The organism is Williamsia sp. Y844 (genome assembly GCF_056786475.1).
The window spans coordinates 863520-920662 of the sequence record NZ_JBXCJB010000002.1 but is presented as its reverse complement, the minus strand read 5'-3'; the positions used below and the strand labels follow the sequence as shown (position 1 = coordinate 920662).

Here is a 57143-nt window from a genome sequence, read left to right as displayed (position 1 = left end):
TGCGCAAAGATCTCGAAGCGCGTCCCGAGCTGCTCGTGTTGGGACCCAGCGCGGTGATGCACGCGGTGGCCGACCACGTGATCGACACCTATATCGACGTCACGGCACGCATCGAGGTGGATGTCGACGCCATGGAAGAGACCGTCTTCTCTCCCGGCCGCCGGGTCGAGATCGAACCGGTGTATCTCCTCAAGCGTGAGGTGATGGAACTACGGCGGGCGGTCGATCCACTCGAATTGGCACTACGCCGCCTGACCGGATCCGAGGACAAGCTGGTGCCCAAGGAAGTGCGCCGATACTTCCGCGATGTCCAAGACCACCACAGCAGCGTCAACGAGCAGATCGCGAGCTACGACGAGGTGCTGACGTCGCTCATCGATGCGGCCGGAGCCAAGGTGGGTATCCAACAGAATACCGACATGCGCAAGATCTCGGCCTGGGTTGCAATTGCATCGGTGCCGACGATGGTCGCAGGTATCTACGGCATGAACTTCGAGAACATCCCCGAGCTGCAGTGGAAGTACAGCTACTTCATCGTGCTGGCCTTCCTCGTCGGCGTCTGCACTGCGCTGTGGCGCACGTTCCGCAAAAATCATTGGCTCTGAACACGTCTCACGTTTGAGCCGGGACATCCTGCTTCCTCAGTCGCCGAGCCCGGCGACCTGACGCAGCTGGGCGAGAAACGACGCACCGTTGTCGTCTGCGGGAAAAAGGTAGTGGCAGATCGCGATACGCGCGATCGCGCCTGCGGTCGTGGCGCCACCCTCGCCAGGGAATTCGGGTGCAATCCATTGCTGCACAACAGGTAGCACGCGTTCGATCTCGCCCAACTCATGCTCGGGTTCGATGAGGATGAGGTTCCGGAGCGGATAGGAGTTGTGCGACTCGACCATGTACCGCAACAGCGCCTCGAGTCGTTCGCGGCCGCTCAATCCGTCAACCGCGGCCGCCACCGCCGCGCGCACCCGCTCCTGCTCGTGCTGACCGAGCGCATCGAGTAGCGCTTCCTTCGATGGGAAGTACCGGTACAGCGTGGGCCGCGACACCTTCGCAGCCGTCGCCACCTCGGACATGCTCAACCGGCTCGGACCCATCCGGGCAAGCACCGTCGCCGTCGCCCGGAGGATCCGCGTCCGGCTGGAATCGCTGTCACCACGCCCATCAATCGTCACATACACACTTTACAAGAACTGGAATATCTGTAACATTCTGGCCCATGCCTCCCACATCCACACAGGTTCCTCCGATGAAGTTCGGTTACTACACACCGAACTTCGACTTCTGCGGCGACGCCCGGGTTCTCGCAGGCCTGGCGGCGGACGCCGAAGCGGCCGGATGGGACGGATTCTTCCTCTGGGACCATCTGCAATTCACCGAACCCGTGGTCGACCCGTGGATCGCACTCGCCGCGATGGCATTGCAAACCGAGCGCATCCGATTGGGCACACTGGTCACCCCGGTCCCCCGACGACATCTGGGCAAACTGGCTCGCGAGATCATCACCCTTGACCATCTCTCCGGCGGACGCCTGACCCTGGGGGTCGGTGCCGGTTACCCGTACCTCCCCGACTACGCCGCATTCGGCGACAGCAGCGACCCCAAGGAACGGGCGGAAGCGCTCGACGAAGGTCTCGACGTCCTGGCTCAGCTCCTGAGCGGACAACCGGTGAACCATCACGGCGACCACTACGACATCGAATGCGCCGCATTCACACCCACGGTACAGCAACCGCGGGTACCGATCTGGGTCGCCGCGTCGTGGCCTGCCCGCAGCCCGCTCCGGCGCGCTGCGCGGTGGGACGGGCTGGTCACCGCCGGTACTTACGGACTCGACGTCGCCCCGGAGGATGTCCGCAGCGCGGTCGACTACGTCACCACCCATCGCACTGGCGAGGATCCCTACGACGTCATCAGATTCGGCACCACCGAGAGTCCGTCGGACAACGCCGTTGTCGAGGCATGCCGCACCGCCGGTGCAACCTGGTGGATCGAATCGAGCTTCACCGCGGGCGGTGATCTCGAGGCCACCCGCAAGCGGATTGCACAGGGCCCGCCCCGCCTCTGACCGGTCGGGCTCAGCCGATGGTGGCGCCGGCGCGGACCGGATCGCGGACGTCGATACCCGCCTCGGTCCAGGCGCTGCGCAGGGCGTCGAGACCTTTCAAGCGCACCCAGGCGGCCTCGTTGGCAGTGATCGGGATGGCCCGGAAGAACATCACGTCTTCGAGGTCGCCGGGCAGCGGGCACGGTGCGACGGCGTCGGCCTCCAACACCACGGCCGTGCAGTTCGAACCCTCCCAGAGCGGCTCACCGAGGTCGATCAAACCGTCGGGGGTGAGCACCAGGCCCTCGACCGCCGGTGCCGCCGCCAGCATCGCGACGCTGCGATGAAGTCCCGGCAGCGGCGACGCAGCGTACATCCGGACCACGATCTCGCCACGGGGACCAACGCTGGGATCGACCAGCATCTGATCCGGCTCACCCATCGGATGGCGGCTGCAACCCAGTGAGACATAGGCGACCTCGACAGCCCCGTCCGAAGCGCCCCCGGCAGCATCGAAACCGCCGGTGAATCGCAGTACGTCAATCGATTCCAAACCCAAAAAGGTCACCGATGCCCGCTGGGGCTCCGCACCGGAGAATGCCTGCTGAAGGTGCGCCGACACCCGTTCGATCACCGACGATTCTGAATCACTCATTGCACTGCCTAGTTAAACACCACCATCTTCGGTATCTCGACGGCCCCACGAGGCTAGGGTCGATGAAATGGCTGAGGTCGGCGAAGTGGCTAGGGTCGATGAAATGGCTGAGGTCGGCGAAGTGGCTAGGGTCGGTGAAGTGGTACGTGTGCTCGCGGTCTCGGACGAAGTCGTCGACAGCCTCCAACATGGGGCGGCCGACGAACTCGCGCCTGACCTCATCATCGGTGCCGGCGACCTGCCCTTCGACTATCTCGAAAAGCTGATGATCCGGTTCGAGGCGCCCTGCGTCTTCGTGCCAGGTAACCACGACCGCGACCTGAGCGGGTACAAACGCACACGTAGCGGCTGGACCAGAGCCGGACTACCGACCACAGACCCCGGTCCGCAGGGGGCGGTGAACGCCGACGGCCGGATCGTGACGGTCGCCGGACTGCGCATCGCCGGGCTCGGTGGCAGCATCCGCTACAGCGACGGACCCAACCAGTACCGCGAGGCCACCCAGCGCCGACACGCCAACCGGCTTGCGCTCCAACGGTTCCGCTACCGTTTCACACCCGGGTTCGGTGACATCGACATCCTGCTGACCCACAGCCCGCCCCGCGGTATCGGAGACGCCGAAGACGGACCCCATCGCGGTTTCCGTTGCTACCTGCCGCTGATCTACCGCCTGCGCCCACAACTGTTGGTACACGGACACATCCATCCTCACGGACAGACGCCGATGGACCACACGATCTTGCACAAGAAGCGAAGGCTCGGTGGGTCGCTGCGTTCGAGCACGATCTCGATGAACACCGTCGGATACAGCGTCTTCGACATCGAACCGGGCGGCGGCGAGATCACGGTCCAACGGAGGCGACATGGCTCGTGACACCGGGTTTCCCGGCCCCGACGCCGAAAACGACTTCAGCAGGCAACGTCGAAAAGCCGAATTGGCCCGGCTGTCGGCCTGGCTGACCCGGCAGCCTGCCGACGTCAACACGATTCTGCCGTTCGACGAAGTTGTTGCCGCCTTGGGCAAGACCGGTGAAACCTACCTCGGCCTGGTCGTTGTGGAAGTCTCCACGATTGTCGGAAGCGTCGACCGCACCCGCGATTTCGACCGCTACTTCCGGCCGACATCGGCCCGGGTGCGAGAACGATGGCAACGGCTCGCCGCCGCCCAGCGCCGAGGCGAATCCGTACCACCGGTCCAGCTGTACCGCATCGGCAAGATGCATTTTGTCATCGACGGTCATCATCGCGTGTCGATCGCCATCGCCCGGAAATTCAGCACGATCGACGCCTATGTCACCGAGATCCACACGCGGATATCCCCCGAGGGCATCAATGCCCGCTCGGACCTGATCATGAAGGATCACCGTCGGCTCTTCTTGTCCCGCGTCCCGCTGGAAGGCAAACAGCGCGAGGCGATCTCGTTCGACGACCCCTTCGACTACGCCGAACTGGCAGAGAACATCGAAGCGTGGGGTTTTCGGCTCAGCCAGGAAACGGGAACATTCCTTCACCGTACCGAGGTCGCGCGCCGCTGGTTCGGCGAAGAATTCCTACCGGTGGTCAGGATGGCTCGCCGCGCGGAGGTCCTGCCCGACATCGACAGCGACGCCGAACTGTATCTGTGGCTGGCGTGCGAGCGTTACCGTCTGGTGCGCAGGCACGTCTGGGATGAGGAGATCATCGACGAACTCCTCACCCGCGCGCGTCGTCGCCGCAAGCTCCCCTGATGCCCTGACCGCCGGCCCCTACAAGCTGAGGTTTGCGCCGCTGTGCTGGTCGAACACCAGGACCTTCGAGGTGTCGTAGAACAGTTCTGCCTGCTGCCCCTTGGCGATCGGCGACTCGGGTGAAAGCCGTGCGATCAACTGACCGCTGCCCATCTCCTGACCGGCATCGGCTGCGATCTCGGCCAGCGCGGCAGACGATGCCTGTCCGCCCTCGATGTTGAAGTACGCGTAGTTGTCCGAACCCATCGACTCGAGCACCGTGATCTTCGCGTCGAATGTCGCGCCTCGCGACTTCGCAATCGCATCAACCAGATTCGCGTCCTCGAAATGTTCGGGCCGGATACCGATCAGCACCTCACCGTTGCTCTTGACCTGCTTGGCGTTGTCGATGACCTTGCCCACGTCGATGGGTACGACCTCACCGATGGCGGTTTCGATGCCGGTCTGGGTCAATCGTCCCGGCAGGAAGTTCATCGACGGCGACCCGATGAATCCGGCAACGAACAGATTCGCCGGCGAATTGTAGAGCTCGGCGGGCGTCCCGATCTGCTGAACATTGCCCGCCCGCAGCACCACGACCCGGTCGCCGAGGGTCATGGCCTCGGTCTGGTCGTGGGTCACGTATACCGTCGTGGTGCCCAGGCGCTGCTGGAGTACCGCGATCTCGGTCCGCATCTGCACGCGCAGCTTCGCATCGAGGTTCGACAGTGGCTCGTCCATCAGGAAGGCCTTGGGAGAACGGACGATAGCCCGGCCCATCGCCACGCGCTGTCGTTGACCACCGGACAGATTCGACGGCTTGCGGTCCATGTACTGACCGAGGTCGAGGATGCGCGCAGCTTCGTCGACCTTCTCCGAGACCTCCGCCTTGGACAGTTTCGCCAGGGTCAACGGGAACGCGATGTTCTGGCGCACCGTCATGTGCGGATAGAGCGCATAGGACTGGAACACCATGGCGATGTCGCGGTCCTTGGGCGCCTTCTCATTGACCCGCTCGCCGGCGATCCGCAACTCCCCCGAGGTGATGTCCTCCAGGCCGGCAATCATGTTGAGCGTTGTCGACTTCCCACAGCCGGAAGGGCCGACCAGGATGATGAACTCACCGTCGGCGATGTTGATGTTCACATCGTTGACGGCCACCGAACCATCCGGGTATTTCTTGGTCACCTGGTCCAGCACGATATCGGACATTGGTTATCCCTTCACAGCGCCGGAGGTCAGACCGGCAACGATTCGACGTTGGAACAGAAGGACAAAGATGATGATCGGGATCGTGATGACCACGGCCGCCGCCGCGATCGATCCCGTGGGTTCTTCGAATTGGCTGCTGCCGGTGAAGTTCGCGATCGCCACCGGAGCCGTGATCGATCGCTCTGTCGATGTCAACGAGATGGCCAGTAGCAGGTCGTTCCAGGCGAAGATGAACACCAGGATCGCCGCGGTGACGATACCCGGCGCGGCCAGCGGCGCGATCACCTTACGGAAAGCCTGTGCCGGAGTGGCGCCGTCCATCTTGGCGGCCTTCTCCAGCTCCCAGGGAATCTCCCGGAAGAAGGCCGACAACGTGTAGATCGCCAGCGGCAACGCAAAGGTGATGTACGGCAGGATCAGACCGGCCCAGGTGTCGAACAGACCGAGCCTGCGTTCGATGTTGAACAACGGTGTCACCAATGAGATCTGCGGGAACATCGCGATCAGCAAAGCCGCGCCCACCAACGCCTTCTTGCCCGGAAAGTCCAGGCGCGCAATGGCATAGGCGGCCATCGTGCCCAGGGCCACGGCGATCACCGTGGTGATCAACCCGATTCCGATCGAGTTGCGCAGCGCCGAGGTGAATGCACTGGTCTCGAAGATGCTGGTGTAGTTGTCCCACGTCCATTCGGACGGGATGAAATTACCGTCCTTCACCGACCCCGGTGGCTTGAACGAAAGGCTCATGATCCACAGGACCGGAATCAACGCGTAGACCAACACGAGCAGGTTGACGACCGACCACCCGATACGGCGTCCCATCAAATTATTCATCGGTGCCTACCGCCCCTCGTTGTCAGAGCCGGGCGCCGAGGCCCCGAACAACTTGATGAAGATGAACGCGATGATCGCAACGCAAAGGAAGATCAACACGCTGATCGCGGAGCCGACGCCCAGGTTGAACGCCTTGAACAGGTTGTCGTAGCCCAACATCGAGACCGAATAGGTGTTGTTGCTACCTCTGGTCAGGATGTAGATGTTGTCGAATACGCGGAAGGCATCGAGGGTGCGGAACAGCAGCGCCACCAGGATCGCGGGCTTCATCAGCGGAAGAATGATCCGCCACAGCCGAGTCCAGGCACCGGCACCGTCCATCTGTGCCGCCTTGAGCAGATCGTCCGGGACCAGAGCCAATCCGGCCAGGAGCAGCAGCGCCATGAATGGTGTTGTCTTCCAGACCTCGGCGAGGATGATGATCGCCAATGACGGCCACTGCTCGGTGAGCGGTGCGCTGCCGTCCGGCAGGAGGTTCGCCAGATAACCCGTACCCGGTGTCCAGGCGTAGTACCAGGAGAACGCCGCGACCACGGTCACGATGCCGTACGGGATCAAGACCACCGTGCGGATCGCGCCTTTGGCAAAGAGCGTGCGGTGCATGACAAGTGCGATCGCCATGCCGAGCACCAACTCGATGACGACCGACACGACCGTGATGAACAGCGTGACACTGAGCGCCGTCCACCAATAACTGTCGGTCAGTACGGTGCCGTAGTTGGAAAACCAGATGAACTCGTCATCGCCGGGCGCCGACAGGCTCGCCTTTTGCAGACTGAGCCAAAAGGCATACACGATCGGGTATCCGGTGACGAGGATCATCATGATCACCGCCGGGGTGATCAGCCAGAGGCCCAGCCGCCGCTCGGCCCGCTTGCCCTCACTGAGCGGGGGCTTCTTCTTTTTCTTGCTCGGTGCAGATTCTCTGTCCATCGTTGCGGTCATGGGATCAGTCCCTCCCCTTTGATGGCCTTGTCGACCTGTTCGGCGAGTATGTCGACCATCGGTTCCGGATCCCAGGAGCCGACCGGGCTGAGCTTTGCGGTGATCAGCGTCGAAATCGCCTGGTAGTCAGGCGAGGCCGGACGCAGTGCGGCCGAACCGGTCTCCAACTGAGCCTTGATCGCATCGCCCATCGGGTACGCGGCCTTGAACTCGGGGTCGCTGTAGATGGACTCGATCGTGGGAGGGGTGCCACCGCTGATCGAGTACAGCTTCTGTGACTGCTCGTCGGTCAGACACTGAGCGGCCTTGAACGCCAGTTCTTTTTGCTGCGAGGTGTCCGCAACCGCGATGTTGACGCCACCGAGCGTCACTTTTGACGGCTGATCGGCTTCCACACCCGGGTACCTGGCGAAGTCGAACTTGTTCCGCACCAGGTCGTTGGCCGGAGCCAGATCCTCATCGGCAGGCGGATTGTCGGGATCGGCGAACAGCGGACCGAACTGCTGCTGCACCTCCTTCATGAACGCGACGTCACCGGCGGCGGAGTTCGACCGGATCGACGGGAACACGAACGGCCAGTTGACCTCGAAGGTGGCCAGGCCGCTTTCCATCCCGAGCCGCGCCGACGACTCGTCACTGTTCGTGATCGAGGGATCGGCGCCAGGCGCGGTGGCAACAGCTTTCAGTGTCTGCAGCGCCCGCAGCGTGGCGGCCCGGTGTTCGGGGGTGTCGTTGAGTGTCTGCTTGTTGGGGTTCTCCGGGTCGAGTACCTGCCCACCGGCACTGACGAGGACCGAGTTGAACCACACCATCAGGCCCTCGTATTGCTTGCCCTGCACCATGATGTAGCTCGGTCCGCCTGCTTTGCGGATCTCTTCGTTCTCGACCAGCATCTGGTCCCACGTCGTGGGCGGGGTGGTCCGGTTCAGATATTGCTGGAGAACGTCTTTCCGATACCAGAGCAGCTGGGTGTTGGTCCAGGTGGGAATCGCGTAGAGACGCTCTTTTTCGTCTTCGTCGGTCTTCCACAGCGCGGTCTCGACCGGCCCACCGAGCGTCGTGTCGGCGATGGTGGCGGCCATGTCATCCGGGACCGGTTCGATCCAGCCCGCGTCGGCGAACTCAGCGGTCCACACCACATCCATGCCCATGAGGTCGAGGCCCTTGTCGTTGCCTGCGAGCCTGCGCGCCAACTGCAACCGTTGATCGTCGGCGGCTTTCGGGAGGGCGAATGTCTTGATCTTGTATTCGCCATTCGAATTCTTGGTGCAGGTATTGCCGGCCTCTTCGATGAATGAGGCACCATCGGCGGGCGCGTAAATGTTGATTGTTCCGGCGGTGTAACCGGAACCGCAGGCGCTGATCACCGGGAGCGCCACAGCGATTGCAGCGCACGACAATCCGAATTTCTTGAGTCCGCCGTATTTCTTCGGCCCCGAATCCTGGGACGCCGCTCCGTCAAAACCTGTGGACAATTCCCCGTCCACGGGGCGATCGCCTGTGCGCTTCACGCAGCCTCCTCGATGCGTCGGAGGTGCGCGCGGTCTTCCAAGCACACCTGAATGCCCAGCACTTACGTTATAGGCGTCAAAACGTGACGCGCAGCACTATGGACATAGTTGTACTAAGAAGTCATCGAATAGCGCAAGGCAACGCCGTTCCAGGCGTGTCGCAGCGTCGTCGGCGTAACGCGGTGGGGCCGCAGGCGTGTCGCGACCGGCCGGATCCGGCTAGGGCTGCAGGCGGGTCAACATGTCGCGGGCCCGTTCGGCGCTCTTCGGATCGCACAGCACGTCGTAGCGGCCGGCAACCAACTGCATCGTCGATGCGAAATCCCGTTGTCCCCTGGTGGCCGCGTAGGGGATCGACGTCGACACGACTCCGAAGATGACGCCGCCGACGAGGCCAATTATCAACGGCATCAACGGGTCCTCGACAACGATCCCGACCAGCAGACCGAAGAACAGACCCAGCCAGGCGCCGGACACGATCCCACCGCCGATCACCTTGCCCCAGGTCAGTCGCCCCAGAACCCGTTCGACCTGCATCAGGTCGACACCGACGATGGTGACATCCTGCACCTCGAAGTGCTCGTCGGCCAGGAAGTCGACGGCGCGTTGCGCTTCGGCGTAGGTCGTGTACGAACCGATCGGCCACCCCTTGGGCGGTGTGGGCAGGCCTGGTCGTGGATTTGGTCGCATCGGATTACTCATCGTCACCATGTCCTTGGGTTAGGTGCTCGGTCTTCGTGCTCGGGTCTACGTGCGCTGGCCTACGTGCGCCGGCTTACGTGCTCGGGGGCCGAATGCTGCTTCAGCCCTTCGTGGACGCTTCGGCCGGTGTCCGGGTCATGCCCGCGGCCCGCCCCTTGGCGGCGATCACCTCGGCCATCTTCCGGCTCGCCTCATCTATCATCTCACCTTCGAAGCGGACCGCACCGCGCTCGCCACCTTCGGCCGACGTGGCATGCGCGTACGCATCGAGGAGGTTCTCAGCGGTGTCGTAGTCGGATTGACGCGGGCTGAAGACCTCGTTGGCGATGTCGATCTGGCTCGGATGAACCACCCACTTGCCGTCGTAGCCGAGCGCCGCCGACGCCTCCGCGACCGCCCGGAACCCCTGCGCATCATCGATTTTCAGGTAGGGACCGTCGATGGCCGTCAGACCGTGTGCACGCGCGGCGACCAGGATGGTCATCAACACGTGATGATGCGCGTCGCCATGGACGTAGCCCTGCGGTTGCTCTCCCACCGCCAGGCCACGCATACCCAAACTGGCCATCATGTCGGCGGGACCGAGCACCAGTGAACGCAATCGGTCACTCGCCGAGGCGATTTCGTTGATGGCAGCCAAACCCTGGGCATTCTCGATCTGCGCCTGCACGCCGATCTGCCCGACCGGCAACCCCGAATTGATCTCCAGCTGGCGCAGCAGCATGTCCAATGCGGTCACCTGCGCGGCAGATGTCACCTTGGGGAGCAGTATCGAATCCAGATGTGCACCGGCACCCCGCACCACGGTCACCACGTCGTCGAGGGTCCACGGCGTGGTCCAGTCGTTGACCCGGACGACCCGGGCCTGGCCGGCCCAATCAACGGCCGCGAGCGCAGTGACGACCGCGGCCCGACCGGCCTCCTTCGCTCCGGGGGCCACGGCGTCCTCGAGGTCGAGGAAGATCTCGTCGGCAGGCAGACCGCGCGCTTTCTCCAGCATCCGCGAACTGCTGGCGGGTACGGCGAGAATGGACCGGCGGGCGGCGGCGTGCATGTGACTCCTCGTGACGATGGTGTGGCGTTCGGTCATCTACTGGCGACAAGAGCTTCGCAGGATCACATCCGGTGTTCGAACCCGCTGCTCGATGCGAACAACTCCGATTCTCCCCGTATCTGATTCTGCCCATGTCTGATTCTGCCCGGCGCTGATATCTGCGGTGGACGTGGCCGTACCGAAGGCGCTGCCGAGCAGGGCGAAGGTGCCCAACTACCCTTACAGCCATGGCAGCGGTGAGCAAGGCATTCGTGGCCAGGCTGGCCGGTCTGGCGGTGATCGGACCGGATGGGGAATCCATCGGTCGGGTCCGCGACGTGGTGGTCTCGATCAGGTTTGGCACCGGGCAACCCCGGGTTCTGGGTCTGGCGGTCGAATTGACCACCCGTCGCCGCATTTTTGTACCGATGCCGCGGGTCACCGCCATCGAACCCAACTCCGTGACACTCAACACCGGAACCGTGAGCCTGCGCCGGCTGATCATCCGCCCGGGCGAGGCACTTGTGCTCGGTCAGATCGTCGAATCGCGTGTCCGCGTGGATGATCCGGATCTCGAGCACCTGCACGGCGAAGACCTGACAGTGGTCGACCTGGCGATCGAGCGACGACGCACCCGCGACTGGGTGATCTCTCGGGTGGCGGTCCGTGGCGCCCGGACCCGACTCGGCCGACGCGGTGAGACGCATGTGGTCGAGTGGAACCACGTGCTCGGCCTGACGCAGAGCGCACTGGCGTTGCCCGGGCAAGGCGTCGCCCAGATCCTGTCGCAGTTCGAGGGCATGCGGGCCGCCGATGTTGCCCACGCGCTACGCGAACTGCCCGCAAAACGTCGCCTGGAGATCGCTTCGGCACTGGACGACGAGCGATTGGCCGACGTCGTCCAGGAACTCCCCTCGGACGACCAGACCGAGCTGCTCAGTCATATGAAGGTAGAACGGGCCGCCGATGTCCTCGAGGCCATGGACCCCGATGACGCGGCCGATCTGCTCGGTGAACTCCCCGACATCGAGGCCGAGGCGTTGCTGCAGTTGATGGACCCCCAGGAGTCCGAACCGGTGCGCCGGCTCATGCGGCACTCGCCCGACACCGCAGGCGGCATGATGACCACCGAACCACTCGTGGTCACCGCCTCGACGACAATCGCCGAGGCGCTGGCCCGGGCCCGCGACCCCGACCTCACACCCGCATCGGCATCCCTCACATTCGTGGTGCGACCACCGACCTCCACACCGACCGGCAAATATCTCGGCTGTGTCCACATCCAGGCCCTGTTGCGGGAACCACCGGCAAATCTCGTCGGCGGCATCCTCGACGACCGGCTCCCCTGCCTCGGATCCGACGATTCCCTGGAGAAGGTCACCCGCTATTTCGCCACTTACAACCTCGTCTGCGGACCGGTCCTCGACAACGACGGACACCTCATCGGTGCGGTGACGGTGGACGACCTCCTCGACCATCTGCTGCCCGAGGATTGGCGCGAGACCGAGGCCGACGACGAGGTCGACGACGAAGCCACCACCGAAAGGATGCGGTGATGAGTTCAAACGGTTCCGATTCGCACGTCAAGGACCGTGCAGAACGACAGAGTGCGCGTTCGGCACGACGCCTGGACACCCCCGGGGAGCGACGCCGATGGAAGCTCAATCTCGATTCGGACGTGGTCGGCGTCTACAGCGAACGCGTCGCACGTTTCCTGGGCACCGGGCGCTATCTCGCCATCCAGACGATGCTCGTCATCGTCTGGATCTTCCTGAACCTCGCAGTCGTCACGCTGCAATGGGATCCGTACCCGTTCATCCTGCTCAACCTGGCGTTCTCCACCCAGGCCGCCTATGCCGCACCGCTGATCCTGTTGGCCCAGAACCGCCAGGAGAACCGGGACAAGGTCTCGCTCGAGGAAGACCGGGTGCGCGCCGAGCAGACCAAGGCCGACACCGAGTTCCTGGCACGGGAGCTGGCCGCGGTCCGGCTTGCGGTCGGCGACACCGTCACCCGCGACTATCTGCGCCGCGAGCTCGACGATCTGCTGACCGAACTGTCCGAGCGAATTCTCGGCGATCAGGCCAAGGCCGAGGAGTCCTCGAAACCAGGTGCTTCGCATTCCGATTGACGTCCCGCGCGCAGCGGATCTGCCGCCGGATTGCCAATCGTTACTTATCTGTGACTAATTGATTTCTCCATGCACGCCAGTAACAAAAATGTATCGTGGGTCACATTCGCCCGGACCATTCCGGGTGTCGGGGAGATGAACCAGGAGCTTTTGCGTGCAGTGGGGTCGAGTCCAGATGCTGACCGGTTGTGCGGTCATCGGTGTCGGAGTGCTGGCTGCGGTCACCTCGAGTGCACAGATCGGTCCGGCGCCTGCGCTGACCGCCAACACCGAGGTGGATCACGTCGTCGCCGCAGCCGAGATCCTGCCCGCGGCAGCTCGCCCCGACCTCGCCTTCACGCCGCCGCCGCCGCCGCGCGAGGTCCTCCCTGTGCCCGCCGCGATCGAACCCCAGCGCGTGCCCGCGACATTGCTCCCGACCGGACCGCTCGGAATCCCGGGAATCGTCCTGCACGCCTACAAACTCGCCGAACAACGCGTCGGCGCCGAGACCCCGCAGTGCAAACTGCCGTGGTTCCTGCTCGCGGCCATCGGCCGGATCGAATCCGGACATGCCGGGGGTGGCAACGTCGACAGTTCCGGCACCACGCTCACCACGATCGCCGGACCGGTGCTCAACGGCACGGTGGCAGGCAATGCCGTGATCACCGACACCGACGGCGGTCGCGTGGACGGCGACATCAAACACGACCGGGCGATGGGTCCGATGCAGTTCATCCCATCGACGTGGGCCGCCTGGGGCTCCGATGCCAACGGCGACGGCATCGTGAATCCGAACAACATCTTCGACGCCACCTACTCCGCAGGCCGGTACCTGTGTTCCGGGGTCACCGACATCATGTCGGAGAAGGTCCGGGTCAGCGCGGTTCTGCGGTACAACAATTCGATGGAATACGTGGCAAACGTGCTCTCCTGGGCCACCGGATACGCCACCAACGCCGCGCCAACCGAAACCGGCCCACTTCCGGATCCGCGACCGTCGAGTTCGAGTTCGAGTTCGAGCTCGAGTTCGTCCTCCTCGTCCTCTTCCAGCAGCACCAGTCCCTCGCCCGGCCCGAGCGAGAGTTCCTCGTCGAGCTCGTCGCCGTCACCAACACCCGGTCCCTGCGTGATCATCTGCCTCCCACCGGAAGTGCAGTCACTACTGCCAACGCTGCCACCTCCGTGACCCGATCCGGCCCGCCGGCTGACCCGATCCGGCCCGCCGGGGCGCCTCGACCCCAGCCGAATCCGGTCAGATTCGGTGCGCGCGTAAACTGATCGCCTGATGACACAAGCAACATTGCCGACCGAGTCAGCCATTCGCGCAGCTCTGGCCAAAGTGAACGATCCCGAGATCGGTAAACCCATCACCGACCTCGGCATGGTGAAGTCGATTTCGATCGCCGACGACGCAACCGTGGCCATCGAGATCTACCTGACCACGTCCGCCTGTCCGCTCCGCACCGAGATCACGCAGCGGGTGAGCACCGCCGCCGCCGACGTCCCCGGTGTGGGAACGGTGTCCGTCGAACTCGACGTGATGAACGACGAACAACGCACCGAACTGCGTAAGAACCTCCGCGGCGACCGTGCCGAACCGGTCATCCCGTTTGCCCAACCCGGCTCGCTGACGCGCGTCTATGCGGTCGCTTCCGGCAAGGGTGGTGTCGGCAAGTCCAGCATCACCGTCAACCTTGCTGCGGCGCTGGCCGAACGCGGATTGAAGGTCGGTGTGCTCGACGCCGACATCTACGGCCACTCGGTGCCCCGCATGCTGGGTAACGACGCCAAGCCGACGCAGGTCGAGAAGATGATCATGCCGCCGATTTCGCACGGCGTGAAGTTCATCTCGATTGCACAGTTCACCAGCGGGAACACCCCGGTTGTCTGGCGCGGGCCGATGCTGCACCGGGCATTGCAGCAGTTCCTCGCCGACGTGTTCTGGGGTGACCTGGACATCCTCCTGCTCGACCTCCCGCCGGGCACCGGCGACGTGGCGATCTCGGTGGCACAGTTGATCCCGGGCGCCGAGATCCTGGTGGTCACCACACCGCAGCAAGCGGCTGCCGAAGTCGCCGAACGCGCCGGAGCCATCGCGCTTCAGACCCGCCAGAAGATCTTGGGTGTCGTGGAGAACATGTCGTGGATGGAGCTACCCGACGGAACCCGGATGGAGCCGTTCGGTTCCGGTGGTGGCGCCAAGGTCGCCGAGCGACTCACCATCGCGGTCGGCGCCGAAGTGCCTCTGCTGGGTCAGATTCCGCTCGACCCCGCCCTGCGCGAAGGCGGCGACGAAGGTATGCCGCTGGTGCTCTCGGCTCCCGATTCCGCGGCCGGTGCCGCGCTACGTCAGGTGGCCGACAAACTGGCGGTCCGCAAACGCGGCCTGGCCGGCATGAACCTCGGTATCGACACAGCCCGCAGCGCAGCCAAACCGCTGCTCTGATCAGGGCTCCGGGTACCGGGTCATCGGTCATCGGCGGAGCATCAACTCGATTCCGTCGATGATCCGCGCCAGGCCGAAGTCGAACGACCGGGCCGCATCACCGATCGATTCGTAGGCTTCGCCTGCGGACTGCCCCACCCGTCTCGAAATCGGATAGTCGGTCCCCGCCATCAGTTGCTCGAGGACGGGCGCGTTGATCTCCCACCACTGAAGATCAGTGATACCCGATTCGGTGCGCGCACCGGCCGCGTCGATGGACGCGCGGGCCGAACTCTCGGCGAATCCGGTCAGCACCGCGATCGTGTTGTCCATCTCCAGGTCGTCGAGACCGACGCCCTCGATCGCCCGGAGCTGCCACTCGAAGCGCGCTGACCCGTTGGGGCCGATCCACGGCCTGGCCTTCTGCGCGTGCAAAAGCCATGGGTGCCGGTGGTATTCGTCCCATGATTGCCGGGCTACCGCGATCATCCGATCCCGTAGGTCACCGGTGTGCTCCGGGTAGTCGACCTCCCCCGCAACCTCGTCGACCATCAATCCCACGAGTTCGTTCTTGCCGGGTACGTAGGTGTAGATCGACATCGCACCGAGTCCGAGCCGCTGGGCCACCTTCCGCATCGACAATGCAGCGAGCCCCTCCTCGTCGGCCAGCGCGATCGCCGCCACGATCACCTCGTCGACACTGACCCGCTGTCTCGGCCCGCGGGAACCCTGCGGCCGCCCGGCCTGGTGGCGCCAGAGCAACCCCAAAGTCCGGTCCACCTGCGGTGGGCTCTGCGCATCATCCATCTGTCCACATTATCGCGTGCGGTGTACGGTGAAGCCCCTCTCCGAGGCGTCCACCGGCACATGCAAGGTCACGGACGGTCAAAGCGCTCATCGCAAGCTGCGGAGCTGACGTCGAGGTTTTTAGGTGGCGTCCCAGCGATCCACACCGGTGGCGTCGACGGCCGGAGCGGGCGCCGCGGTGACGGCTTTGGACAGCGACGGCGGCGCAGGCTTGTCGACCGCACCGGGCGAGAGGACCTTGGAGTTCTCATCGGTGGACGGCAGAGGCTGGGATACCGGCTTGATCTTGGTCTGTGCGTCGAAATTGCCCGTGAAGAACGAGTCGTCGCCGTCGAGCAGATGTTTGGTGATGACCTTCCGTGGACTCATCCCCCGCAGCTCGTTGAGCTCGGCCAGCGGCTTGCGCAGATCTTCGAAATCGGCGCCGAGGTCTTCTTTGAGCTGGCTGGTGGCACCGGTGGCGTAGTCGCGGGCCTCTCGCACCGACTTCAGAGTCCACTTCAGCGCATCAGGCAATCGCTCGGGACCGAGGATCACCAGACCCGCGATCATCAAGATCAGGATTTCGCCCCACCCAACGCTGCTGAACACCGTTCCAGATTACTGGTAACTGAGCTGCTGTCGAATCGACCGGGCGATCTGGCAGGAACCTCCCCGGGGATCTGACAGCAACCTCCCAGACAACCACTCACCGGACGGCGCAGTAAGGGACTCAGTCAGGGGCCGGGGTGACGGTTCCTTCGAAGGTCCGGCCGTCGCGCCAGTATTCGAACTTCACCGGCTTACCGATGTCGGCTGTGCGGACGGCCACCGTCAGTTCGTCGGCGTCGTCGGTCATCCGGCCGTTGAACTTGGTGATCACATCGCCTTCGCGGATACCAGCCTGCGCCGCGGGCGAGCCCTCGACGACATTGCGGATCTGGGCACCGAGCACCTGGTCGTTGCGAACCGAACTCGCGTTCACACCGATCTGCGCGTGGACCACCCGTCCGTCGTTGATCAGCGCCTGCGCGACCGGCAGGAACTCGTTGACCGGGATTGCGAACCCGAGGCCGATCGAACCGCCGTTCGGCGCCAGGCCCGCGGTGTTGATGCCTATGACACGACCCTGATCGTCGACCAGCGGACCACCCGAGTTACCGGGGTTGATTGCCGCGTCGGTCTGGATGGCGTCGATCACCGCGTCGGTGTCGGATGTCTCGTCCGGGCGCAGTGGCACAGCACGATCGATCGCACTGACGATTCCGCTGGTGACCGTGCGATCCAGGCCCAGGGGCGCTCCGAACGCCACCACCTCTTCGCCGATCTGGAGTTTGTCCGAGTCGCCGAGCTTCGCGACGGTGAGGTTGTCGACGTTGTCGACCTTGAGGACCGCAAGGTCGGTGCGGATGTCGCGGCCGACGATGCGGGCAGGCACGCGGGTGCCGTCGGAGAAGACCACTTCGAGTTTTGCACTGTTGTCGTTGGCCGCCATCGAGATCACGTGGTTGTTCGTGACGATGTAACCCTCGTCGTCGATGACAACACCGGATCCGGTACCGCCACCGTTGGGCAGGCGGACGTCGACCATGACCACCGACTTCTCGACGGCCTCGGCCACACGGGCGACCTGGCTGCGCGGTTCGGCCTCGTTGTCGTCGTCGCTGCCGGACAGGCTCACGGTGTTCGAGTGCAGTGGCGAGGTGACCTCTGCGGTCAGCCTGCCGATCAGCCCACCGACCACACCGACCAGCACTGCGATGACCGCCAGCACGGCCAGGGCCTGCCAGCTGACCTTTCGGTCGAAGAGCACTTCGCGGACACCGAGCTTGGGCCCGGGTGTCGTCGGCACCGGTGGCACCTCGGTCTCGATGGCAGGCGCGCTCAGGCTGGCGGCGGCATCGGGATCGCGCCACGGATCCTCGGGTGCGGGTACCGGCTCGACATCACCGGACTCTTCATCCGGATCTCGCTGCAGGCTGTCTGAACCTTCGGGACGGGAAAACGCCTCACGCAACACCGGATCGGGATTCGACACGACCGGTTGTGGCGCTCGCGAGGGAGCGGACTCTGAAGGCGCAAATGCGCCGTCGACACCGGCAGGACGCCCGAAGACGGCGGCTGTCTGTTGCGGCACGGGTGGACGTTCATTCGGCCGCGGCCCCAGACGAGGGGCCTCGCCGAGTTCGCGTGGTTCGGAAGGAGGTGTGGCGCCGAGGCCGTACTTGTCAGTATCGGTCACCGGCCCGCCCGGTTATCCGGTCTCATGAAAAACTCGAACCCCTCGCTCGCGGCTATTCGGTCGCAGATTCACCGGCACCGCCGATCAACCCTCACCGAGGCTACCCGGCTGCCGGTACAAAACAATTGCGGCGCTGCCGCGGACACCGATTGCGGCGCTGCCGCGGACACTATTCTCAGCGGTTGCGTCGACGCTGGTCCCGATGCGCCGGCGAGCCGGGTGCATCGAGTAGAGGTTCGTCAGGGGCGACATGTGCTGGGTTGCCAGAGGTCGCGCGCAGGTCGATTTCGCGAGTGGGAATTTGGTTGAGCGCGCCCAACAGGCCCGCGGGCATCACGACCTCGCCACAGCGTCGCAGTGCCGCGCGCGCTGAACTCTGCGCGTCGACCTCTGTGCGGCATTGCACGCACATCTCCAGATGCTGTGAGGCACGCATGTAAGCATTCATCCGGAGCTCGCCGTCCACATATGCGGCCACCGCTTCGGTGGCGAGATGCTCGGTGGACAGGAATCGGCGTCCGCCGACGCTGCCGGGTGCTCGATAGTTCTTGTTTGCCGAGACCATCGACGACGCCGGGAACCATCCCAGCGCCCGTCGCCGGTTCCGCATTGCTGCGGGCCGTTCTCCGTTGCCTGTCGGTTCGGCGCCGTTCGAAGCTGCGGGGCCGGAGTCATCGGGTGTACGTTCACTCACCGCATTCGCTCCTTCCTCTTACGTGCCCACCGGGATCCTGGAGTACAGGACAAACCTTTTGGGCGTCTCGACAATTCGTCTCGACTCTACGGACTCGGGCGCATGTTCGTCGCCTCCCCGTCCAACATCAACAACGAAGTCACGTCCCCTCAGGTTCCCGTTCGGTACGCGGGTCAGAAGTCTTGCGTCATCACCGATCGCCCCGAGTGATGACCACTGGCCGCCAGATGTCCGCGGATGGCCTGCCGACCCCGATGGATGCGGCTGCGGACCGTGCCGAGCTTGACTCCCAGCGTCGCGGCGATCTCCTCGTACGACAAACCTTCGATGTCACACAGGACCACTGCGGCGCGGAACTCCGGTGCCAGGGAGTCGAGGGCGCTCTGCAGATCCGGATCGAGATTGGCGTCGTTGTAGATCTGCTCGGGATCGGGATCGCTGCCCGGTACCCGGTCGTAGTCCTCGGGAAGTGCTTCCATCCGGATCTTGTTCCGGCGCCGGACCATGTCCAGGAACAGGTTGGTGGTGATGCGGTGCAACCAGCCCTCAAAGGTGCCGGCCTTGTAGCTCGAGAGCGACCGGAAGACCCTGATGAAGGTCTCCTGCGTCAGATCCTCGGCGTCATGCTGATTGCCCGAGAGTCGGTAGGCCAATCGATAGACCCGGTCGGCATGTTCACGGACCAGCTCATCCCAGGCCGGCATCAGGGTCGCGTCGCCGGTCGCGTCGAAGCGCGCCGTACCACCCGGCTGTTCTGTCACGGAATCGTTGGTGTCGAGAGTCCCGTTACCGTCTTTGCGGTTGGTCTCTGTCACGATCTGCAACTCTCCTCCCAGGACCGGCCGCCTGCTCCGGTCAATTGCTACACGCATTACATCGTCAAGAATTGTTACCGAAGGCAACGCCGACACCAGGCCGGTTGTTCCCCTATGACCCTGTCCGACCGGGGTGTGTACGCACTATGAGCGGGCTGAGCGTTCCCTGAGAGTCCGCGCGCGGAGCAACAGACTTCCGATATTGCTGCTCAGCGCGCCTAGGCGGCCAATTCCGCGCGCGGCGCTAACCTCAGATCTGTGTCCGATGAGAGCCAGCCCGCCAACACCGATTCCCCGCCGCCTGTCATCGACCCAGCAGTGCTGAGCAGCTATGCGGAGGCCGCGATCGTCGAAGACGAGGCCCTGCGTCTGGCGCGCGAGCGTTCCGACGAACTCGGAGCCCCCTCCATCACCCCGGCCGTGGGTGCCGCGCTGTCACTGTTGGCCCGACTGGTCAATGCTAAGGCCGTCGTCGAGGTCGGTACCGGCGCCGGGATCAGCGGATTGTGGCTCCTCAACGGCATGCGTGTCGACGGTGTGCTGACCACCATCGATTCCGAAGGCGAGTATCACCGCGCCGCCAAACTGGCGTTCAACACGGCCGGGATCAGCCCTGGCCGCACCCGCCTCATCAACGGACGGGCCGCAGAGGTTCTCCCCCGTCTCGCCGACGGTGGCTATGACCTGGTGTTCATCGACGGCGCGGTCACCGACCAGCCACGTTTCGTCGCCGAAGGCCTCCGACTGCTGCGCGATGGCGGCGTGTTGGTCATCCACAACGCCTCTGCCGACGGAACCGTCGCCGACCCGGCCACGTCCGATCAGGCCGCGCTCGCCGCGCGCGAAGCGGCAATGCTCGTCGCCGACGACGACTCACTGTTGCCGGTGGTGATCCCGCTGGGCCGCGGACTGCTCGCAGCGGCCAAGGCACCCGCCGCCGACTAGCCGGTCTCCTACCCAAACGCTCCACTTCTGCGAAGACGCTCCACATATTTCCGGAGCGTCTTCGTAGAAGTGGAGCGTTTGGTCAGGTGCTGGGTGTCATCGCGGTGAGTTCGGGGTACTTCGGTGCGATCGTGTCGCCCGTCGAAACACCCAGTAGTCGGCGGCCCACCCACGGCATCGCGTGTTCCACCGTCCACTGCCGACTGTCCCGACGACGCTGCGTCGGCGAAATCGATTGCGGCGGACCGAGTTCCACCGGAACCAGATCGTGTTCGATACCGAGCGCATCGAGCACCTCGATGGCCATGTAGACGTGCCCGGCAGTCGACATGTGCATCCGGTCGAACTCCCACATTCCACGTTCGCGGAACACCCGCATCCGCCAGAAGTCGACCAGTGTGAGATTGCGCCGCTCGACCACTTCTCGCAGGAGTTCGTTGTAGACCGCGAATCGGCCGCGCAAGGCCCCGAACACCGGTTTGCCGCCGGTGTCGTGAACGGTGAAGGTGACCACCTTGGCGCCGGCATCCTGCAACCGGCCGATCGCGGCGTCGTAGTCCTCCATGAGGGTGTCGATGTCGGCGTTCGGCCGCAACAGATCGCTGGCACCGGCGCTGATGGCAACCAGATCCGGATTCATCTCCAGGGCCGGGCCCAGTTGCTCCGACACGATCGCCGACATCAGCCGACCGCGGATCGCCAGGTTCGCGTACCGGAATTCGGGATCGGCGCGGGCCATCACCTCGGCCACCCGATCGGCCCAGCCCCGCACCCCGTTCGGGCAGCGGGACTCCACGTCGCCCACACCCTCGACAAACGAATCACCGAGGGCGACAAAGCGTTTGAATGATGGTGAGGCGACGACGTCAGACATCTGTCGAGAACCTGATTCCACCGTCGGGGATCTTCACCCCTGGCCAGACGCGCGCTCCACGAAGCAATTCACACCGGGCCCCGATGTCGGCACCGTCTCCGATCACGCCGTCGCGAATCAGGGCACGTGGTCCGACCCGGACTCCGAAACCGATGATCGACCGCTCGATCACCGCACCCGCCTCGATCACCGCACCATCGAAGATGACGGCGCCGTCGAGTCGTGCGCCTGCACCGATCTCCGCGCCACGGCCGACCACCGTGCCACCGATGAGCAGCGCCCCGGGAGCCACCCCGGCACCCTCGTGGACCAGGTATTCACCGCGAGGTCCGCTCAGTGCCGGAGACGGTGCGATACCGCGCACCAGGTCCGCACTGCCGCGGACGAAGTCCTCGGGTGTGCCCATGTCACGCCAGTAACCGGAGTCGACGTAGCTCTGCACGTGCGCGCCGTCGGCGAGCAGTCCGGGGAAGACCTCGCGTTCCACCGAGACCGGACGGTCGGCGGGGATCTGTTCGATCACCGAACGGTTGAAGACGTAACAGCCGGCATTGATCTGATCGGTCGGCGGATCTTGCGTCTTCTCGAGAAATGCGGTGACGCGTCCGGACTCATCGGTGGGCACACAACCGAATGCCCGCGGATCTCCGACCCGCACCAGATGCAGCGTCACCTCGGCACCGGAGGTCCGATGGGTGTCGATGATGGAGCGGACATCGGTGCCACAGAGGACGTCGCCGTTGAACACCAGGATGGTCTTGGCCGTCAGGTGCGGGAGCACATTGCGGATACCGCCACCGGTACCCATCGGTTCGGACTCGTGCACGTAGGTGATCGACAGGCCCATCTTCGACCCGTCACCGAAATGCTGTTCGAAAACCTCGGATTTGAACGAGGTTCCCAAGACGACCTGCTTGATCCCGGCAGCCTTGATCCGGGCGAGCAGGTGGGTCAGAAAAGGTACACCCGCCGTCGGCAACATCGGCTTGGGCGCCGACAGCGTCAACGGACGCAGTCGAGTTCCCTTGCCGCCGACCAAGATAACGGCCTGGACATCATCTGTCGGGGCGTCGGTCGCCGGGGATGTCACACCATTATCGAGGGTCACTTTGCACCTTTCGTCGAACTGTCGATCGTCGAGTTGTTTGATGAATCTTCTTGGCGAGCAGCACGTTTGGCCGCTGCCACCACCACTGCCGACCGCGCTGTGAGTCCCGCGCGCAGGGCAAGTCGCAAGGGCGCCTGCCACCAATGCGGGTGCCGATCGGCCTGAAACCGATATGCGCTGCGATGGTGTGCAGGCAACATCTTTCCCGGGTCACGCCCGGCCGCATGACCTTTCGTGTGCAAAACCTCCGCGTCGGGCACAAAGACGTTGAGCCAGCCGGCCCGGCCCAACCGGTCACCGAGGTCGACATCCTCCATGTACATGAAGTAGCGGGAGTCGAAACCGTCGATGGAGTCGAAGGCATCGCGGCGCACCAGCAGGCACGACCCGGACAACCACCCCACGGCGCGTTCGGACACATCGACGGCATCCTGCCGGTACGCCGCGGTCCAGGGGTTGGACTTCCATACCGTCCCCAGGATCGCGTGTCCGGTTCCGGAGACCAGATTCGGAACCCGGCGCGCCGACGGATAAATGGTCCCGTCGGGTTCGCGGATCAGGGGTCCCAGAGCACCGGCCCGCGGCCAGCGATCGGCTGCGGCCAGCAACCGGTCGATCGAACCCGGCGCCCACTCGACGTCCGGGTTGGCCACGATCACGTATTCGATGCTCGGATCCACCTCGGCAACCGCCCGATTGACCGCGCCGCCGTAGCCGATGTTGCCACCGGTGTGCAACAACGAGACATGGTCGTAATTCTGCGCCGCCAACTCGGGGGCACCATCGTCAGATCCGTTGTCCGCCATGATCACCGCCGGTGTCCCGGTCATCGCGTCATCGAGCGTCTCGATGAATCGGGCCAGGTAGTCACCGGACGAATACGTCACGGTCACCACAGCGACACGGTCGGAAACCTGCTCATCACTCACCGCCATAGGGTAGCCGGATACCGCGATGTCCCCTCCCATCACGCCCTCACCGCCGGTCAAGCCCTGACCGCGGCTGCCAGCGCCGAACGCCAGTCCCGTAGCGGGGTCAATCCGGCCTTCTGCCACGACTGACCGGACAAGACCGAATACGCCGGACGTGGCGCCGGGCGCGGGAATGCGTCTGATGTGGTTGGCAGCACCCGAGCCGGGTCGGCCCCGACCTCGGCGAATACGGCCTGCGCGAGGTCGAACCAGCTGCAACTCCCCGCATTCGTGGCGTGCAGGATGGTTCCGGTCGCCGGTGAACCACCTGCGCAGATGTCGGCGGCGAGTTGCAGCAGGCCGTCGGCCAGATCGGCCGCGTACGTCGGCGAGCCCACCTGATCGGTGACCACCGACACGGTGTCGCGTTCGCCCTCGAGCCGGCGCATGGTTGCGACGAAGTCATTGCAGCCGGGCGCACCGGTGTACACCCACGCCGTGCGGACCACCGTCGCCGATGGGTCACCTGCGCGTACCGCGACCTCGCCGGCCAGCTTGGTCTCGCCGTAGACCGACGTCGGTCCGGTCGGATCATCCGGTTCCATCGGGCGATCGGCCACACCGGTGAACACGTAGTCGGTCGAGATGTGGATCAGGTGCGCGCCGGTGTAGGCGGTCAGGGCTGCCAGGTTGGCGGGTCCGGTGACGTTGATCGCATATGCGCGGTCCCGGTCCGTCTCCGCCGCGTCCACCGCGGTGTAGGCCGCGCAATTGATGATCACGTCGGCAGGTCCGAGTCCGCCGAGCACCGAATCCACTGCCACCGGGTCCGTGATGTCCAGATCGGCCGAGGTCAGAGGCCGCACCAGCTCGCCCCCTTGAATACGTAGCCGACTGCCCAACTGGCCGCCGGCACCGGTCACGACCACAGACCCCAATTGCCTTTGCATACAGACCATCATGTCCGGTTCGGTCGGCCTCCGCGCATCGAGCCCCGATTCGCCAACGTGAACAACATCATCACGGGCGCGCCGGTGCAGCTCCGGCGACGCCGCCAGAATCGCACGTAGCATTGCCACCAGTCCGTCCCCGGTGTACCGCACATCGCGCCCGGAGACCCCAGCCGATCCATGCCAGAGCCAGCACACAGAGATAGGAGCGCCGCCCGCCGTGGACCGTCCCTCTTCGGATCGACCGTCGGGTGAGCGCCGCAGCGGATCACCGCGCGAAGGTCGCCAACCGCGCACCCCCTCGGGCGAACCCACTCCGCCGGGTGCACGCCGCCGGGCATCGCCGGACGATCCCCGCGCCGCGGTGCCTGGCGAACAGCGACGGCCACGGCGTCGACGGGAAGACCCCGAAAGCGGTCGCCGCCCGTCGCGACCGCAAGCAGGCGATCCACCACCGAGGGCCCGCCGCAGCGACCGGCCAACCCCCGAAGGTCGTCCGAAGAAGACGGCCCTGGCAGGGGGCATCTCGGCGACAGATGATGCCGCCGAGAACAAGAAATCGGCTCGTTCCATCAGCCGGATCGCGGTGGCCGTGGTCTCGGTCGCCGTCATGGTCGCGACCGGTTACGCCTGGAACCAGATGACGAACCTCGAGAACAGCATTACCAAGCTCGACGGCCTGAGCCTGGGCAGCGGCAAGGACGGCGCCGTCGACATCTTGATGGTCGGTACCGACTCACGCACCGACGCGCAGGGCAACCCGCTCTCGGAGAAGGAACTGGCCCAGCTGCACTCCGCAGATGATGTCGGCACGAACACCGACACGATCCTGCTCATCCGCATCCCCAACGACGGATCCTCGGCCACCGCGATCTCGATTCCCCGTGACTCGTACGTCGACGTCCCCGGGGTCGGGATGAACAAGATCAACTCCGCCTACGGTGCTGCCAAGGAGGAGCGCCGCCGCGAGCTGGTCACCGACGGCATGGACCTGGACAAAGCCGACAAGAAATCCGTGGAGGCCGGACGCGACGCCCTCATCGACACCGTCACCGAACTCACCGGCGTCGAGGTTGATCACTACGCCGAAATCGGCCTTCTGGGATTCGTCCTGCTCACCAATGCGGTCGGTGGAGTCGATGTCTGCCTCAAAGCGGCGGTCTCCGAACCGTTCTCGGGTGCCGATTTCCCGGCCGGAGCACAGACCCTGGACGGGTCCGAGGCGCTGAGCTTTGTCCGTCAGCGCCATGACCTGCCACGCGGTGATCTCGACCGCATCGTGCGTCAGCAGGTCTTCATGGCCTCGCTGGCACAGAAGGTCCTCTCGGCCGGCACCCTGTCGAGCCCCGGCAAACTGTCCGATCTCCAGAACGCGGTATCGCGCTCCGTGGTGATCGACGAAAGCTGGGACGTCATCAAGTTCGTCGAACAGCTCAAGGATCTGTCCGGTGGCCGTGTCCAGTTCGCAACCATTCCCGTGGTGACCGAACAGGGCTGGAGCGACGACGGCCTGCAGAGTGTGGTCGAGGTCGATCCGGCCGCGGTCAAGTCCTTCACCGCCGGATTGCTCGGCGAAAAGGATGCCTCCGGCACCACTGTGTTCGTGGCCGCCGACTACACCGTCGACGTGATCAACACCGGCACGGTCGACGGACTGGCAACCAATGTGTCGCGGATCGTTGCGGGCAAGGGATATCTCCCCGGCGAAACGGACAACGACCTCAACGACACCGTCGACAGCCAGGTGCTCGCGGCGACCACCGACGATCCCGGCGCGAAAGCTGTGGCCAAAGATCTCGGCGGACTGTCGATCATCGCGGATCCGTCGCTGCCCCCGAACACCGTTCGTGTCCTACTGACCGACAGCTACACCGGGCCGGGTTCGATCAATGATTCCGGTCCACAGGGCAGCCAGGATTCTGATGGTGACATCGCACCCCCCGCTCCACCCGCCCCTCGAATCACTGCCGGTGGAACCGGCCCGGAGTGTGTCAATTGATGACCCTTGCAGACGCCGCACTCGATCCGGCGCTGACCAGAGACGGCACCCAACCGCTTCTGACCTACTACAATGACACCACCGGTGAGCGGACCGAACTGTCGGGTCTGACCGCTGCCAACTGGGCTGCCAAGACCGCGAACATGATTCGTGATGAGTTCGGATTGATGCCGGGTGATGTCGTGGCCGTCGATCTGCCTGCACATTGGCAGACCGCAGGGGTCCTGCTCGGCGCATGGTGGGCCGGAATGCATGTGCGCCTGGGATACAGCGACGATGCCGCACTGGCCTTCTGCTCGATGGACACCCTCGAGGCCATGGAACAGGCACCCGAGATCGCGGTGGTCTCGCTCGACCCCTTCGGTATGCCCATGCGTGATCTGCCGATCGGCCTTACCGACTATGCGGCGTCGGTGCGGGTGCACGGGGACCAGTTTCGTCCGAGCGGGCCCGCCGACCTGGCGCTCGACGGTCGAACCGTGGCGCAGATCGTCTCAGCGGCCACCGCTGTTGCCGACGAGACCGGGATCGTGGCGGGTTCACGGGTCATGTCCACGGGTACCTGGGACACCGCCGACCGCCTGATCACAAACCTGCTGATGCCCCTGATCGCCGGCGGTTCACTGGTGCAGGTGGCCCATCCCGATGACAGCAAGCTGGCCGCACGTGCCACCACAGAGAAGGTCACCGCGACCCTGCTCTGAGCTCAAAAGAGTGTGGGCTCAGGCTCTTTCACCGGCGCATGCGTTGGCAACGTTCCACGGAGCGGGTTCTGGCCGACGTCCTCCGAGCCGTCGTCCGGGGTGCAGGCGAGCCCGTGCTTCTCGATGAGCGGCGTCGTGCGGTCGCGTAACCACCGCTGGTATTCCGGTGCGGCATAGGCCCCGCGCCCGTAGATCTGACGGTAGCTCTTCATCAATGCCGGATGGTTCTCCCCGAGCCACGTCAGATACCAGTTCCGGGTGGGGCCACGGAGATGCATCGAAAACGCGGTCACCGAGGTGGCGCCCGCGGCCGCCAGCGCACCGAACAACTCGTCGAGTGCCCCGCGAGAATCGGTGAGCTGCGGCAGAATTGGCGCCGCCATCACATGACAATCCAATCCAGCGTCCCGGACGGCGGTGATCAGATCCAGGCGCGCGCGGGCCGACGGGGCACCGGGCTCCACCTGCTTGCGCAGATCTTCGTCGAGAAGCGCCAAAGAGATCCCGATCGACACCGGAACCTTCTGCGACGCAAGCGTCAACAGCGGAAGGTCGCGGCGCAACAACGTCCCCTTGGTGAGGATCGACATCGGAGTGCCGGAATCGGCCAGCGCGCCGATGATCCCCGGCATCAGCCGATAGCGCCCTTCTGCCCGGTGGTAGGGATCGGAGTTACTGCCGAGCGCCACCGGTTCACGCTTCCAACTCCTGCGCGACAACTCTTTTCGCAGCACCGCGGCCACATTCATCTTCACGACGATCTGCGTGTCGAAGTCGCGTCCGGCATCGAGGTCGAGGTATTCGTGTGTTCCGCGGGCGAAGCAGTACACGCACTGGTGCAGGCATCCTCGCATCGGATTGATGGTCCACCGAAACGGCACCTGCGGCCCCTCGGGCACCTTGTTGAGCGCGCTCTTACAGAGGACCTCATGGAAGGTCACGCCGTCGAAGTCGGGCGTCTGTACCGATCGGACGAGACCGGCCCGCTCCAGCCCCGGTAAGGCTGGAGCGGCCGAGTCCTCCCCCGCGTCGGGTTCGGCGTCGAGGAGTTGCCCGTCCCATCGCATGTGACCAGTCGAACATCCGTTCTATTTGATGTCAAGTCCATCACCCGAACACAGGTGATCCCCCCGCGTAGATCACAGCGCCGCAACCGGATCCACCCGGAGTGCTTGCCGGGCCGGCAGAGCAGCGCTGAGCAGGCCGGCAAGTCCGCCGACCGCAACAATCCCCGCCAACGCCATCCACGGCATATCCGGGGCCGCAAACTTGTCGATCCCGAGCACCGATGCCGCGCCGGCCAGACCGTACCCGGTCCCGAGTGCCACGCCCACCGCGGACGCCACCGCCGCGATGACCGCCGCCTCGCCGAGGAGCACGCCCGTGACACCGCGCCGACTGAGTCCGATCACCCGCAGGAGTGCGTTCTCCCGGCGTCGATCGATCACCGACAGCGCCATGGTGTTCCCGACCCCGATCAGCGCAACAAGCACCGAAACCGCCAATAATGCCAACACAATTCCCAGGATCAACGTGAGCATGTCGTCGAGTTGTCTGCCGACCTCCACCCCGCCGGAGAGTGTCGCGTCCGGTATGGCGTCGGCGATCAAACCACGAAGGACTGTCACGACAGCGGCGCTGTCGGCACCAACCGAGTCCAACCGGACCGCGACTCCGGTCGACGCCGCGGCGGCGGAGATCACGCCACGATCGGCATAGGAACCCGCTGCCCCGTCGATCACCGTCAGCGTCCGCGCAATTCCGGCTGACTCCACGACGACCTGTTCCCCCATCTCGACGTCAGCGAGTGCACGATCCGCTGGGGCCAGGGCGATCGTGCCGGCCGTCGGGGCCTGGCCACTTCGCATCACCTTCTGCAATTGCGCCGGTGCGACTGCACCCACTGTCAGCGGTACACCGTCGACCACGATCGGGGTGCGGGTCACCGTGGCCACCTCGACCACTCCCGCAGTCCGTCCGATTGAGGCAACCAACTCATCAGGTAGCGGCGTTCCCGACGAGATCACCATGTCGACCGGCTCCCGCTCGGATATCAATTGAGTGGCGCTCGATTTCACCGCTTCGACCCCGACAACCATCATCGTGGTCAGGGTGATCCCGATGATCAGAGCCGATGCGGTTGCGGCCGTACGGCGTGGCGACCGGCCCGCGTTCGTGGCGGCCAGTTCGGCAATAGGTCCGGCAGCTGTTGGTCGCAGGAGGCGGGCACCGGCCAGGCCTGCACCACGGACCAGAGGCGGCAAGAGCACAACCGAGGCAAGCATGATGGCCAGGAAAGTCATCGCACCACCACCCGCGGCGACCAGAACAGATCCGGATGCGACGCCGCCGATCAGCGACACCCCACCCACCATCGCGAGGGCGGCGGCGCTCACCAGTCGACCGATCGGCTTTCGCCTGCCGTCGGCGACCTCTCGACCGGCACCTGCGGCCAACGGTGAGACTCTCGTGGCCAACCGGCCCGGCACCGTCGCCGCCACCAACGTCATCACCACACCGAGGATTGGTGGAACCACCAACGCCGACACCGGAATCGACAGATCGGTCAGCGGTAGTCGCGCACCACTGACCTGCGCGATGACCGTTGTCAACGCAACACCTCCGATGCCAACCCCCACCCCGATCACCGACGCAAGGACACCCAGGATCAGGGCCTCGAGACGCACCGCGAAACGCACCTGCGATCCCTCGGCCCCGATACAACGCAGCAACGCGAGTTCACGTGCACGCGAAGTCACCAAGACCGCAAAGGTATTGGAGATGACAAGACAGGACACCAGTGCTGTGATGGCGGCAAACGTCAGCAACACCGTGGCGAGCACGTCGGAGCCTCCGGTGAACAGGCCGACTTTCCTGTCCGCTGCCTCGTCGCCGCTCAGGACCTCACCTCCGGGGATTGCGGTGACCTGCGTCCGGACCGTGTCGAATACGGCATCCGAATCGGCTCCGGGTGCAAACGCGGTTCGGATCATCACACCCTCGGCGCCTTCGAAGCTTCGCCCGGTATCCATGGCAGAGACCGCCTCCGCGGCTCCGAAGAGTTGCGCGCCATCGGCCGCACCGGTCGCTTCCAGCAGGCCGACCACTGCCATCTCGGTAGGCTCTTGATCGGTGGCTGTGCCGACGTCGGGCCGCAGATACAACCGTTCCCCAACAGCGAAGTTCGAGCCGGCGTAGGCCACCACCTGCCCCGGGCCCTCCGGCCACGTCCCGGTGGAGAGCTGGTGCCACCGGAGTGCATTGTCGGTAGCCATCGCACCCAACTCCACCTGGTTGTACGTCTTGCCGCCACTGCTGACATTGACCCAGCGGGTCCGATCCACGGCTACTGCCTCGACGCCAGGAAGATCCACCAACTCTTCGGCGATGCGGTCGGCGAACTCCCCTGGAACCACCGCTGCGGCATCGGTTCCGGAGAACTGGCCCGCGACCGCATCACGCATCGACACAGTCGACGTTGCCGTCAGGGTCAGTGTCGCTGCAACAAAGGCCACGGAGATCATCACCGCCAGAGCGGAAGCAATATATCGCCCCTTGTACGCGCGAAGTTGCGCCAACGCGTAGGCCCTCATCGTTGCTCTCTCACCAGAGGCACTGCCGCCGAACCGAGGCGCAGATGAGATTCGAGTACCGATTCGACTGTGGGAGAGTCGATTCGATCGACCAAGCCGCCGTCGGCCATCAGCAGCACCTGGTCGCAGTAGCTCGCAGCCACCGGATCGTGTGTCACCATGACAATGGTTTGGCCACCGCTCCTGCTGCTCGCCTGCAACAGCGACAACACCTGTGCGCCGGAGGCACTGTCGAGGTTGCCGGTGGGCTCATCGGCCAAAACCAGTCGCGGCCGACCGAGCAGGGCCCTCGCGATCGCAACACGCTGTTGCTGGCCGCCGGAGAGTTCGTTGGGCTTGTGATCAAGACGCTCGGCGATACCGAGCACATCGACGAGTTCGTCGAACCAGGCCGCGTCCGGGGACCGCCGATCGAGTGTCAGTGGCAAGACGATGTTCGCGCGCGCCGTCAACGCCGGCAACAGGTTGAACGATTGGAACACGAACCCCAGTTCACGGCGCCGAAGTCGGGTGCGCGCAGTATCGTTGCAGCGGGAAAGATCGGTGTCCCCGATGATCACTGTTCCCGCGGTGGGTGTGTCCAGGCCCGCCAGGCAGTGCATCAGTGTCGACTTACCCGACCCCGACGGACCCATGATGGCTGTGAACTTCCCCGCCGGGACGTCCACACTGACGTCGCGCAGTGCATGCACCACTGCCCCACCGTCACCGTATGACTTGTGTACCCCTATCGCACGTGCCGCGATTGTCTCCGACATCGACGTACCCTCCGTTGTCTGCTAGATCGTTTGATCTGCAGGACAAACGTATTGCCGCGATGGGTCATCGAACATCAGCGCACGGAACGACTTTCACAGCACACGAGACGTCAGACCACGGTCTGACGTCATCAGCCGGCGGGATGACCGTGCCGGCCGGTAGGGTCCTGCGGTTACTGGTGGAGACCGAGGATGTCGTCGATCCCGACCAGGCCGGACCGTAACGCGTAGAGCACCACCTGAACGCGGTCCCGGGACTCGGTTTTTGTCAGGATCCGACCGATGTGGGTTTTCACGGTGGCGAGCGAGAGGTGGAAGTCCGCGGCGATTTCGGTGTTTGTTTTACCGATCGCAATCGCTTGTAGGACTTCGGTTTCGCGTGGTGTCAGGGCATCGATCAATGTCGTCGCAACCGAGCCGCCACCCGATGCGGCGGAGCGGGGTGGCAGGGAAGCGGTCGCGGCCACGTGTGCAAGCAGACGTCGGGTCGACCGCGGCGCTATCACCGCGTCTCCGGCGTGCACCGTGCGGATGGCGGCCAGCAGGTCCTCCGGCTGTGCGTCTTTCAGCAGAAAGCCACTGGCACCGGCCGAGATGGCCGCAAAGAGATACTCATCCGTGTCAAAAGTGGTCAGGATAAGCACTTTTGGTGCGGCGGGACCGCGCTCTAAAATCGCCCGGGTCGCCGCGATTCCGTCGACACCCGGCATCTGCACGTCCATGAGCAGGACGTCGGCGTACGCCCCTGAAAGCCGCGTCATGGATTCGGCTCCGTCACCGGCTTCGAACACCACCGCCATATCCGGCTGCGAGTTGATGACCATGCCCAACCCGGCCCGGACGAGAGATTGATCGTCGACGAGGCCCACTTGGATCAGGTCGGTCATCGCGAGACCCCCACCGGCAGCACCGCGCGCACCTGATATCCGGGACGGTCCGAACGACTTCCGGTACTCACTGATCCGCCGTGCAACTCCGCACGCTCCCGCATCCCGAGCAGACCCTTCCCGGTGGATTCGGTCGCCAACCCTGTTCGGCCGCGTCCATCGTCGGATACAACGATCGTCAACATCTCATTCTCCCAGCGTAATTCGACATCTGCGGTGACGTCGGTCCCCGCGTGTTTGAGAATGTTCGTCAGGGATTCCTGGACAATTCGATACGCGGTCAGCGCGCACCCCACCGACACGTCCCGAGGTTCACCGATCGCCTGGAACCGGACCGGCAACCCGCCCGACCGGACTGTTGCCACCAGGTCCGGGAGATCGGCGATACCCGGGACCGCACGGATCTCGCGCGGGCCGTCATCTCGCAGAACCCCGAGCAGCGCCCGCATGTCCGACAACGCCTGCCTGCCATTGTCTGCGATCGTCGCGAGCACCTTGACCGCCACGTCCGGATCTTGCTGTGCCGCATAGCGTCCGCCATCAGCCTGAGCGATGACAACGGTCAGGGTGTGGGCGATGATGTCGTGCATCTCCCGGGCGATGCGGGTTCGTTCACCGACCGCGGCGAGTTCGGCCTCCTGGGCACGCTCGAGTTCGAGTAGCCGCGCCCGTTCGCGCAATGTTGCGACCTCACGAATCCGCGTCCGCCGCAGCATTCCGACCGCCCATACCCCGGCCGCGAACGCGGCCAGGAAGGCGACACCTGTGACGGTGTAGTTGAAGGAATGTCCTTCGTCGGGGACCGAATAGTACTTTCCCGACGCCGCAACCGCACAGCCGATCCCCAGCACCAGAGCAGCGCGGGTTCCCCACTCGGATCCATAGGCGGCCATCGAGTAGAGGCCAATCAGAGCGGTCACACTGACCGCCGGGCTGGCGTCTTGGTCAACGATGACGTGGATCACCGCGGCACCGGCGATGGTCAGGCCGGCGATGTCAGGTCGGGTCCTGCGGAACGCGAGTGCCGCGCACACGACCGACCCCAGGAGAATCCGCCACCAACGGTGTTCACCCATCGATTCCCAGAGTTCGGGCACCACCGCGGCCACCACAAGTGCGGCGGCGAGCAGTGAATCGAGCAGGAGCCGTCGCGGCTCGGCAAACCGGTTCCAGCGTTCGAGGATCCGCTGGGTGTTCATTGCGTTCAACCTAGTGGCCACCGGTGGTACCCGGCATCAGACCACGGTCTGATCTGTGCCGGGGGCCACCAGATGAGGTCAGCGCAACAGTGCGCGCGACATCACGACACGCTGGATCTGGTTGGTGCCTTCGTAGATCTGAGTGATCTTGGCATCGCGCATCATCCGCTCGACCGGGAAGTCGCGGGTGTAGCCGGCGCCACCGAACAGCTGCACCGCGTCGGTGGTGACCTCCATGGCCACATCCGAGGCGAAACACTTGGCAGCGGCCGAGATGAACCCGAGGTTCTTCTCGCCCCGCTCGGCGCGCGCTGCCGAGGTGTACACCATCAGGCGGGCGGCCTCGACCTTCATCGCCATGTCGGCGAGCATGAACTCCACACCCTGGAAGGTGCTGATCGACTTGCCGAACTGCTTGCGATCCTTGGTGTAGGCGATCGCCTGGTCCAACGCGCCCTGTGCGATACCGACGGCCTGTGCGCCGATGGTCGGGCGGGTGTGGTCGAGGGTCTCGAGCGCGGTCTTGAAACCGGTGCCCGGCTCGCCGATGATGCGGTCACCCGGGATGGTGCAGTTCTCGAAGTACAGCTCCGCGGTCGGTGAACCCTTGATGCCGAGCTTCTTCTCCAGCGGGCCGACCGTGAAGCCGGGGTCGTCCTTGTGGACGATGAACGAGGAGATGCCGTTGGCACCCTTGTCGGGATCGGTGACGGCCATGACGGTGTACCAGGTGGACTTACCGCCGTTGGTGATCCAGCACTTGGAGCCGTTGAGCACCCAGTCGTCGCCGACGGCCTTCGCGCGGGTCTTCATCGATGCGGCATCGGAACCGGCTTCGCGCTCGGACAGCGCGTAGGAGGCCATCGCCTCGCCACTGGCGAGGGTCGGCAGAACCTGCCTCTTGAGTTCCTCGGAACCCTTGAGGATCAATCCCATCGTGCCGAGTTTGTTCACGGCCGGGATGAGCGAGGACGACGCGCAGACGCGGGCGACCTCTTCGATCACGATGCACGCCGCGACCGAGTCACCGCCCTGGCCGTCGTATTCCTCGGGCACATGGATGGCGTTGAAACCCGAAGCCTTCAGCGCGGTGAGCGCCTCTTCCGGGAATCGCGCATTCTCATCGACGTCTGCCGCGTGTGGTTCGATTTCTTTTTCCGAGAGCGCCCGAATCGCGGAACGCAGCTCATCGTGCTCTTCAGCGAGCTTGAACAGATCGAAGTCGGGATTGCCGGCCATCAGAACACTCCTAGTAGGCGCCAGTGCGATTTTCCTTCGCCGCAATTCTAGTACCGGCGATCGGTTCAGTTACTGCCGGGTAACTGAAGTCTGTTCGGGCCCCGTCACACGCCCACGAAAGCTAGCCTTGGCGCACCCGAAGACCCGCATGTCGAAAGGCGATCACAGATGAGCGGCCAGAGAGCACCGACAGAAGCACTCTCCGATTTCGAGAAGACGGATTTCACACATTTCGGCAAGACCAGGACCATCTACCGGCGTGGACACGGACCCGCGGTGATCATCATCGCCGAGATACCCGGCATCACACCGAAAGTCCTCGAGTTCGCCCGCAAGGTGTCCGATATCGGTTGCACCGCAGTGCTTCCCAGCCTCTTTGGGATCGACGGTCTGGACCCCAACAGTTCCGGGCCCGCAGACCTGGCAAAAATGGCCGCCTCACTCATCCCGACCTGTATCAGCAGCGAGTTCACCACCCTGGCCACCGGGAAGTCCTCGCCGGTCGTCACCTGGCTGCGCGCACTCGCCGCCGACGAACACGGTCGCTGTGGCGGACCAGGCGTCGGCGCGATCGGAATGTGTTTCACCGGCGGGTTCGCATTGGCGATGGCCACCGACGAACGGCTACTGGCACCCGTGCTCGCCCAACCGTCGCTGCCTTTTCGGCCGATCAACGCATTGGCAGGCAATATCGACATCTCGCCCGAGGAGCTCGACACCGTCAAAGGCCGCTGCGCCAAAGGCCTTCAGGTACTGGGCGTCCGATTCAAGGGCGACCACATATCTCCCCCAAAGCGTTTCGAATTTCTGCGCAAACAGCTCGGTGACGCATTTGTGGCGATCGAACTCGACGACAGCGCAGCCGGGCCGTCACCGATGCCGCCGCACTCGGCATTGACCGAACACCTCATCGACGAACCCGGCCAGCCCACCCGACAGGCACTTGACGAAGTCCTCGACCTGTTCCGCCGCAAGTTGTTGTCGAGCGTGTAGTTGCCGCGGCATCGACCGAGTGCTCCTCGCCACAACTACACGCTCGACGCGACCATCACTACTCGCCGAGCAGTTTGTCCTGCAGCGCTTGATCTTTGGCCAGGACCATGTCGTTGAGGTCGGCCTGGAACTGTTCCATCCGGGCCCGCAGCGCCGGTTCAGACGAAGCCAGGATCCGGACCGCCAGCAGGCCGGCATTGCGGGCCCCGCCGATCGATACGGTGGCCACCGGCACTCCGGCCGGCATCTGCACGATCGACAGCAATGAATCCATGCCGTCGAGATACTTCAACGGCACCGGTACACCGATCACCGGTAGCGGCGTCGCCGATGCCACCATGCCCGGCAGGTGCGCGGCGCCGCCGGCGCCGGCGATGATCACCGAAATACCTCGGCCGGCAGCATCTTTGGCGTAGTCGAGCATGCGTTGCGGTGTGCGGTGCGCGGAGACGACACCCACCTCGAATCGAACGCCGAACTCCGCGAGCGCCTCGGCGGCGGCCTCCATCGTCGGCCAGTCCGAATCGCTGCCCATGATCAGGCCGACCCGCGGTCCTGACGCCGCCCCTGCAGTTTCACTCACCGTGCACATCCCATCCATCGGTCCAGATCCCGGTCGACATCCAGTGTGCCGCCCGTTCGGCAACCTCCCGCACCCGCGCCACATCGGCCGGGTTGTCGATGTCGTCGGACGCCGCGCCGAGCACGTTGATGTGCCCGATCTTGCGGTCCGGCCGTTCGCCCTTGCCATAGAGGTGCACCCTGGCCTGCGGAATCCGCGCGAACAGGTGATGCAGGCGCTCGTCCATCGACATCTCCGGCGCCTGCTCGGCACCGAGGATGTTGGCCATCACGGTGATCGGCACGAGGGCGCCGGTGTCGCCGAGCGGGTAATCGAGCACGGCGCGCAGATGCTGTTCGAACTGCCCGGTGACCGCGCCGTCCATGCTCCAGTGGCCACTGTTGTGCGGCCGCATCGCCAGCTCGTTCACCAGCAGCTCGCCATCCTTGGTTTCGAACAATTCCACCGCCATCACGCCCACCACACCGAGTTCAGCGGCGAGCGACAACGCCAGACGCTGCGCCTGCGCTGCGACATCGGGGTCGAGGGACGGTGCCGGCGCGATCACGACGGCGCACTGACCTTTGCGCTGCACGGTTTCGACGACCGGCCACACCGCTCCCTGACCGAAGGGTGAGCGCCCGACCATCGCCGACAGTTCACGGCGCAGCGCCACCTTCTGCTCGGCCATCAACGCCGTTCCCTCGGGGGCCTTCGCCAGGACTTCGAGTGCCTGCTCCCGACTCTCCAGGAGCCAGACACCACGCCCGTCGTAGCCGCCGCGGATCGCTTTGAGGACGATCTCCCAGTGATGTCGGTCACCGAATTCGATCAGTTGAGCCTGCGGATCAGCGCCCGCCAATTCCACGTAGTCCGGGATCGGGGCGCCCAGTGATGCCAGTTTGCCGCGCATCGCCAGTTTGTCCTGGGCGTAGATCAACGCGGTCGGCGGCGGAAACACCTTGACGCCCTCGGAGACGAGAACCTCGAGATGTTCGACGGGCACACCTTCGTGATCGAAGGTCAGCGCATGGCAACCGCGGGCGGCGGCTCGCAGATCGTCGAGGTTGGTATGTGAACCCAGAACCAGGTCAGGGGTCACCTGACCGGCGGGTTCGTCGGCTGAAGCGGCCAAGACCCGCAGCCGCTGGCCAAGCGCAATCGCTGCCTGGTGTGTCATCCGGGCCAGCTGACCGCCGCCGATCATGGTCACCACCGGCATACCCGATACCGCTGCCTGCCGACTGCCGGTCGCCGCGGCGGCGCTTCCTGCCGGGGCCGGGGCAGGGGCAGGCGGAGCCGTTGCCACGATCGATTCAGGGGATGGGATTCGATCACTCGTCACGGCTACCAATCGTGTCATGTTCGACCCCAGATGAATGACACGGGCAGGCCACACGCACGGAGATTCGTTCCGGCGGGTGGTTATTTCGTAGACTGCATCCTTGTGTCATTCATCGACGGGCTGCTGTCCCGTACTCCAGCGCCGATCCGAGCGCTGGCGATGCGTCACAACGAGCTGATCAAGTTCGCGATCATCGGCGGATCGATGATGATCCTCGACATGGCGATCTTCTATTCGCTGAGCTTGACCGTTCTCGACAACAAGCCGGTCATCGCCAAGATCATCTCCGGTGTACTGGCCACGATCGTCAGCTACGTCCTCAACCGCGAGTGGGCATTCAAGAACCGTGGCGGCCGCGAAACGCACCACGAAGCCATGCTGTTCTTCGCGATCAGCGGCGTCGGCGTCGTGTTGCAGGCAGCGCCGCTGTTCGTCGCCAACAACCTCTTCGACATCCGTAGTTCGGTCGATGTCACCCAGCTGGTCTTCATCGACTTCGTCCTGGGCTACATCATCGGCAATCTGCTCCAGATGGCATTCCGATTCTGGGCGCTGCGCCGCTTCGCCTTCCCCGAGTCCGAGCTGGACGCAGGCGGATCGGTCCCCACCGGTCTCGAACCAGCACCCGGCGACCTCGGCCACAGCTGAGCGGTCCGGGGTTCACCGGGGCTCTACCCGGCTGTTCGATGCATCCGCGCTGTCCTCCTCGACGTCGTACCTGGGCACGACAATCGCGAACGTCGGTGGACGACGATGCAACAGATCCAGCCGACCGCCATCGGCCTCGATGAGAGATCTCGCCAGCGACAGTCCGACACCGCTCGAACCGCCCTCCGAATAGCCGCGCTGAAATACGTGCGGCGCACTTTTGTCGGTCACGCCCGGACCCTGATCCGACACCGAGATCCGGATCATGCCGCTGCCAGGCAGTTCCTGGGTGTCGACGACGGTATCGCCCTGACCGTGTTGCAGTGCGTTGTCGACGAGCACCGCGAGCGCCTCCCGCAACCGGGTGGGCGTCACCCGTGCGGCAGCCTGTCCGGTCGTCTGCACGGTCAACTGACGACCCTGCACCGCGAACGCCTGATCGAAGTCGGAGACCACCAACGCGACCTGCTGCGAGATGTCGACCGGCTCGAGCATCGCGACCTGTTCGCCGCGGGCCGCGGTGATCAGCTCGTCGAGTTCGTTGGTCAGTCGTTCCACCTGTCCCAAGGCCGCTTCCGCTTCGCTGACGACATCGGTGTCGGGATGGATCGACAACTCTTCGAGCCGTAGCCGGATCGCGGTGAGCCGACTACGAAGTTGATGGGATACCTCGCCGACGATCCGGCCCTCCCGTTCGAGCCGGGTGATGATCTCCCGGTTCGCGGCGTCGAGAGCGGACGACATCCGGTCGAGCTCTTCGATGTCGTAGTGCCTGCCTTCGGTCCCGAAGTCACCCTGCGCCATCCGCGCCGCGCGCTCCGCGACATCTTCGAGTGGATCGGCCAGCCGCCCGGCGGTGACGGCCGCGACCACGACGCCTGCGATCACGGACATCGTCACGACCAGCGACACGACGCCGACGGCAGCCAACTGCCTGCTGCGCACCTGGGTCTGCGGAATCGACAGGGTCAACGACCCCGCCTCCCCCAAGGCGAGCGATTCGCTGACCGATCGTTCATCGAACTCGGTGCCGATGCCGACTTCCCGTTGTTCGGTCCCGCTCGTCGTCGCCACCGGAAAAGTGATCACCAATCGGCCCTCGGCAGGGATGAGCAGGCGAAACTTCTCCCGATCGAGTGCCCCGGTGATCGTGCCGTCGGAGCCTTCCTGGAGGAGCAGTTCTGTCGAGATACGTTTGAGGCGGTCATCGAGGTCCTGGTGTGCGGTGTCGTCCACCCACCACCAGGCGGTGACCATCAGGGGCACGCCGAGGAGCAGCCCGATGCCCACGACCATGCCGATCATCGACCGGAGAATGCGGCCGCGCACGTCTAGTCGGGATCGAAGCGGAAGCCGACACCGCGGACGGTCACGATCCGCTTCCGACGGTTGGGCTGGTCGTCCCCGATCTTTCGGCGCAACCAGGAGATGTGCATGTCGAGCGTCTTGGAGGAGAGCAGATCCGGGGTGCCCCAGACCTCGGTCAGGATCTCTTCCCGACTGACCACCTCACCGGCCCGCTCCATCAGGTAACGCAACAGGTCGAACTCTCGGTTGGCGAGCGTGGTGTCCACACCGGACACCTGGACACGTCGCCCCCGGGCGTCGAGGTGGATGTCGCCGGCCTCGAGCACCACGTCGGCGGTCTGCTTGCGGCGCAACAACGCTCGGACCCGGGCCAGCAGTTCGGCAAGCCGAAAGGGCTTCCCGACGTAGTCGTCCGCTCCGGCATCGAGACCGACGACGAAGTCGACCTCGTCGGTGCGGGCGGTGAGCATCAGCACGGCCAGTTGAGGTCGAGACTGCCGGATGCGGCGGCACACCTCGAGACCATCCATCTCCGGTAGACCGAGGTCGAGGACCAACAGGTCGAACCGGCCACTGGCGGCGCGTTCGAGTGCGTCGGTACCCGTGGTGACAACCTCGCAGCCGTAACCCTCACGCGTCAGCGCACGTGCCAGCGGCGCGGATATCGCTTCATCGTCTTCGGCGAGCAGAACGTCGGTCACTTGATCAACTTAGGCCCCCGGCGCACAGATGTGCCGCCAACGCCCATGTCTGCACCTGGAAAGTCTGCGACGTCACTCACCTGCGACCACGGAAGTCTTCGCCGTCGGCGGTGTCGAAGACCTCGTGATAGAGCAGTGAATGGACGCGTTCGACCTGTGGGATGTCGTTGAACTCGAGGGGATCCTCGGATGCCGACTCGATGATGAGCGTTCCCGTCCGCAGTATCCGGTCGATCAGGCCGTGCCGGAACTCGACCGAGTTGATGCGCTGGACCGGGATGTCGATCCCGGACCGGGTGATGATGCCGTTGCGGTAGGTCACGCGACGATCGGTGAGTACGAAATGGGTGGTCCGCCAGCTGATGAACGGCCGGATGAAGAACCACAACACCAGGGCCAGCCACGCCACCGCGATGATGATGCCCAGGATCGTCTTCGTGGATGATCCGACATCCGAGGTCGACAGGTATCCGCCCGCGACACCGGCCAGAGCCGTACCGAGAACAAATACCAGGATCGGCATCAGCAGGCACTTCCAGTGCGGGTGGTGGTGCAGGATCACGCGTTCACCCTGGGCCAAAATGCTCTCCGGATACCCCATCAACAGGCCTTCCCTCTCGATACGCATATGACCCGACGCGCCGGTCCGCCACATCTGGACGTGCCGCAATCAAACCACCCGCAGGCCACTCCTGACGCCGGGTCCGGGCCGGTGGGGGTTACGGTTGTCGCCTCATCATTGAACACCGCAGGTTTCGGTGATCAGTAGACTCACCTGCAGGGAGGTGCCCGATGTACCCGAATGATCCGAACAACCCACGCACCCGGCGTTACGACCGCGGACAGGACCCCGATTCGCAGGCATACAGCCAGGCCTACCCCGAGCAGGGCTACCAGCAACCCCACGATCAGTATCCGGCAGGCCAGTACCCCGCCGATCAGAACTACGCGCCCCCGGCGGCGCCGAAGCGACGACCGAAACCCAATCGGCCACAGGTCAATCCGACGATGTTCATCGGCGGCGTCTTGGCCACGGCCGTGGTCACCGGACTCGCGGCCTGGCTGGTCGCGTGGATCATCCGGCTCATCATCACCCGCGTGAACGAAACCGGTGCGCTCGGTGTGTGGAATCCGATGGCCAACGACGAGTACTGGTTTGCCGTCGTGGCGTTCCTCTGCGCCATCTTCGCAGGTGCGCTCTGGTACGTCCTGCAACTGGCGACCCCGGCACCCAACGACTTCTTCAAGTGGATCGTCGGACTGCTGATCGTCGCGGCGATCCTGATCCCGCTGCTGCTGTCGCGGGAATGGACCACCGGCATCTCGACCGCAATCGTCCACGCGGTGATCGGTCTTCCGATCATGTTCCTCATCCCGGCGATGGGCACGAAGAGCATGGACCGCCACTGATCTGAAGTCCGACGAGCTCGCGGGCGCGGGGATCAGTCGGTGATGCGCAAGTGCGTCACGTCGCCTGCGGACACCGCCACCCGCTCCCCGCGCTTGTCCTGCACGACAACCCGCCCGGTGCTGTCGATCTCGACCGCGACACCCTCGAGGAGTTTGTCGAGGGGCAACTCCACCCGGACCTGATGGCCGAGCGTGGCGCAGCGCTCGCGATAGTCCTGCCGCAGCCCGTCGAGGTCATCCGGCCACTGCCCCAGCCTGCGGTCCAGCGCGACGAGAACGGCTGCGGCGAGGTCTTGCCTGTTCACGTGGGCACCCGCCAGCTCGAGCGAGATCGCCGTCGGGACCGGAAGCTCGGCCTCGGTGAGGCTGACGTTGATCCCGATCCCGATGATCGCCGCCGCACCCGAGGGTCCACGGGTCAGTTCGGCCAGGATTCCGCAGACCTTCCGGCCGCCGATACCTTCGGTGGTCTCGCCGGGCGCCGGTAACAGAACATCGTTGGGCCACTTGAGCACCGGCTCGAGGTCACTGACCGCCCCGATGCCATCGACCACCGCAAGGCCGGCCAGCAGTGGCAACCAGCCGAGCGCGGCCGGAGCGTTTGCGGTATCCGCCGTCACCGCCACGGACATCGCCACCTGCGAGCGCGGCGGGCTCACCCACTGCCGCGTGTGACGTCCACGGCCCGCACTCTGGTGTTCGGCGACCACAACGGACCCGACACAGTTCGATGTCGCGGCCAGCGCCACCAGATCGGCATTGGTCGAACCGGTTTCCTCGACCACCCGTACCGAGCTCCAGCGGGTACCGGTCACCGCTTCTCGGAGTGCCTGCTCATCGATCGGATCACGCTTGATTGCCTGCGGGTTCATGCCATCAGCGTAGGGGCCGACATCGAGGAGATTCTCGGCTGTCCGCAGCGAGTTCGAGACGAAGATTTACCTGTATCCGGCGGTACCACTTCAAATGTGAGTTAAACCTCAGGTTAGCCCGGCGCGCACCCCCTTCACACAGTGTGGATAGCATCAAAGCCATGACGAGTTCCCCCCAGGACGCGCAAGCGGCGCCGGACATCCACACAACTGCCGGAAAACTCACTGACCTGCACAATCGCCTTGCCGAGGCAAAGCACCCGGTCGGCGAAGCAGCAGTCGAGAAAACCCACGAGAAGGGCAAGCTCACTGCACGAGAGCGCATCACCCATCTCCTGGATGACGGTTCGTTTGTCGAACTCGATGCACTGGCCCGTCACCGCAGCACCAACTTCGGACTGGGCGATCGCCGTCCGGTCGGCGACGGTGTGGTCACCGGATACGGCACGATCGACGGCCGCGAGGTCTGCGTGTTCAGCCAGGACGTCACCGTGTTCGGTGGCAGCCTCGGCGAGGTCTACGGCGAGAAGATCGTCAAGGTGATGGACCTGGCGATCAAGACCGGCCGTCCGCTGGTCGGCATCAACGAAGGCGCAGGCGCCCGCATCCAGGAAGGCGTTGTCTCCCTGGGTCTGTACGGCGAGATCTTCCACCGCAACGTGCGCGCCTCTGGCGTCATCCCCCAGATCTCACTGATCATGGGCGCCGCGGCCGGCGGCCACGTCTACTCCCCCGCCCTGACCGACTTTGTTGTCATGGTCGACAAGACCAGCCAGATGTTCGTGACCGGCCCCGACGTGATCAAGACCGTCACCGGCGAGGACGTCACGATGGAAGACCTCGGCGGCGCCCACACCCACATGGCGAAATCCGGTGTTGCGCACTACGTCGGCACCGACGAAGAAGACGCCCTGGAGTACGTCAAGGATCTGCTGAGCTACCTGCCGAGCAACAACCGCGGCGAGGCCCCTCGCCTGCCGGTTGCCGCGCCTGCCGCCGGTTCGATCGAGGAGACCCTGACCGACGAGGACCTCGAGCTCGACACCCTCATCCCGGACTCCCCGAACCAGCCGTATGACATGCATGAGGTCATCCGCCGCATCCTCGACGACGACGAATTCCTCGAGGTGCAGGCCGAGCGTGCGATGAACATCATCGTCGGCTTCGGCCGCGTCGACGGACGCAGCGTCGGCCTCGTCGCCAATCAGCCGACCCAGTTCGCCGGCTGCCTCGACATCGACGCGTCCGAGAAGGCCGCCCGTTTCGTGCGCACCTGCGACGCGTTCAACGTTCCGATCATCACCCTGGTCGATGTGCCGGGATTCCTGCCCGGAACCGAGCAGGAGTTCAACGGCATCATCCGTCGCGGCGCCAAGCTCCTCTACGCCTACGGCGAGGCCACGGTCGGCAAGATCACCGTCATCACCCGCAAGGCTTACGGCGGCGCATACGACGTCATGGGCTCCAAGCACATGGGCGCCGACGTGAACCTGGCCTGGCCGACGGCTCAGATCGCTGTCATGGGCGCCTCGGGCGCGGTGGGCTTCGTCTACCGCAGCAAGCTCAAGGAAGCCGCCGCCAACGGCGACGACGTCGATGCTCTGCGCCTGCAGCTGCAGCAGGAATACGAGGACACCCTCGTCAATCCGTATGTCGCCGCCGAGCGTGGATACGTCGACGCGGTGATCCCGCCGTCGCACACCCGCGGTCAGATCGCCACCGCACTCAAACTCCTTGAGCGCAAGATGGTGAGCATGCCGCCGAAGAAGCACGGGAACATCCCCCTATGAGCGAGCACACAACACCCACAGGCGAGACCGCCCCGGCCGCTGCGCCGTTCCTCACCGTGGTCAAGGGCAATCCGACCGACGTCGAGGTCGCTGCCCTGGTCGGTGTCCTCGCGGCAGCAAGCGGGTCGGGTGCACCCGCCGATCCCGGCCCCCGCAACCTCTGGGGTTCACACGCAGACCGGCTTCGGCCGGCAGGTGCGTTGGCGCCCAGCGCTTTTCCGAACCTGCGCTGGGATTACTGACCCGGTGACGCCCGGTTACCGCCGATGACCCGGTTCATCCTGGCATCGGCGTCACCCGCACGTCGCAAGATTCTCGACGCCGCCGGCATCAGTCCGGTGGTGTCGGTCTCCGAAGTCGATGAGGACGCGCTGCTTGCACAAGCAGGCAGCGCGGCCTCACCTTCGGCGATCGTGACGCTGCTGGCCCGTGCCAAGGCACTGGACGTGGCCGGTCGCCTCGACACCGATCTCGCGGTGGATTCGGTGCTCGTCGGTTGCGATTCGATGCTGCTGCGCGATGGGGTGCTCACCGGCAAGCCACACACCGCGCCCCTCGCTCGCTCCCAGTGGATCGAGATGCGCGGTACCGAAGCGCAGTTGATCACCGGACATTGTCTGCTCCGATTGATCGACGGCGAGATCGTGTCCACCGAAACCGGCAGTGTCGCAACAACTATTCGCTTCAGCTCCCCCACCGATGACCAGATCGACGCGTACGTCGGCACCGGCGAGCCCCTTCAGGTCGCCGGAGCGTTCACCCTCGATGGGCTCGGCGGCTGGTTCATCGACGGCATCGACGGCGACCCGTCATCGGTGATCGGGATCAGCCTCCCGCTTGTCCGAACGCTGCTCGATCGGGTTGGCCTCAGTGTCACGAACCTGTGGTCCCCCGGGGGATGACCATGACATCGCGGACGCGGCCCGACTAGCCTGTACGCGTGATAACTGAACCGATGGGATCGACCAACGACCTCGCCATCGAAGTACGAAGTCTGTGCAAGAGTTTCGGCGACCACCGTGCGGTCGACAACATCGACCTGACCGTCGCGCGGGGGACGGTCTGCGGTGTCCTCGGCCCGAACGGGGCCGGCAAGACCACGATGATCCGGATGCTCACCACGCTGCTGCGACCCGACTCCGGGACAGCTCTGATCCTCGGCCGCGACGTCGTCCGTGAAGGACCCGCAATCCGGTCCCTCATCTCCTTGACCGGGCAGTACGCCTCGGTCGACGACGATCTCACCGCCGCCGAGAACCTCGACATCTTCGGCAGGTTGCTCGGTCTACGCAATGCCGAAGCCCGGAGCCGGGCCCGCGAGCTCGTCGACGAATACGGGCTCACCGCTGCAGGGGGGCGCCCGGTCCGGAAGTTCTCCGGCGGGATGCGGCGCCGACTCGATTTGGCGGCCAGCATGATTCGTCGACCAGAACTGTTGTTCCTCGATGAACCGACCACCGGACTCGATCCGCGGACGCGAATCCAATTGTGGGAGATGGTTCGAGGTGTGGTCGCAGCCGGCACGACGGTTCTGTTGACCACCCAGTATCTCGATGAAGCCGACGCCCTCGCCGATCACCTCGTGGTCATCGATCACGGTCACGTGGTCGCAGACGGCACACCGGAATCGCTGAAACGTTCGGTCGGCAACTACGCCCTTTCGATCACGCTCGCCCGCGCAAACGATCGCGCCCGCGCAACCGAGATCATCATGCGGTTGCTCGACGGGCCGATCGAGTTCGAGGAGAGAACGCGGCAATTGACGATGTCGGTGAGCGATTCGGCGCGTTCGGCGCAGGTGATCGCGGCACTCGCCGACCAGTCGATCGAGGTGCAGGAACTCAGCGTCCACAAGCCGTCACTCGACGAGGTGTTCTTTGCGCTGACCGAGGATCGGAGCCCGGCATGACCATCGACCGGACGACCGAATTGTCGAACGACCCGGCACTCGGGCACATAACCACCAGAAAAGCTTTGCGCGACACGTCGACCATGGCCCGTCGGGGCCTGCTGAAGTTCAAACACACACCGCAACAACTACTCGACGTCATCGTGGTACCCATCGTGTTCACCGTGATGTTCGCCAACATATTCGGCGGCGCGATCGCCGGGAGTGTCGACGCCTATCTACCCGTCCTCATCCCTGGGGTGCTGGTGAACATCGTGATCACGAGCACCGTCGTGGTCGGGGTCCAATTGCGCGTGGACATCGACCGCGGTGTCTTCGATCGCTTCGTGTCGCTGCCGATCTCGCGAATCGCGCCGCTGGCCGGTTCGCTGGTTGCCGCCGTGGTCCGCTATGTCATCGCGATCGTCATCACCCTGGTGGTCGGATTGTGCATGGGATATCAGCCCGCGAGCGCCTTTGGCACGCTGGCCGCAATCGCCTTGGTGATCTACGCGGCCTTCTCGTTGAGCTGGATTTTTGCGTTCATCGGAGTCCTGATGAGTAAGGCCTCGTCGATTCAGGGGATCTCGGCGCTCACGCTGACGACTCTGGGCTTCATGTCCAACGCCTTTGTGCCGACCGAGAGCATGCCGGAGTGGATGCGAACGATCGCCGACATCAACCCGATCTCGCATCTGGTCTCCGCGGTACGTTCGCTGGCCAATGAGGGCCAAGCCGACATGCACATCGTGTGGTCGTTGTTAGGCTCCACCGTGGTCATCGCGGTGATCGCACCGCTGACCGTGAAGACGTACTTGCGGCGGCTGTAGCCCGACCGCCCAACGAAGGAGTTTTGGTGGGTCAGTCGCCCTCGGTTCAACGCATCACCCCCGACGATGATCTCTTCGTCCGGATGCACCGGGCGGCAGGCCTCGGAGTCGTGAGCCAGATGGTCTGGAGATTGAAATCTCCACTCGACGCAGGCGAGCTGGAACAGTTCGGGACCGCGCTGGCGGCAGGGCATTTCAATCGGGTCCTGCGCCGGAGGCGGCTGCCGCTGGCCCGCGACCACTGGATCCGTGGCGGAACACCCGGTGCTGTCCATGTCGACTCGGCCGCATTGGACGCCGATCAGATCCACGACTGGATCGATACCGCCGCCCAGTTCGAGGTCGACCTCACCGCCGGTCCGGTGTGGGAGCTCCGTTCTGCCCCACTGCTCGACGGCGGCGAGCTGGTGTCGCTCTGTTTCTCACACGCAGTGGCGGACGGCGCCCTCTTCGGCAAGAACATCGATGCCGCACTCTCCGCCGAGCCCCCCACGATCCCGCCTGCCACACCGGTGCGGTCGCGCGACGACCTGTCCGACGCGGTGGGTCAGCTGCGTCAGATCTGCGGAGGTCTGGGCACTCTGGCCGCATCGTGGATACGGTCTCGACGCAGTGCCGAAGAACGTCCTGCCGACGTCGTGACCTCGTTGTCCGTTCCGTTTCCGGCCCATATAGAGGTGCCCGACGATGGTCCCGGGTACATCGCGCCGTTCGCGGTCGCCAGTATGCCGACAAAAGAATGGCTCGATGTCGCCGCCAGACACGGGGGTTCGGGGAACTCGTTGTTCGTGGCCATGGTCGTCGGGATCCTGGTCGGGACCGGCCGCGCCTGCTGGGACGACACCGTCCGCGTGTCGGTCCCGATGACCGCCCGCACGGACCCCGACGACATCCGGTCCAACGTGACCACCGGCCGCTCCCTTGACCTTCCGGCCCGACTGAGCCAGGAGCGGGATCTGGAGGCCGTCAAGGCACATTCAAAACTCATGTACATCGATTCGGCGCGGCGACCGAGCACGATCACTCTCCTGCAGCCGCTGGCGCAGGCGCTGAGCGACCGAATACTGCTCCGGCTCAACCAACGAGCCTCGACGCCGCTGGCGTTGGCGTCGAACATGGGGACCTTCAGTGCCACATTCGGTGGCCTCGGGCGCCCCGGCCGAGTCGATAAATTCATGGGCAGGTCCGTCACGCCCGCCATCACCCGCGAACGGCTCGTCCAACTCCGTGGCGGCCTGATGGCCTGCGCGATCGTCAGTGGCGAAACCATGAACCTCACGGTCAGCGGCCTGGATCCGGTTGCGTTGCCGGACACGGACACACTCTCCGAACTACTCGCCTCCGAGTGCGCCCGTTGGGATCTCAAACCCATACTGTGGTGACGCGCTGGATCGCAAATCAATTGATCTGAGCGCAGGTGTGTCCCAACGCATATTATGATCACGCAACTGCATCGGAACGATGACGACGATGTTTCATCACACCGCAGTACCTCTTGTCCGAGTACCTCTTGTCCGAAAACCCGAAGGGACCACTTGATGCCACGTGCACCGATGACAGCTGCCGACGGCGCGGCGCGCCGCCACAGATTCTTCAGGCAGCTGTTGGTGCTCGCGGCGCTCTCCACCCCGATCGTTGCGATGACAGCGCCCGCCGCCGCCGAACCGGCACCGGTGTCGACAGTCGAGCAGGTCGTCCAAGAGGGCCCAACCCAGTGGGCGATGTACGTGCACTCCGCCTCGATGGACCAGACCATCAAGGTTCAGGTCCTGACACCCGAAGTCGCCACGTCGACCACTCGCCCTTCGCTGTACATGCTCAGCGGGCTCGGCGAGGAAGACCCGACCAACAGTATGTGGTTGCGCAAAACTGACGCCGTCGACTTCTACAAATCGAAGAACGTCAACGTCGTGTTGCCGCTGGCGGGCAACGGCAGTTTCTACACGGATTGGCAACGCGACGATCCAGAGCTCGGACGCTATCGGTGGGAGACCTTTCTGACCGAGGAACTCCCGCCATTGGTGGATGCCGAGTTCGACGGCAATGGAACCCGCGGGATCGCCGGCCTGTCCATGGGCGCCGGCTCTTCGCTCACTCTGGCCTCCCGCAACCCGGGTTTCTACCGGTCCGTGGCGGCCTACAGCGGCTGCTATTCCACTGCAGATCCGGGCACACAGGTGTTGACCAGGGGTATCGTCGCAGCGTTCGGCGGCAATGCGGACAACATGTGGGGCCCCATGGGCGATCCCGACTGGGCGGCACACGACGTTCTGCTCCGCGCAGGCGGACTTCGCGATGCAGCCATCTACGTCTCGGTCGGATCCGGATTGCCGGGTACGTACGACGCCCCGGGGTATCCGGGAAACACCAACCCGTTCGACCGTGTCGTCGTAGGCGGCACGATCGAACTGGGTTCGCTATGGTGCACCCAACAGTTGGCTACCGAATTGGCCCATCGAGACATACCAGCGACGTTTGATTTCGAGGACCTGGGCACACATTCGTGGCCATACTGGGTCGCTCAAATGCACAAGAGCTGGCCGGTGCTCGCACGGGGTCTCGGAATTTCGGCCTGAGCGCAAAGTTCAAGGGCTCGAACTTATTTCACGATCTGCCAGAACCGACAAGGGCTCTCGCCCCTCGCGGAATCAGGCATCAATGAACAGACGGGGAGATTTCTGATGGAATATACCGAATTGGCCGACTATGCATTGCCGAGCGGTGTTCTGACCGAGTGGTACCCAGCCGTCGCAGATGACGACGCCTGGCGCGCCGACGATCGACAGCTGTCGTACATGCACCTCGAACACGCTCGGCGCGCCTACGCCGAAGGCGACGCCTGGTTCAGCGAATGGATCGGAACCGCCTTCGCCATTCACCACCGGCTCGACGCAGAGGTATTCTCTCGAACCCTCCTTCGCTGGTACGCACGTCACGAGGCGTTCCGGGCTTCCGTCGTGCCATCCGAAACCAGCGATGGGGTCGACTTCCTCCGGCGGACGGTGTCGCCTGACGCAATGTCGGTCGAGACCATCGGTTCGCCTGAGGTCATCTCCAGCACAGCTGTTTTCGGACGGGTCAGCGAACTGTTCAACACCGGGGTCAATCCGTTGCATTGGCCACCGTGCATCGCGGTGACAATCGCGCCTGCCGACGATTCACAGTCGTTTCTGGTCATCTTTGCGGCCGATCACACCGTGATGGACGCCTATACCCAGGTTTTCGCCATCAAGGAACTGACCGCGATCTACGAATCGGAACTGCTCGGCGTACCCGATCAGCTACACGAATTCGGCAGCTACCTCGACTTCAGCGACGCCGAACGCACCATCGGATCGCAGATCACCGCCGACGACGCAGTGGTATCGCGGTGGACCGCGTTCTTCGAGGCACACCACGATTCCACGCTCGACACCCAGCCGCATTCGATGCCACGCTTCCCCGTTCTGCGGACGATCCCGGCACCGAAGGTCGCGGAACGCCCGGCTGGTGTGTCACCCGTCAACGACAGCGAGTACCAGGCCAGCCTGTCCTCGTGGCTTCTGAATTCCGAAGAGACCGAACGCTTCCACCAGGTCTGCAAAAAGCTCGGGGCCAACATGCAGGCCGGTGTCTACACCGCTCTGTCGATCACCAATTCGCGGCTCGCGGGGAATCCTGATCTACGGTTCATCAGCCCGGTTCACACCCGCACAGAATCCAAGTGGGGCGAATCCGCCGGATGGTTTGTCGGCATCATCCCGGTGCATCTGCGTCCGGGCTCGGCGACGAGTTTCTCCGAGGCCATCACACAGCTCGGAAAGAACGCGGCCGAGTACAAGGAACTGGGTACCTCGCCCTATTACCCGATCGCCGATCTCATCGGTGACCGCAGTCCGCCGCAGTTCGTCATCTCCTACATCGACCTGCGGAACGCCGAGGGTTCCGAACACTGGGATGCCCGCCAGGCTCGCGTGTTGCGCAGCTCGACCCGGAATTCCGACGAGGTGTATTTGTGGATCAACCGGGTTCCCAACGGCACGAACATATCGGCGCGGTTCTCCGCGAGCCAGCAGGCCAGCGAATCTGTACACCGCTACATCTCGACATTCAATGACGTCCTGCGCACCGTCATCGACGACGGTGACGCGCTGTTCGACACCGACACCGCCAACGAACCGAGTCGAGACAGCGTGCACTCACCGGACGCGCGCCGGTGAAGGGTTCAACGCTGGACTGGTGGTCGCCCGAACCCGGTGCACTGATCGAGTGGCGCCTAGGCGATCCCGACGGAGCCCGGGCAAACTCGGCCCAGAGCTCCACCGGCCCGTCCTTCCTGCAGCGTGACCATCTGATGGCGGCAGCTGCCAAGCGCGCGGCCGGTGAGACAAACCAGGCCATCGCCATGATCGTCACCGACGTTGTCGAACGACTCGACCGCGATGCGATGGCCCGCGCCCTGACCGCCTTCGTACGCAGGCACGACGAACTGCGGTGCTGGTACGACGTCTCCGACTCAGGACCGGTGCGCCACGTGGCTCCGGAATCGGCGATCGAGTTCACCACGGTGGACGAGGGTCCGTCGGGCACCCCCGACGAACTGGTCGCCTACATTCACTCTCGCATCGACACCGAGGCCGTCTTCGACCATCTCCCGGGGTTCGCGTTCGGGGCCATCGACGCCGGCGACCAGTTCGGCTTCTATTTCGCTGCCGATCATTCGCATACCGACGGGGTGTCACAAGCGCTTGCGCTCGACGAGATCTTCGAGACCTACCGGCACGAGATCGACGGCAGCAGAGACCTTCCGCTACTGCCCGCCGCCAGCTTTTTCGATTTTGTGGCCACCGAGATGCAGCTCGCGGGCCAGACCACACCTGACGACGCGCGTATCGATGCCTGGCGACAGATCCTGAAGATCCATGGCGGCAAGGTCCCGCGCTTCCCACTCGACCTCGGGCTGACCGGCGGCGAAGCCATGCCGAACGCGGTGATCGAGAAGCCGGTGATCGACGGTCCACGATCCGATCGCTGCGAGGAACGGTTGCGCGAGATCGGCGCCTCCCTGCAAGGGTGCATCTTCGCCGCCCTTGCCGCGGCCGAAAGTGTGCTGGCCGGCAGCTCAGAGTTCTTCACGACCACCATCCTTTCCGTTCGCACGCCGGAAACTGTTGGCACACAAGGCTGGTTGTGCAACTTCGCACCGGTGGCGTTCCGCGTGGAAGATGACGTCGACTTCAGCGACCTTGTCATCACCGCGTCGGCAGCGACCCGCAAGGCACGCGAAATCGGGTCCCTGCCAGTGCATGCAGCGCTCGGGTATCTCGCGGCCGAAGGTTCCATCGATCTCGAAAGTGGTTCACCGCAAATGGTTTCGTATTTCGACCTTCGCCGTCTGCCCCGCGCGGACGATCCGGTGAAGGAGGCCGCCCTGATCCTTCCCGGTCAAGGCCGAACCCGGAACGCGAACATGTGGATCAACCGCGGTGACTACGGAATTCGATTGCTGACGCAGATCCCGGACAACGAGACGGCGCGCAAGAACACCACCGAGTACATCGCGGTGGTCACCGACTTCATCGCGTCGTTCGCCAATGGCGAGAACCGGCCGGTACGGACCGGTTAGAAACGCGCACAATGAAACTCACCACAATCGACCGCGTGGTCATCGCGCCGGGCCGGGTTGACACCTGGCCGATCTCGGCAAATCGCGCGGCACAACCGAGTCCGACCGGACCGTCGGAAAACGAACGCTTCCACCTCGAGTCGGTACAAGGAGGGGGTATCGGCTGGTTGGCGGTCACGATCGAGCTACCCGGCCCGTTTTTGCCCGAAGTCCTCACCGAAGCGTTACGCGAACTACTGGACCGTCACGACGTCCTGCGGTCATACTTCGTTGTCACCGACGAGCAGGACGCCGCCGCGTCTGCCGATGGCGGGTACACGCGGTTCACCCACGACCCCGGAAGTGCCGACATCCAGGCCCGGGGCGATCAGTTCTCCATCGACGCCGACACCGGCGCGGCGGCTCTCGAATCGGCGATCAACGCGACGTGCACACCGTTCGAGCCGTACCCACATTTTTTCGCAGCGGTGCGTCACGAGAACTCGACCACCGTCGTATGTGCCTTCGATCACTGCTTTGTCGATGCGCTGTCGCTGGCGATCATCGCCGAGGATCTGCTCGACCACTTTCGCGGGATCGAGGTACCCGCTGCGGGCTCATTCCTGTCCGGCGGTGGTGCCGAAGTGCCCGCCATGGCCCCCGCCGACGACCCTCGACTTGTTCCGTGGCGAGGCCTGCTGCACGCGACCGACTGGGCGGTCCCGGCGTTCCCACTCGAACTCGGTGTCACCGAAGGCGACCGTGTGCCCCCTCACACCGACATCCGAACGATCTACGATGCCGCCGCCGCGAGCCGTTTCGACGCCATCGCACGCACCGAGGGTCTGCGCACCTATCCGGCGATGGTCGCCTGCCTCGCCACGGCCGTCTTCCGCGCAGGCGGTCCCGACCGCACCGCGATGATCATCCCTGTTCACACCCGGAACGAGCCGAACCGTGAACGCGCCGTCGGCTGGTTCGTGTCGAATGGGCCATTGCTCGCGGACGGATCCGATCCAGACCTGCTCGCGTCGATGCGCAAGGCAACGGGGGCATTGAGGACGGCGGTGTTCGCCGCGGATCTGGGATTGTCGACCGTTTTCAGCGTGTTCGGGGACCGGATACGGATGGTCCGCCACGACGTCTTCATGGTGTCGTACGTCGACTATCGCCGTTTTGATCTCCCGGCTTGGTCTGCGCCGCAGCATATTTCGAGTTCCAGCGATACCGATGCACTGCAACTGTGGTTCTGGCGGGACCATGACGGATTGCATCTGCGGGCGCGATATCCTTCTACCGACATCGGAGTGTCGACCGCAGCGCGGGTGCTCGACGACCTCGTCGATTTGGCAGGGTCGGTAATCTCGACTCGAACAAACATTTAGATCCGCACCTGCCGATTCCATTGGTCGGCAGCGATCGTCTGGAGAGACACAGTGACCGTCGAGACCGACAACAACCCCGGCTTCGCCGAGTACGTACACCCCGAGCGCCTGGTGAGCACCGAATGGCTCAGCGCCCACCTGGGGACCGATGGACTGAAGATCATCGAGTCAGACGAAGATGTGTTGCTGTTCGACATCGGGCACATCCCGACCGCACAGAAGGTCGACTGGCATCTTCACCTCAACGACCCGGTCGTCCGTGACTACATCTCAGGCGAACAGTTCGCAGAACTGATGCGCAGCAAGGGCATTCGGCGTGACGACACCGTCGTCATCTATGGCGACAAGAGCAACTGGTGGGCCGCCTACGCGCTGTGGGTGTTCACCCTCTTCGGCCACGAGGACGTCCGGCTGCTCGACGGTGGCCGCGACGCCTGGTTCGCCGAGGACCGCGACATCACCTTCGATCTGCCTTCATACCCCGAATCCGACTACCCGGTGGTCACCCGCGACGACTCGGTCATCCGAGCGTTCGCCGCGGAGGTCCACGGAGTCATCGGCACCGAACCCCTGATCGATGTCCGGTCACCGCAGGAGTACACGGGCGAGCGCACCCATATGCCCGAGTACCCGCAGGAAGGTGCACTTCGCGGGGGCCACATCCCCACCGCGGCGTCGATCCCGTGGGCCAAGGCCGCCGCTCCCGACAGCCGGTTCAAATCGCGCGCCGAACTCGACGCGATCTACGCCGACCTCGACGCCGACAACCCGACGATCGTCTACTGCCGGATCGGTGAGCGGTCGTCGCACACCTGGTTTGTGCTGACCCACCTGCTCGGATTCACCAAGGTCCGCAACTACGACGGATCGTGGACCGAATGGGGCAACGCCGTTCGGGCTCCCATCGTGACCGGTTCGGAACCGGGCACCCAAAGCAGCCAGAGATGACCGCGGCGCTCGACGAAATCGTCGACGATTTCGCCGCACTGTCGGATTCCGAGAAGATCCAGCTCCTCCTCGAGTTCTCGGATGAGCTTCCCGAGCTACCCGAGAATCTCGCCGAGGCCGCGATGGAACCGGTACCCGAATGCCAGTCACCGCTGTTCCTCTCGGTGGACAACAGCAACCCGGATTCGGTGAAGTTGTTTTTCAGCGCACCGCCGCAGGCGCCGACCACCCGTGGTTTCGCGTCGATCCTTTATCAGGGACTCAACGGCGCCAGCTCGGAAGAGATCCTCGCGATTCCGGTCGATTTCTACACGCGGCTCGGGCTTGACTCGGCCATCAGTCCGCTGCGATTGCGGGGCATGTCCGCCATGCTCAGCCGGATCAAGGCGCATCTGGGCCCTCCTGCCCGATCCACGAGGTCATGAAGTTCATCCAGATGATGGACCAGCCCGTCGAACCGGGCGGGCTGGTCGAGTGGAGCCCTTACACCGAGGGTGGAATGGCCCGTTGGACCGCGGATTCGCGTCCGACCTCACACAATCATGAACTCCATCTGCGCGGTGCGTTCGAGCACCGGCTCCGGACCCACCGCGAAGGTGGCCGTGAGTCCTGGCTGGGTCTGGCGATCGAGTTCGACGAACCGCTCTCGATCCCGGCCATCCGCGCCGCGCTCACGATGTGGATCGACCGCCACGAGGTCCTACGCAGCCATGTGGTGATCTGGAGCGACCACCTGGCCAGGCTGACCACCGGACCGGGAACGGTCAAGCTCAAGATGGGCCGGGTTGGTTGGTACTCGGAATCGGCACCCTTGCTCGACCAGCTGGCAGGCACATTCGACAGGGCCACCGCGCCCCTGCAATGGCCTGCCTACATTTTTGCGACGGTCGCCAGGGAGAAATCGTTCACGCTGTTGTTCGCCGGTGACCATTCACTGGTCGACGGATACTCGCTGATCATGGCGCAACACGAACTGGTCGCGCTCTACTCCGCCGCGCGGCGCCGGACCGACAATGCGCTGCCCGCAGTGGGCTCCTACGTCGACTTCAGCGCCTATCAGCGGCGCGAGGCCGATGCGGCCGGTGTCGACCACGAAGCCGTCGCGGTCTGGGCCGACTTCCTCCGAGACACCGGCGGCACACTGCCCGCCTTCGAATTGGCCGACCAACCCGATGAAACCGACCAACCCGATGAAACCGAGGAAGCAGCCACCGACGGCAAGCCTGATTCGGCGCACCCGATCTCGGATCTGGTCCCTCAGGGCTCGCTGACCGGAGCCCTGCTCGATGACGAGCAGACCAACCGGTTCACGGCCGTGTGTTCGGCGGCAGGCGGTTCGTTGATGTCGGGTGTGCTCGCGGCGCTCGCCGCGGTCTATGCCGAACTCGGCGGCGGCCCGGTGCTGCGCTGTGTGATTCCCCGGCACACCCGCGGCGACCAACAATGGTTCGGCGCGCTCGGCTGGTTTGTGGCAACCGTTCCCTTCCGCCTCGACACGACCGGAGTGTCCGATTTCGGTCAGCTGATCGGGCGGGCCTCCGACGAGATGCGCCGTGTCCGCAAAGCGGCCAACCTCCCTTTCCTTCGGGTCGGCGAGATCCTCAGAGAGGTGAAAAGAGAAGAAGCGCAGCGGATCTCGGCTCATGGCGCGGGAGAAGAAGCGCAACGGATCTCGACCACTCGCAGGGCGGGAGACGAAGCGCAGCGGAGTGTGGCACGGGCCGGCAATATCGACTTCCCCGAGCCGAAGTTCGTCGTGTCGTTCATCGATCTCCGATTCGCACCCGGACACGCCGAGGCCGATGCCGGTCGGGCACGAGTTCTGCGCAGCCACAACTATTCCAGCGATGAGGTCTACATCTGGATCAATCGGACAGCCTCTGGTCTGCGTATCTCGGCTCGTTTCCCGGCCCAGGGCCGTACCCACAACCAGGTCGGCCGCTATCTGTCGAGGTTCGGCGACTTCCTCAAGCAGATCGGTGATCAGAGCACATT

General features: G+C 64.4%; 56 protein-coding genes (2 of these 56 cut by a window edge). 27 read left to right on the top strand and 29 right to left on the bottom strand.

Annotation, left to right across the window (positions count from 1 at the left end; translation table 11 throughout):
* Window positions 1-605, top strand: partial view of a magnesium and cobalt transport protein CorA gene (locus AC1TQG_RS16550; RefSeq protein WP_482138631.1) — the 3' portion only. It extends 466 nt beyond the left edge of the window; the window shows 605 of its 1071 coding nt (coding positions 467-1071); its start codon lies off the left edge, out of view; it ends in the stop codon at window positions 603-605.
* Between the two features lie 36 nt (window positions 606-641).
* Here AC1TQG_RS16550 and AC1TQG_RS16545 read toward each other — a convergent pair whose 3' ends face one another.
* The gene (locus AC1TQG_RS16545) at window positions 642-1172 is read right to left on the bottom strand and encodes a TetR/AcrR family transcriptional regulator (RefSeq protein WP_482138629.1); all 531 of its coding nucleotides are present in this window, start codon (window positions 1170-1172) and stop codon (window positions 642-644) included.
* Window positions 1173-1216: 44 nt separating this feature from the next.
* On the opposite strand from AC1TQG_RS16545, the gene AC1TQG_RS16540 reads away from it, so the two are divergent.
* A complete protein-coding gene (locus tag AC1TQG_RS16540; RefSeq protein WP_482138627.1) occupies window positions 1217-2065 on the top strand; it encodes an LLM class flavin-dependent oxidoreductase in 849 nt (282 codons plus the stop codon).
* A 10-nt stretch (window positions 2066-2075) separates the two neighbouring features.
* Here the strand turns inward: AC1TQG_RS16540 and AC1TQG_RS16535 are convergent, their stop codons facing one another.
* Window positions 2076-2699 carry a suppressor of fused domain protein gene (locus AC1TQG_RS16535; protein WP_482138625.1) on the bottom strand — a complete coding sequence of 208 codons (624 nt, stop codon included), beginning with the start codon at window positions 2697-2699 and terminating at the stop codon, window positions 2076-2078.
* A 139-nt stretch (window positions 2700-2838) separates the two neighbouring features.
* Between AC1TQG_RS16535 and AC1TQG_RS16530 the strand changes: the two genes are divergently transcribed.
* Together AC1TQG_RS16530 and AC1TQG_RS16525 are read left to right on the top strand one after the other, a co-directional pair.
* Window positions 2839-3573, top strand: coding sequence for a metallophosphoesterase family protein (locus tag AC1TQG_RS16530; RefSeq protein ID WP_482138798.1), 735 nt, complete (start codon window positions 2839-2841; stop codon window positions 3571-3573).
* Window positions 3563-4426 carry a chromosome partitioning protein ParB gene (locus AC1TQG_RS16525; protein ID WP_482138623.1) on the top strand — a complete coding sequence of 288 codons (864 nt, stop codon included), beginning with the start codon at window positions 3563-3565 and terminating at the stop codon, window positions 4424-4426. The genes AC1TQG_RS16530 and AC1TQG_RS16525 overlap by 11 nt, the downstream gene beginning before the upstream one ends.
* Window positions 4427-4444: 18 nt before the next feature.
* Here AC1TQG_RS16525 and AC1TQG_RS16520 read toward each other — a convergent pair whose 3' ends face one another.
* From AC1TQG_RS16520 to AC1TQG_RS16495, 6 genes are all read right to left on the bottom strand, one after another.
* Complete coding sequence (locus AC1TQG_RS16520) at window positions 4445-5617, bottom strand: ABC transporter ATP-binding protein (protein WP_482138622.1); 1173 nt, start codon at window positions 5615-5617, stop codon at window positions 4445-4447.
* 3 nt (window positions 5618-5620) lie between these two features.
* Window positions 5621-6451, bottom strand: coding sequence for a carbohydrate ABC transporter permease (locus AC1TQG_RS16515; RefSeq protein WP_482138620.1), 831 nt, complete (start codon window positions 6449-6451; stop codon window positions 5621-5623).
* 6 nt (window positions 6452-6457) lie between these two features.
* A complete protein-coding gene (locus tag AC1TQG_RS16510; protein ID WP_482138618.1) occupies window positions 6458-7396 on the bottom strand; it encodes a carbohydrate ABC transporter permease in 939 nt (312 codons plus the stop codon).
* Window positions 7393-8907 carry an extracellular solute-binding protein gene (locus tag AC1TQG_RS16505; RefSeq protein ID WP_482138617.1) on the bottom strand — a complete coding sequence of 505 codons (1515 nt, stop codon included), beginning with the start codon at window positions 8905-8907 and terminating at the stop codon, window positions 7393-7395. The genes AC1TQG_RS16510 and AC1TQG_RS16505 overlap by 4 nt, the downstream gene beginning before the upstream one ends.
* 219 nt (window positions 8908-9126) lie before the next feature.
* Window positions 9127-9609, bottom strand: coding sequence for a YflT domain-containing protein (locus tag AC1TQG_RS16500; protein ID WP_482138615.1), 483 nt, complete (start codon window positions 9607-9609; stop codon window positions 9127-9129).
* Between the two features lie 100 nt (window positions 9610-9709).
* Window positions 9710-10663, bottom strand: coding sequence for an HpcH/HpaI aldolase/citrate lyase family protein (locus tag AC1TQG_RS16495; protein WP_482138796.1), 954 nt, complete (start codon window positions 10661-10663; stop codon window positions 9710-9712).
* Between the two features lie 227 nt (window positions 10664-10890).
* Here AC1TQG_RS16495 and AC1TQG_RS16490 point away from each other — a divergent pair, with 227 nt between their 5' ends.
* From AC1TQG_RS16490 to AC1TQG_RS16475, 4 genes are all read left to right on the top strand, one after another.
* Entirely contained in the window at window positions 10891-12198 is a 1308-nt protein-coding gene (locus AC1TQG_RS16490) for a magnesium transporter MgtE N-terminal domain-containing protein (protein WP_482138614.1), read from the top strand.
* Window positions 12198-12773 (top strand): DUF1003 domain-containing protein, encoded by a 576-nt coding sequence (locus AC1TQG_RS16485; protein WP_482138612.1) that lies wholly within the window; start codon window positions 12198-12200, stop codon window positions 12771-12773. Before AC1TQG_RS16490 ends, AC1TQG_RS16485 begins: the two co-directional genes overlap by 1 nt.
* Before the next feature lie 154 nt (window positions 12774-12927).
* Window positions 12928-13941 (top strand): lytic transglycosylase domain-containing protein, encoded by a 1014-nt coding sequence (locus AC1TQG_RS16480; protein ID WP_482138611.1) that lies wholly within the window; start codon window positions 12928-12930, stop codon window positions 13939-13941.
* A 99-nt stretch (window positions 13942-14040) separates the two neighbouring features.
* A complete protein-coding gene (locus AC1TQG_RS16475; protein ID WP_482138609.1) occupies window positions 14041-15201 on the top strand; it encodes an Mrp/NBP35 family ATP-binding protein in 1161 nt (386 codons plus the stop codon).
* Between the two features lie 27 nt (window positions 15202-15228).
* Here the strand turns inward: AC1TQG_RS16475 and AC1TQG_RS16470 are convergent, their stop codons facing one another.
* The 5 genes from AC1TQG_RS16470 to sigE all read right to left on the bottom strand — a co-directional run bounded on the left by AC1TQG_RS16470 (window position 15229) and on the right by sigE (window position 19717).
* Entirely contained in the window at window positions 15229-15987 is a 759-nt protein-coding gene (locus tag AC1TQG_RS16470; RefSeq protein ID WP_482138607.1) for a TetR/AcrR family transcriptional regulator, read from the bottom strand.
* Between the two features lie 120 nt (window positions 15988-16107).
* Entirely contained in the window at window positions 16108-16578 is a 471-nt protein-coding gene (gene tatB / locus AC1TQG_RS16465) for a Sec-independent protein translocase protein TatB (RefSeq protein ID WP_482138605.1), read from the bottom strand.
* Window positions 16579-16699: 121 nt separating this feature from the next.
* Window positions 16700-18208 carry a S1C family serine protease gene (locus AC1TQG_RS16460; protein ID WP_482138604.1) on the bottom strand — a complete coding sequence of 503 codons (1509 nt, stop codon included), beginning with the start codon at window positions 18206-18208 and terminating at the stop codon, window positions 16700-16702.
* Window positions 18209-18383: 175 nt separating this feature from the next.
* The gene (locus tag AC1TQG_RS16455; protein ID WP_482138602.1) at window positions 18384-18902 is read right to left on the bottom strand and encodes a hypothetical protein; all 519 of its coding nucleotides are present in this window, start codon (window positions 18900-18902) and stop codon (window positions 18384-18386) included.
* Between the two features lie 173 nt (window positions 18903-19075).
* A complete protein-coding gene (gene sigE, locus AC1TQG_RS16450; protein WP_482138600.1) occupies window positions 19076-19717 on the bottom strand; it encodes an RNA polymerase sigma factor SigE in 642 nt (213 codons plus the stop codon).
* Window positions 19718-19975: 258 nt separating this feature from the next.
* On the opposite strand from sigE, the gene AC1TQG_RS16445 reads away from it, so the two are divergent.
* Window positions 19976-20662, top strand: coding sequence for an O-methyltransferase (locus AC1TQG_RS16445; protein WP_482138598.1), 687 nt, complete (start codon window positions 19976-19978; stop codon window positions 20660-20662).
* Window positions 20663-20744: 82 nt separating this feature from the next.
* On the opposite strand, the gene AC1TQG_RS16440 is transcribed toward AC1TQG_RS16445, so the two are convergent.
* The 4 genes from AC1TQG_RS16440 to rfbD are packed head-to-tail and all read right to left on the bottom strand — an operon-like array spanning window position 20745 to window position 24505.
* Complete coding sequence (locus tag AC1TQG_RS16440; RefSeq protein ID WP_482138596.1) at window positions 20745-21536, bottom strand: SGNH/GDSL hydrolase family protein; 792 nt, start codon at window positions 21534-21536, stop codon at window positions 20745-20747.
* Window positions 21529-22644: a mannose-1-phosphate guanylyltransferase gene (gene manB / locus AC1TQG_RS16435; RefSeq protein WP_482138594.1), complete on the bottom strand. Its 1116-nt coding sequence runs from the start codon at window positions 22642-22644 to the stop codon at window positions 21529-21531. The genes AC1TQG_RS16440 and manB overlap by 8 nt, the downstream gene beginning before the upstream one ends.
* Entirely contained in the window at window positions 22641-23579 is a 939-nt protein-coding gene (locus AC1TQG_RS16430; protein WP_482138795.1) for a glycosyltransferase family 2 protein, read from the bottom strand. Before AC1TQG_RS16430 ends, manB begins: the two co-directional genes overlap by 4 nt.
* Window positions 23580-23629: 50 nt before the next feature.
* On the bottom strand, window positions 23630-24505 hold the full coding sequence (gene rfbD, locus AC1TQG_RS16425; protein ID WP_482138793.1) for a dTDP-4-dehydrorhamnose reductase: 876 nt from the start codon (window positions 24503-24505) through the stop codon (window positions 23630-23632).
* Between the two features lie 220 nt (window positions 24506-24725).
* Between rfbD and AC1TQG_RS16420 the strand changes: the two genes are divergently transcribed.
* Complete coding sequence (locus tag AC1TQG_RS16420) at window positions 24726-26504, top strand: LCP family protein (protein WP_482138592.1); 1779 nt, start codon at window positions 24726-24728, stop codon at window positions 26502-26504.
* Window positions 26504-27208, top strand: coding sequence for a TIGR03089 family protein (locus tag AC1TQG_RS16415; protein ID WP_482138591.1), 705 nt, complete (start codon window positions 26504-26506; stop codon window positions 27206-27208). The genes AC1TQG_RS16420 and AC1TQG_RS16415 overlap by 1 nt, the downstream gene beginning before the upstream one ends.
* Before the next feature lie 2 nt (window positions 27209-27210).
* Here the strand turns inward: AC1TQG_RS16415 and AC1TQG_RS16410 are convergent, their stop codons facing one another.
* From AC1TQG_RS16410 to AC1TQG_RS16385, 6 genes are all read right to left on the bottom strand, one after another.
* Window positions 27211-28275, bottom strand: a complete 1065-nt coding sequence (locus tag AC1TQG_RS16410) for an Rv2578c family radical SAM protein (RefSeq protein WP_482138589.1) — start codon at window positions 28273-28275, stop codon at window positions 27211-27213.
* Window positions 28276-28347: 72 nt separating this feature from the next.
* Window positions 28348-30801: an FtsX-like permease family protein gene (locus tag AC1TQG_RS16405; RefSeq protein ID WP_482138587.1), complete on the bottom strand. Its 2454-nt coding sequence runs from the start codon at window positions 30799-30801 to the stop codon at window positions 28348-28350.
* The gene (locus AC1TQG_RS16400; RefSeq protein WP_482138585.1) at window positions 30798-31559 is read right to left on the bottom strand and encodes an ABC transporter ATP-binding protein; all 762 of its coding nucleotides are present in this window, start codon (window positions 31557-31559) and stop codon (window positions 30798-30800) included. Before AC1TQG_RS16400 ends, AC1TQG_RS16405 begins: the two co-directional genes overlap by 4 nt.
* Window positions 31560-31732: 173 nt before the next feature.
* The gene (locus AC1TQG_RS16395; RefSeq protein WP_482138583.1) at window positions 31733-32446 is read right to left on the bottom strand and encodes a response regulator transcription factor; all 714 of its coding nucleotides are present in this window, start codon (window positions 32444-32446) and stop codon (window positions 31733-31735) included.
* The gene (locus AC1TQG_RS16390; RefSeq protein ID WP_482138582.1) at window positions 32443-33645 is read right to left on the bottom strand and encodes a sensor histidine kinase; all 1203 of its coding nucleotides are present in this window, start codon (window positions 33643-33645) and stop codon (window positions 32443-32445) included. The genes AC1TQG_RS16395 and AC1TQG_RS16390 overlap by 4 nt, the downstream gene beginning before the upstream one ends.
* 78 nt (window positions 33646-33723) lie before the next feature.
* Window positions 33724-34884, bottom strand: a complete 1161-nt coding sequence (locus AC1TQG_RS16385) for an acyl-CoA dehydrogenase (RefSeq protein ID WP_482138580.1) — start codon at window positions 34882-34884, stop codon at window positions 33724-33726.
* Between the two features lie 168 nt (window positions 34885-35052).
* On the opposite strand from AC1TQG_RS16385, the gene AC1TQG_RS16380 reads away from it, so the two are divergent.
* Window positions 35053-35877: a dienelactone hydrolase family protein gene (locus tag AC1TQG_RS16380; protein WP_482138578.1), complete on the top strand. Its 825-nt coding sequence runs from the start codon at window positions 35053-35055 to the stop codon at window positions 35875-35877.
* A 58-nt stretch (window positions 35878-35935) separates the two neighbouring features.
* Here the strand turns inward: AC1TQG_RS16380 and purE are convergent, their stop codons facing one another.
* Window positions 35936-36469 carry a 5-(carboxyamino)imidazole ribonucleotide mutase gene (gene purE / locus AC1TQG_RS16375; protein WP_482138577.1) on the bottom strand — a complete coding sequence of 178 codons (534 nt, stop codon included), beginning with the start codon at window positions 36467-36469 and terminating at the stop codon, window positions 35936-35938.
* Complete coding sequence (locus AC1TQG_RS16370) at window positions 36453-37661, bottom strand: 5-(carboxyamino)imidazole ribonucleotide synthase (protein ID WP_482138792.1); 1209 nt, start codon at window positions 37659-37661, stop codon at window positions 36453-36455. Before AC1TQG_RS16370 ends, purE begins: the two co-directional genes overlap by 17 nt.
* Before the next feature lie 225 nt (window positions 37662-37886).
* Here AC1TQG_RS16370 and AC1TQG_RS16365 point away from each other — a divergent pair, with 225 nt between their 5' ends.
* Entirely contained in the window at window positions 37887-38432 is a 546-nt protein-coding gene (locus AC1TQG_RS16365; RefSeq protein WP_482138575.1) for a GtrA family protein, read from the top strand.
* A 12-nt stretch (window positions 38433-38444) separates the two neighbouring features.
* Here the strand turns inward: AC1TQG_RS16365 and AC1TQG_RS16360 are convergent, their stop codons facing one another.
* From AC1TQG_RS16360 to AC1TQG_RS16350, 3 genes are all read right to left on the bottom strand, one after another.
* Window positions 38445-39737, bottom strand: coding sequence for a sensor histidine kinase (locus AC1TQG_RS16360; protein WP_482138573.1), 1293 nt, complete (start codon window positions 39735-39737; stop codon window positions 38445-38447).
* Window positions 39738-39763: 26 nt separating this feature from the next.
* Window positions 39764-40441 carry a response regulator transcription factor gene (locus AC1TQG_RS16355; RefSeq protein ID WP_482138572.1) on the bottom strand — a complete coding sequence of 226 codons (678 nt, stop codon included), beginning with the start codon at window positions 40439-40441 and terminating at the stop codon, window positions 39764-39766.
* A 76-nt stretch (window positions 40442-40517) separates the two neighbouring features.
* Complete coding sequence (locus tag AC1TQG_RS16350) at window positions 40518-41069, bottom strand: PH domain-containing protein (RefSeq protein WP_482138570.1); 552 nt, start codon at window positions 41067-41069, stop codon at window positions 40518-40520.
* A 164-nt stretch (window positions 41070-41233) separates the two neighbouring features.
* Between AC1TQG_RS16350 and AC1TQG_RS16345 the strand changes: the two genes are divergently transcribed.
* A complete protein-coding gene (locus AC1TQG_RS16345; protein WP_482138568.1) occupies window positions 41234-41851 on the top strand; it encodes a hypothetical protein in 618 nt (205 codons plus the stop codon).
* Between the two features lie 32 nt (window positions 41852-41883).
* Here the strand turns inward: AC1TQG_RS16345 and AC1TQG_RS16340 are convergent, their stop codons facing one another.
* Window positions 41884-42723, bottom strand: coding sequence for a biotin--[acetyl-CoA-carboxylase] ligase (locus AC1TQG_RS16340; protein ID WP_482138567.1), 840 nt, complete (start codon window positions 42721-42723; stop codon window positions 41884-41886).
* Window positions 42724-42884: 161 nt separating this feature from the next.
* On the opposite strand from AC1TQG_RS16340, the gene AC1TQG_RS16335 reads away from it, so the two are divergent.
* The 13 genes from AC1TQG_RS16335 to AC1TQG_RS16275 all read left to right on the top strand — a co-directional run.
* Window positions 42885-44513 carry an acyl-CoA carboxylase subunit beta gene (locus AC1TQG_RS16335; protein WP_482138565.1) on the top strand — a complete coding sequence of 543 codons (1629 nt, stop codon included), beginning with the start codon at window positions 42885-42887 and terminating at the stop codon, window positions 44511-44513.
* The gene (locus AC1TQG_RS16330; RefSeq protein WP_482138563.1) at window positions 44510-44755 is read left to right on the top strand and encodes an acyl-CoA carboxylase subunit epsilon; all 246 of its coding nucleotides are present in this window, start codon (window positions 44510-44512) and stop codon (window positions 44753-44755) included. The genes AC1TQG_RS16335 and AC1TQG_RS16330 overlap by 4 nt, the downstream gene beginning before the upstream one ends.
* 24 nt (window positions 44756-44779) lie before the next feature.
* Complete coding sequence (locus tag AC1TQG_RS16325) at window positions 44780-45415, top strand: Maf family protein (RefSeq protein WP_482138562.1); 636 nt, start codon at window positions 44780-44782, stop codon at window positions 45413-45415.
* A 38-nt stretch (window positions 45416-45453) separates the two neighbouring features.
* Complete coding sequence (locus AC1TQG_RS16320; protein ID WP_482138560.1) at window positions 45454-46422, top strand: ATP-binding cassette domain-containing protein; 969 nt, start codon at window positions 45454-45456, stop codon at window positions 46420-46422.
* A complete protein-coding gene (locus AC1TQG_RS16315) occupies window positions 46419-47231 on the top strand; it encodes an ABC transporter permease (RefSeq protein ID WP_482138558.1) in 813 nt (270 codons plus the stop codon). Before AC1TQG_RS16320 ends, AC1TQG_RS16315 begins: the two co-directional genes overlap by 4 nt.
* A gap of 26 nt (window positions 47232-47257) precedes the next feature.
* Complete coding sequence (locus AC1TQG_RS16310) at window positions 47258-48613, top strand: condensation domain-containing protein (RefSeq protein WP_482138556.1); 1356 nt, start codon at window positions 47258-47260, stop codon at window positions 48611-48613.
* A gap of 171 nt (window positions 48614-48784) precedes the next feature.
* Window positions 48785-49807 (top strand): alpha/beta hydrolase, encoded by a 1023-nt coding sequence (locus AC1TQG_RS16305; RefSeq protein ID WP_482138790.1) that lies wholly within the window; start codon window positions 48785-48787, stop codon window positions 49805-49807.
* 105 nt (window positions 49808-49912) lie between these two features.
* Window positions 49913-51430, top strand: a complete 1518-nt coding sequence (locus AC1TQG_RS16300; RefSeq protein WP_482138555.1) for a condensation domain-containing protein — start codon at window positions 49913-49915, stop codon at window positions 51428-51430.
* Window positions 51427-52836, top strand: coding sequence for a condensation domain-containing protein (locus tag AC1TQG_RS16295; RefSeq protein ID WP_482138553.1), 1410 nt, complete (start codon window positions 51427-51429; stop codon window positions 52834-52836). Before AC1TQG_RS16300 ends, AC1TQG_RS16295 begins: the two co-directional genes overlap by 4 nt.
* Before the next feature lie 11 nt (window positions 52837-52847).
* Window positions 52848-54200, top strand: a complete 1353-nt coding sequence (locus AC1TQG_RS16290) for a condensation domain-containing protein (protein WP_482138552.1) — start codon at window positions 52848-52850, stop codon at window positions 54198-54200.
* 51 nt (window positions 54201-54251) lie between these two features.
* Window positions 54252-55148, top strand: coding sequence for a sulfurtransferase (locus AC1TQG_RS16285; RefSeq protein WP_482138550.1), 897 nt, complete (start codon window positions 54252-54254; stop codon window positions 55146-55148).
* The gene (locus tag AC1TQG_RS16280) at window positions 55145-55573 is read left to right on the top strand and encodes a SufE family protein (protein ID WP_482138548.1); all 429 of its coding nucleotides are present in this window, start codon (window positions 55145-55147) and stop codon (window positions 55571-55573) included. Before AC1TQG_RS16285 ends, AC1TQG_RS16280 begins: the two co-directional genes overlap by 4 nt.
* On the top strand, window positions 55570-57143 hold the 5' portion of the coding sequence (locus AC1TQG_RS16275; RefSeq protein WP_482138546.1) for a condensation domain-containing protein. 31 nt of this gene lie beyond the right edge of the window; the window shows 1574 of its 1605 coding nt (coding positions 1-1574); it begins with the start codon at window positions 55570-55572; its stop codon lies beyond the right edge, outside the window. Before AC1TQG_RS16280 ends, AC1TQG_RS16275 begins: the two co-directional genes overlap by 4 nt.

What these genes read in the sequence shown, in the direction of transcription:
- AC1TQG_RS16540 (WP_482138627.1), top strand. Translation starts at nt 1,217, where the DNA reads ATGCCTCCCACATCCACACAGGTTCCTCCGATGAAGTTCGGTTACTAC.
- AC1TQG_RS16535 (WP_482138625.1), bottom strand. Translation starts at nt 2,699, where the DNA reads ATGAGTGATTCAGAATCGTCGGTGATCGAACGGGTGTCGGCGCACCTT.
- AC1TQG_RS16525 (WP_482138623.1), top strand. Translation starts at nt 3,563, where the DNA reads ATGGCTCGTGACACCGGGTTTCCCGGCCCCGACGCCGAAAACGACTTC.
- AC1TQG_RS16520 (WP_482138622.1), bottom strand. Translation starts at nt 5,617, where the DNA reads ATGTCCGATATCGTGCTGGACCAGGTGACCAAGAAATACCCGGATGGT.
- AC1TQG_RS16515 (WP_482138620.1), bottom strand. Translation starts at nt 6,451, where the DNA reads ATGAATAATTTGATGGGACGCCGTATCGGGTGGTCGGTCGTCAACCTG.
- AC1TQG_RS16510 (WP_482138618.1), bottom strand. Translation starts at nt 7,396, where the DNA reads ATGACCGCAACGATGGACAGAGAATCTGCACCGAGCAAGAAAAAGAAG.
- AC1TQG_RS16500 (WP_482138615.1), bottom strand. Translation starts at nt 9,609, where the DNA reads ATGAGTAATCCGATGCGACCAAATCCACGACCAGGCCTGCCCACACCG.
- AC1TQG_RS16495 (WP_482138796.1), bottom strand. Translation starts at nt 10,663, where the DNA reads ATGCACGCCGCCGCCCGCCGGTCCATTCTCGCCGTACCCGCCAGCAGT.
- AC1TQG_RS16490 (WP_482138614.1), top strand. Translation starts at nt 10,891, where the DNA reads ATGGCAGCGGTGAGCAAGGCATTCGTGGCCAGGCTGGCCGGTCTGGCG.
- AC1TQG_RS16485 (WP_482138612.1), top strand. Translation starts at nt 12,198, where the DNA reads ATGAGTTCAAACGGTTCCGATTCGCACGTCAAGGACCGTGCAGAACGA.
- AC1TQG_RS16475 (WP_482138609.1), top strand. Translation starts at nt 14,041, where the DNA reads ATGACACAAGCAACATTGCCGACCGAGTCAGCCATTCGCGCAGCTCTG.
- AC1TQG_RS16470 (WP_482138607.1), bottom strand. Translation starts at nt 15,987, where the DNA reads ATGGATGATGCGCAGAGCCCACCGCAGGTGGACCGGACTTTGGGGTTG.
- AC1TQG_RS16440 (WP_482138596.1), bottom strand. Translation starts at nt 21,536, where the DNA reads ATGTCTGACGTCGTCGCCTCACCATCATTCAAACGCTTTGTCGCCCTC.
- AC1TQG_RS16430 (WP_482138795.1), bottom strand. Translation starts at nt 23,579, where the DNA reads ATGGCGGTGAGTGATGAGCAGGTTTCCGACCGTGTCGCTGTGGTGACC.
- rfbD (WP_482138793.1), bottom strand. Translation starts at nt 24,505, where the DNA reads ATGCAAAGGCAATTGGGGTCTGTGGTCGTGACCGGTGCCGGCGGCCAG.
- AC1TQG_RS16415 (WP_482138591.1), top strand. Translation starts at nt 26,504, where the DNA reads ATGACCCTTGCAGACGCCGCACTCGATCCGGCGCTGACCAGAGACGGC.
- AC1TQG_RS16410 (WP_482138589.1), bottom strand. Translation starts at nt 28,275, where the DNA reads ATGCGATGGGACGGGCAACTCCTCGACGCCGAACCCGACGCGGGGGAG.
- AC1TQG_RS16405 (WP_482138587.1), bottom strand. Translation starts at nt 30,801, where the DNA reads ATGAGGGCCTACGCGTTGGCGCAACTTCGCGCGTACAAGGGGCGATAT.
- AC1TQG_RS16400 (WP_482138585.1), bottom strand. Translation starts at nt 31,559, where the DNA reads ATGTCGGAGACAATCGCGGCACGTGCGATAGGGGTACACAAGTCATAC.
- AC1TQG_RS16395 (WP_482138583.1), bottom strand. Translation starts at nt 32,446, where the DNA reads ATGACCGACCTGATCCAAGTGGGCCTCGTCGACGATCAATCTCTCGTC.
- AC1TQG_RS16390 (WP_482138582.1), bottom strand. Translation starts at nt 33,645, where the DNA reads ATGAACACCCAGCGGATCCTCGAACGCTGGAACCGGTTTGCCGAGCCG.
- AC1TQG_RS16385 (WP_482138580.1), bottom strand. Translation starts at nt 34,884, where the DNA reads ATGGCCGGCAATCCCGACTTCGATCTGTTCAAGCTCGCTGAAGAGCAC.
- AC1TQG_RS16380 (WP_482138578.1), top strand. Translation starts at nt 35,053, where the DNA reads ATGAGCGGCCAGAGAGCACCGACAGAAGCACTCTCCGATTTCGAGAAG.
- purE (WP_482138577.1), bottom strand. Translation starts at nt 36,469, where the DNA reads ATGTGCACGGTGAGTGAAACTGCAGGGGCGGCGTCAGGACCGCGGGTC.
- AC1TQG_RS16370 (WP_482138792.1), bottom strand. Translation starts at nt 37,661, where the DNA reads ATGCCGGTGGTGACCATGATCGGCGGCGGTCAGCTGGCCCGGATGACA.
- AC1TQG_RS16360 (WP_482138573.1), bottom strand. Translation starts at nt 39,737, where the DNA reads ATGATCGGCATGGTCGTGGGCATCGGGCTGCTCCTCGGCGTGCCCCTG.
- AC1TQG_RS16350 (WP_482138570.1), bottom strand. Translation starts at nt 41,069, where the DNA reads ATGCGTATCGAGAGGGAAGGCCTGTTGATGGGGTATCCGGAGAGCATT.
- AC1TQG_RS16345 (WP_482138568.1), top strand. Translation starts at nt 41,234, where the DNA reads ATGTACCCGAATGATCCGAACAACCCACGCACCCGGCGTTACGACCGC.
- AC1TQG_RS16340 (WP_482138567.1), bottom strand. Translation starts at nt 42,723, where the DNA reads ATGAACCCGCAGGCAATCAAGCGTGATCCGATCGATGAGCAGGCACTC.
- AC1TQG_RS16335 (WP_482138565.1), top strand. Translation starts at nt 42,885, where the DNA reads ATGACGAGTTCCCCCCAGGACGCGCAAGCGGCGCCGGACATCCACACA.
- AC1TQG_RS16330 (WP_482138563.1), top strand. Translation starts at nt 44,510, where the DNA reads ATGAGCGAGCACACAACACCCACAGGCGAGACCGCCCCGGCCGCTGCG.
- AC1TQG_RS16325 (WP_482138562.1), top strand. Translation starts at nt 44,780, where the DNA reads ATGACCCGGTTCATCCTGGCATCGGCGTCACCCGCACGTCGCAAGATT.
- AC1TQG_RS16315 (WP_482138558.1), top strand. Translation starts at nt 46,419, where the DNA reads ATGACCATCGACCGGACGACCGAATTGTCGAACGACCCGGCACTCGGG.
- AC1TQG_RS16305 (WP_482138790.1), top strand. Translation starts at nt 48,785, where the DNA reads ATGACAGCTGCCGACGGCGCGGCGCGCCGCCACAGATTCTTCAGGCAG.
- AC1TQG_RS16300 (WP_482138555.1), top strand. Translation starts at nt 49,913, where the DNA reads ATGGAATATACCGAATTGGCCGACTATGCATTGCCGAGCGGTGTTCTG.
- AC1TQG_RS16290 (WP_482138552.1), top strand. Translation starts at nt 52,848, where the DNA reads ATGAAACTCACCACAATCGACCGCGTGGTCATCGCGCCGGGCCGGGTT.
- AC1TQG_RS16280 (WP_482138548.1), top strand. Translation starts at nt 55,145, where the DNA reads ATGACCGCGGCGCTCGACGAAATCGTCGACGATTTCGCCGCACTGTCG.